Annotated in this window: 51 protein-coding genes and 6 tRNA genes (2 of these 57 running past the window's edge); 42 read left to right on the top strand and 15 right to left on the bottom strand. The window is 37.0% G+C overall.

Annotated features, from left to right (window positions below):
* From JM83_RS02020 to JM83_RS02005, 4 genes are all read left to right on the top strand, one after another.
* Positions 1 to 2164: the 3' portion of a tetratricopeptide repeat protein gene (locus JM83_RS02020; protein ID WP_144958886.1), read on the top strand. Its footprint begins 857 nt before the window's first position; 2164 of the gene's 3021 nt are visible here — the last part of the coding sequence; the start codon falls outside the window, past its left edge; the stop codon is at positions 2162 to 2164.
* A gap of 31 nt (positions 2165 to 2195) precedes the next feature.
* A complete protein-coding gene (locus tag JM83_RS02015) occupies positions 2196 to 3926 on the top strand; it encodes a TonB-dependent receptor domain-containing protein (RefSeq protein ID WP_144958884.1) in 1731 nt (576 codons plus the stop codon).
* 573 nt (positions 3927 to 4499) lie between these two features.
* Positions 4500 to 5624: a hypothetical protein gene (locus JM83_RS02010; RefSeq protein ID WP_144958882.1), complete on the top strand. Its 1125-nt coding sequence runs from the start codon at positions 4500 to 4502 to the stop codon at positions 5622 to 5624.
* Between the two features lie 172 nt (positions 5625 to 5796).
* Positions 5797 to 7428, top strand: a complete 1632-nt coding sequence (locus tag JM83_RS02005) for an amidohydrolase (RefSeq protein ID WP_144958880.1) — start codon at positions 5797 to 5799, stop codon at positions 7426 to 7428.
* 107 nt (positions 7429 to 7535) lie between these two features.
* Here the strand turns inward: JM83_RS02005 and JM83_RS02000 are convergent, their stop codons facing one another.
* From JM83_RS02000 to JM83_RS01990, 3 genes are all read right to left on the bottom strand, one after another.
* Entirely contained in the window at positions 7536 to 8930 is a 1395-nt protein-coding gene (locus JM83_RS02000) for an IS4 family transposase (protein WP_144958878.1), read from the bottom strand.
* Between the two features lie 432 nt (positions 8931 to 9362).
* The gene (locus tag JM83_RS01995; RefSeq protein ID WP_144958876.1) at positions 9363 to 10139 is read right to left on the bottom strand and encodes a hypothetical protein; all 777 of its coding nucleotides are present in this window, start codon (positions 10137 to 10139) and stop codon (positions 9363 to 9365) included.
* Positions 10140 to 10231: 92 nt separating this feature from the next.
* Positions 10232 to 10969 carry a class I SAM-dependent methyltransferase gene (locus JM83_RS01990; protein WP_144958874.1) on the bottom strand — a complete coding sequence of 246 codons (738 nt, stop codon included), beginning with the start codon at positions 10967 to 10969 and terminating at the stop codon, positions 10232 to 10234.
* Between the two features lie 12 nt (positions 10970 to 10981).
* On the opposite strand from JM83_RS01990, the gene JM83_RS01985 reads away from it, so the two are divergent.
* The gene (locus JM83_RS01985) at positions 10982 to 11479 is read left to right on the top strand and encodes a YkgJ family cysteine cluster protein (RefSeq protein WP_144958872.1); all 498 of its coding nucleotides are present in this window, start codon (positions 10982 to 10984) and stop codon (positions 11477 to 11479) included.
* 493 nt (positions 11480 to 11972) lie between these two features.
* Here JM83_RS01985 and JM83_RS01980 read toward each other — a convergent pair whose 3' ends face one another.
* The gene (locus JM83_RS01980; protein ID WP_144958870.1) at positions 11973 to 13238 is read right to left on the bottom strand and encodes an exo-beta-N-acetylmuramidase NamZ domain-containing protein; all 1266 of its coding nucleotides are present in this window, start codon (positions 13236 to 13238) and stop codon (positions 11973 to 11975) included.
* 9 nt (positions 13239 to 13247) lie between these two features.
* Between JM83_RS01980 and JM83_RS01975 the strand changes: the two genes are divergently transcribed.
* Positions 13248 to 14483 (top strand): ABC transporter permease, encoded by a 1236-nt coding sequence (locus tag JM83_RS01975; protein ID WP_144958868.1) that lies wholly within the window; start codon positions 13248 to 13250, stop codon positions 14481 to 14483.
* Between the two features lie 86 nt (positions 14484 to 14569).
* The gene (locus JM83_RS01970; RefSeq protein WP_144958866.1) at positions 14570 to 15550 is read left to right on the top strand and encodes a PLP-dependent cysteine synthase family protein; all 981 of its coding nucleotides are present in this window, start codon (positions 14570 to 14572) and stop codon (positions 15548 to 15550) included.
* A gap of 162 nt (positions 15551 to 15712) precedes the next feature.
* On the opposite strand, the gene JM83_RS01965 is transcribed toward JM83_RS01970, so the two are convergent.
* On the bottom strand, positions 15713 to 16276 hold the full coding sequence (locus JM83_RS01965) for a hypothetical protein (RefSeq protein ID WP_144958864.1): 564 nt from the start codon (positions 16274 to 16276) through the stop codon (positions 15713 to 15715).
* Positions 16277 to 16381: 105 nt separating this feature from the next.
* On the opposite strand from JM83_RS01965, the gene JM83_RS01960 reads away from it, so the two are divergent.
* The 27 genes from JM83_RS01960 to JM83_RS01830 all read left to right on the top strand — a co-directional run bounded on the left by JM83_RS01960 (position 16382) and on the right by JM83_RS01830 (position 43802).
* Positions 16382 to 17086, top strand: a complete 705-nt coding sequence (locus JM83_RS01960; RefSeq protein WP_144958862.1) for an SGNH/GDSL hydrolase family protein — start codon at positions 16382 to 16384, stop codon at positions 17084 to 17086.
* A gap of 66 nt (positions 17087 to 17152) precedes the next feature.
* The gene (locus JM83_RS01955; protein ID WP_144958860.1) at positions 17153 to 18436 is read left to right on the top strand and encodes a DUF2851 family protein; all 1284 of its coding nucleotides are present in this window, start codon (positions 17153 to 17155) and stop codon (positions 18434 to 18436) included.
* A gap of 21 nt (positions 18437 to 18457) precedes the next feature.
* Positions 18458 to 18688, top strand: a complete 231-nt coding sequence (locus JM83_RS19345; RefSeq protein WP_144958858.1) for a PspC domain-containing protein — start codon at positions 18458 to 18460, stop codon at positions 18686 to 18688.
* Positions 18685 to 19695 carry a potassium channel family protein gene (locus JM83_RS01945; RefSeq protein WP_144958856.1) on the top strand — a complete coding sequence of 337 codons (1011 nt, stop codon included), beginning with the start codon at positions 18685 to 18687 and terminating at the stop codon, positions 19693 to 19695. Before JM83_RS19345 ends, JM83_RS01945 begins: the two co-directional genes overlap by 4 nt.
* 106 nt (positions 19696 to 19801) lie before the next feature.
* On the top strand, positions 19802 to 21427 hold the full coding sequence (locus JM83_RS01940; RefSeq protein WP_144958854.1) for an alanine/glycine:cation symporter family protein: 1626 nt from the start codon (positions 19802 to 19804) through the stop codon (positions 21425 to 21427).
* Positions 21428 to 21568: 141 nt separating this feature from the next.
* Positions 21569 to 22447 (top strand): ComEA family DNA-binding protein, encoded by an 879-nt coding sequence (locus JM83_RS01935; protein ID WP_144958852.1) that lies wholly within the window; start codon positions 21569 to 21571, stop codon positions 22445 to 22447.
* Between the two features lie 139 nt (positions 22448 to 22586).
* Positions 22587 to 23756, top strand: a complete 1170-nt coding sequence (locus JM83_RS01930) for an acyl-CoA dehydrogenase family protein (RefSeq protein ID WP_144958850.1) — start codon at positions 22587 to 22589, stop codon at positions 23754 to 23756.
* Between the two features lie 125 nt (positions 23757 to 23881).
* On the top strand, positions 23882 to 24076 hold the full coding sequence (rpsU, locus tag JM83_RS01925; protein WP_010229578.1) for a 30S ribosomal protein S21: 195 nt from the start codon (positions 23882 to 23884) through the stop codon (positions 24074 to 24076).
* 374 nt (positions 24077 to 24450) lie between these two features.
* On the top strand, positions 24451 to 25839 hold the full coding sequence (locus JM83_RS01920; protein ID WP_144958848.1) for an alpha-amylase: 1389 nt from the start codon (positions 24451 to 24453) through the stop codon (positions 25837 to 25839).
* 77 nt (positions 25840 to 25916) lie between these two features.
* On the top strand, positions 25917 to 26804 hold the full coding sequence (locus tag JM83_RS01915; RefSeq protein ID WP_144958845.1) for a tyrosine-type recombinase/integrase: 888 nt from the start codon (positions 25917 to 25919) through the stop codon (positions 26802 to 26804).
* Positions 26805 to 26839: 35 nt separating this feature from the next.
* The gene (gene hpf, locus JM83_RS01910; protein ID WP_144958843.1) at positions 26840 to 27142 is read left to right on the top strand and encodes a ribosome hibernation-promoting factor, HPF/YfiA family; all 303 of its coding nucleotides are present in this window, start codon (positions 26840 to 26842) and stop codon (positions 27140 to 27142) included.
* A 100-nt stretch (positions 27143 to 27242) separates the two neighbouring features.
* Positions 27243 to 27316 (top strand) — tRNA-Thr (locus JM83_RS01905).
* A 350-nt stretch (positions 27317 to 27666) separates the two neighbouring features.
* Positions 27667 to 27748 (top strand) — tRNA-Tyr (locus tag JM83_RS01900).
* 123 nt (positions 27749 to 27871) lie between these two features.
* Positions 27872 to 27944, top strand: a tRNA-Gly gene (locus JM83_RS01895).
* A 236-nt stretch (positions 27945 to 28180) separates the two neighbouring features.
* A tRNA-Thr gene (locus tag JM83_RS01890) sits at positions 28181 to 28252 on the top strand.
* A gap of 58 nt (positions 28253 to 28310) precedes the next feature.
* A complete protein-coding gene (gene tuf, locus JM83_RS01885) occupies positions 28311 to 29498 on the top strand; it encodes an elongation factor Tu (RefSeq protein WP_144958840.1) in 1188 nt (395 codons plus the stop codon).
* 60 nt (positions 29499 to 29558) lie between these two features.
* Positions 29559 to 29631 (top strand) — tRNA-Trp (locus JM83_RS01880).
* A gap of 114 nt (positions 29632 to 29745) precedes the next feature.
* The gene (secE, locus tag JM83_RS01875; RefSeq protein WP_010229569.1) at positions 29746 to 29943 is read left to right on the top strand and encodes a preprotein translocase subunit SecE; all 198 of its coding nucleotides are present in this window, start codon (positions 29746 to 29748) and stop codon (positions 29941 to 29943) included.
* A gap of 11 nt (positions 29944 to 29954) precedes the next feature.
* Positions 29955 to 30506 carry a transcription termination/antitermination protein NusG gene (gene nusG / locus JM83_RS01870; RefSeq protein WP_144958838.1) on the top strand — a complete coding sequence of 184 codons (552 nt, stop codon included), beginning with the start codon at positions 29955 to 29957 and terminating at the stop codon, positions 30504 to 30506.
* Between the two features lie 74 nt (positions 30507 to 30580).
* Complete coding sequence (gene rplK / locus JM83_RS01865) at positions 30581 to 31018, top strand: 50S ribosomal protein L11 (RefSeq protein ID WP_144958836.1); 438 nt, start codon at positions 30581 to 30583, stop codon at positions 31016 to 31018.
* A gap of 19 nt (positions 31019 to 31037) precedes the next feature.
* On the top strand, positions 31038 to 31736 hold the full coding sequence (rplA, locus tag JM83_RS01860; protein WP_144958834.1) for a 50S ribosomal protein L1: 699 nt from the start codon (positions 31038 to 31040) through the stop codon (positions 31734 to 31736).
* Positions 31737 to 31747: 11 nt separating this feature from the next.
* On the top strand, positions 31748 to 32269 hold the full coding sequence (gene rplJ / locus JM83_RS01855) for a 50S ribosomal protein L10 (RefSeq protein WP_144958832.1): 522 nt from the start codon (positions 31748 to 31750) through the stop codon (positions 32267 to 32269).
* A 56-nt stretch (positions 32270 to 32325) separates the two neighbouring features.
* Positions 32326 to 32700 (top strand): 50S ribosomal protein L7/L12, encoded by a 375-nt coding sequence (gene rplL / locus JM83_RS01850; protein ID WP_144958830.1) that lies wholly within the window; start codon positions 32326 to 32328, stop codon positions 32698 to 32700.
* A 132-nt stretch (positions 32701 to 32832) separates the two neighbouring features.
* The gene (rpoB, locus tag JM83_RS01845; protein ID WP_144958828.1) at positions 32833 to 36645 is read left to right on the top strand and encodes a DNA-directed RNA polymerase subunit beta; all 3813 of its coding nucleotides are present in this window, start codon (positions 32833 to 32835) and stop codon (positions 36643 to 36645) included.
* 79 nt (positions 36646 to 36724) lie between these two features.
* The gene (gene rpoC / locus JM83_RS01840) at positions 36725 to 41026 is read left to right on the top strand and encodes a DNA-directed RNA polymerase subunit beta' (RefSeq protein ID WP_144958826.1); all 4302 of its coding nucleotides are present in this window, start codon (positions 36725 to 36727) and stop codon (positions 41024 to 41026) included.
* Positions 41027 to 41279: 253 nt separating this feature from the next.
* Positions 41280 to 41597: a DUF3467 domain-containing protein gene (locus tag JM83_RS01835; protein ID WP_144958824.1), complete on the top strand. Its 318-nt coding sequence runs from the start codon at positions 41280 to 41282 to the stop codon at positions 41595 to 41597.
* A gap of 465 nt (positions 41598 to 42062) precedes the next feature.
* Positions 42063 to 43802, top strand: a complete 1740-nt coding sequence (locus tag JM83_RS01830; RefSeq protein ID WP_144958822.1) for a thiamine pyrophosphate-dependent enzyme — start codon at positions 42063 to 42065, stop codon at positions 43800 to 43802.
* 198 nt (positions 43803 to 44000) lie between these two features.
* Here the strand turns inward: JM83_RS01830 and JM83_RS01825 are convergent, their stop codons facing one another.
* Complete coding sequence (locus JM83_RS01825; protein ID WP_144958820.1) at positions 44001 to 45587, bottom strand: peptide chain release factor 3; 1587 nt, start codon at positions 45585 to 45587, stop codon at positions 44001 to 44003.
* Positions 45588 to 45747: 160 nt separating this feature from the next.
* On the opposite strand from JM83_RS01825, the gene idi reads away from it, so the two are divergent.
* The 6 genes from idi to JM83_RS01795 all read left to right on the top strand — a co-directional run bounded on the left by idi (position 45748) and on the right by JM83_RS01795 (position 47743).
* Positions 45748 to 46266: an isopentenyl-diphosphate Delta-isomerase gene (idi, locus tag JM83_RS01820; RefSeq protein WP_144958818.1), complete on the top strand. Its 519-nt coding sequence runs from the start codon at positions 45748 to 45750 to the stop codon at positions 46264 to 46266.
* On the top strand, positions 46263 to 46673 hold the full coding sequence (locus JM83_RS01815) for a 6-pyruvoyl trahydropterin synthase family protein (protein ID WP_144958816.1): 411 nt from the start codon (positions 46263 to 46265) through the stop codon (positions 46671 to 46673). Before idi ends, JM83_RS01815 begins: the two co-directional genes overlap by 4 nt.
* Positions 46674 to 47135: a peroxiredoxin gene (locus JM83_RS01810; protein ID WP_144958814.1), complete on the top strand. Its 462-nt coding sequence runs from the start codon at positions 46674 to 46676 to the stop codon at positions 47133 to 47135.
* A gap of 56 nt (positions 47136 to 47191) precedes the next feature.
* The gene (locus JM83_RS01805; RefSeq protein ID WP_186434934.1) at positions 47192 to 47344 is read left to right on the top strand and encodes a hypothetical protein; all 153 of its coding nucleotides are present in this window, start codon (positions 47192 to 47194) and stop codon (positions 47342 to 47344) included.
* Between the two features lie 46 nt (positions 47345 to 47390).
* On the top strand, positions 47391 to 47657 hold the full coding sequence (locus tag JM83_RS01800; RefSeq protein WP_144958812.1) for a hypothetical protein: 267 nt from the start codon (positions 47391 to 47393) through the stop codon (positions 47655 to 47657).
* Between the two features lie 12 nt (positions 47658 to 47669).
* Positions 47670 to 47743 (top strand) — tRNA-Thr (locus JM83_RS01795).
* Positions 47744 to 48373: 630 nt separating this feature from the next.
* On the opposite strand, the gene JM83_RS01790 is transcribed toward JM83_RS01795, so the two are convergent.
* The 7 genes from JM83_RS01790 to JM83_RS01760 all read right to left on the bottom strand — a co-directional run bounded on the left by JM83_RS01790 (position 48374) and on the right by JM83_RS01760 (position 53950).
* Entirely contained in the window at positions 48374 to 49105 is a 732-nt protein-coding gene (locus tag JM83_RS01790; protein ID WP_144958810.1) for a DUF4369 domain-containing protein, read from the bottom strand.
* Positions 49106 to 49223: 118 nt separating this feature from the next.
* Positions 49224 to 50489, bottom strand: a complete 1266-nt coding sequence (locus JM83_RS01785; RefSeq protein ID WP_144958808.1) for a DUF819 domain-containing protein — start codon at positions 50487 to 50489, stop codon at positions 49224 to 49226.
* Positions 50490 to 50656: 167 nt separating this feature from the next.
* Positions 50657 to 51475, bottom strand: a complete 819-nt coding sequence (locus JM83_RS01780) for an HAD family hydrolase (RefSeq protein ID WP_144958806.1) — start codon at positions 51473 to 51475, stop codon at positions 50657 to 50659.
* On the bottom strand, positions 51476 to 51643 hold the full coding sequence (locus JM83_RS01775; protein ID WP_144958804.1) for an Arc family DNA binding domain-containing protein: 168 nt from the start codon (positions 51641 to 51643) through the stop codon (positions 51476 to 51478).
* A 4-nt stretch (positions 51644 to 51647) separates the two neighbouring features.
* The gene (locus JM83_RS01770) at positions 51648 to 52580 is read right to left on the bottom strand and encodes an alpha/beta hydrolase (protein ID WP_144958802.1); all 933 of its coding nucleotides are present in this window, start codon (positions 52578 to 52580) and stop codon (positions 51648 to 51650) included.
* Positions 52581 to 52596: 16 nt separating this feature from the next.
* A complete protein-coding gene (locus tag JM83_RS01765; RefSeq protein WP_144958800.1) occupies positions 52597 to 53085 on the bottom strand; it encodes a hypothetical protein in 489 nt (162 codons plus the stop codon).
* A 1-nt stretch (position 53086) separates the two neighbouring features.
* Complete coding sequence (locus JM83_RS01760; protein ID WP_144958798.1) at positions 53087 to 53950, bottom strand: SPFH domain-containing protein; 864 nt, start codon at positions 53948 to 53950, stop codon at positions 53087 to 53089.
* 124 nt (positions 53951 to 54074) lie between these two features.
* On the opposite strand from JM83_RS01760, the gene JM83_RS01755 reads away from it, so the two are divergent.
* Positions 54075 to 54857: a S1/P1 nuclease gene (locus JM83_RS01755; RefSeq protein ID WP_144958796.1), complete on the top strand. Its 783-nt coding sequence runs from the start codon at positions 54075 to 54077 to the stop codon at positions 54855 to 54857.
* 47 nt (positions 54858 to 54904) lie between these two features.
* On the opposite strand, the gene JM83_RS01750 is transcribed toward JM83_RS01755, so the two are convergent.
* Both JM83_RS01750 and JM83_RS01745 read right to left on the bottom strand, forming a co-directional pair.
* The gene (locus JM83_RS01750) at positions 54905 to 55501 is read right to left on the bottom strand and encodes an alpha-ketoglutarate-dependent dioxygenase AlkB family protein (RefSeq protein WP_144958794.1); all 597 of its coding nucleotides are present in this window, start codon (positions 55499 to 55501) and stop codon (positions 54905 to 54907) included.
* A 1-nt stretch (position 55502) separates the two neighbouring features.
* On the bottom strand, positions 55503 to 55856 hold the full coding sequence (locus tag JM83_RS01745; RefSeq protein WP_144958792.1) for a MauE/DoxX family redox-associated membrane protein: 354 nt from the start codon (positions 55854 to 55856) through the stop codon (positions 55503 to 55505).
* Between the two features lie 175 nt (positions 55857 to 56031).
* On the opposite strand from JM83_RS01745, the gene JM83_RS01740 reads away from it, so the two are divergent.
* Positions 56032 to 57671: the 5' portion of a response regulator gene (locus JM83_RS01740; protein WP_261376305.1), read on the top strand. 574 nt of this gene lie beyond the right edge of the window; only the first 1640 of its 2214 coding nucleotides appear in the window; the start codon lies at positions 56032 to 56034; the stop codon falls past the right edge of the window.

Here is a 57671-nt window from a genome sequence, read left to right as displayed (position 1 = left end):
GTATGCCTATTACAAGCAAGGGGATTATGAAAGCGCAATTTCTGAATTCAATAAAATTATTGATGGGGATAACAGCATCGCCCAAAATGCATATTACCACTTGGCTCAGTCGTATTTGAATTTAGATAAAAAACAGGAAGCATTAAATGCTTTTAAGAATGCAAGCGAAATGGATTTTGATGCCAAGCTGCAGGAAGATGCGTTTTTAAACTATGCAAAATTGAGTTATGAAGTTGGTAACAGTTATATGAGCCCTTCAGAAGTAATTATAAATTACTTGAATAAATATCCAAACACTGCTGTTAAGGCGGAAATGGAAACTTTGTTGATAGATTCTTTTATCACCTCCAAAAATTATGAGAAGGCGATGGAATTGTTGGAAACCAATAAGAACTTCAGCGACAAGGGAGCGTATCAAAAAGTGGCATATTTCTATGGGCTTGAATTATACGAAAATGGAGATTATAGAAATGCGAGCATCAATTTCGATAAAGCCTTAAAGAATAAAGTGAATCCAGAGATCTCTGCAAAATCGGTTTTTTGGAAAGCAGAAAGCAATTTCAACTTAAATAGGATGCAAGAAGCTTTAAGAGGATATCAGGAGTTTAACTCCATGAGTGCAAGTGCCGGCTTAACAGAAAAAGATAACTTGGATTATAATATTGCCTATGCATATTTCAAACAAAAAGAATATGGAAAGGCGATCGATTTCTTTAATAGGTACGCCAATAATTCTGAAAAAGATAATGCTAGGAGAAACGATGCCTACACAAGATTGGGAGACACCTATTTTGTGACCAGTAAATACTGGCCTGCAATGCAAGCTTATTCCAAAGCTATAGATATGAACCTTGGAAATACAGATTATGCTGCGTACCAAAAAGCCATTAGTTATGGTTTTGTAGATAGAAACGAGAGCAAGGTCGAAGAGCTAAGTAGTTTTACCAATAAATATCCGCGTTCTTCTTATAGGGACGATGCGATGTATGAGTTGGGGAACACCTATGTTGCCATGAACAATACAAACAAGGCAATAGAAACCTATAATAAATTGATTCGTGATGTTCCGGGAAGTGCTTTTGTCCCTCAGGCAATGTTAAAGCAAGGTCTTATTTATTATAATGGTGACCAGGCAAACAAAGCCTTGGAACGTTTCAAGAAAGTAGTTGCAGATTATCCAAATACGCCGGAATCTTTACAAGCAGTTACAACTGCGAGATTGATCTATATAGATCTTGGAAAAACCGATGAATATGCTGCATGGGTAAGAAATGTGGATTTTGTTGAAGTTACAGATGCCGATCTTGATAATACCACTTTTGAAGCTGCAGAAAAACAATACTTGAACAACAACACTGCTGCGGCGAAAACAGGATTGGAAAAATACCTGCAAACCTTTCCTAATGGGTTAAATTCTTTGAAGGGTAACTTCTATTTAGCACAGCTTTACTTTAGGGACGATCAAAAAGATAAATCTATTTCTAATTATAAGTTCGTGGTAAACAAGCCAAGAAGTGAGTTTTCTGAACAAGCCTTGGCGAGATTATCCCAGATCTACTTAGAAAAGAGGAATTACCAAGATGCGTTGCCATTATTGCAACGTTTGGAAAATGAAGCAGATTTCGATCAGAATGTGATCTACGCTCAATCGAATTTAATGAAATCTTACTATGAATTGAAAGATTATGGAAAAGCGGTTTCTTATGCTGAAAAAGTGCTTAAAAATTCTTCCATAGAAAACAATGTAAAGTCTGATGCACAAGTGATCATCGCAAGATCTGCCTTTAGCACCGGCGATGAGAATAAAGCGAAGAACGCTTATGCAGAAGTTCTTAAAATTGCTACCGGGGAATTAGCTGCAGAAGCACTTTATTATGATGCATATTTCAAAAATAAGGCCTCCAATTTTAAAGGATCCAACGAATCTGTTCAAAAATTGGCAAAGGATTATTCCGGTTATAAATTCTACGGGGCAAAAGGATTGGTGGTGATGGCCAAGAATTTCTATGCTCTAAAAGATGCGTACCAAGCCACCTATATTTTGGATAACGTGATCAAGAATTTTAAGGAATATCCAGATGTGGTGAAAGAAGCACAAACCGAATTGAATAAAATTAAGGCAATGGAAGCGAAGACCAATGCTTCTGTAGACACAAGAAATTAAAATTATCAAACTAACATTTAAGTACCTCAATATGCAAACCCCTTCAATTAAAAGAAGCCTGTTTTTATTGTCATTTTTATTTACCGGTGTTATAGTAGCCCAGGATAAACCTTTGGGCAATGAAACGGTGATTGTTGTAAAGCCTTATACGCCTTCTGTGAACGATGCGTTTAAAATAAAGGAAATCCCGGTTTTGGGAGATTCTGTAAGCTTGGAAAAGAAACCTATAAAGTACAGTATCTTCTCTGTGCCTGTGGCTTCAACCTTCACACCTTCAAAAGGACGTGCAACCAAAGTAGAAAGAGAAAAAAGGATAAAATTGTACGATAATTATGTCACGCTTGGATTTGGTACCTATTCCAATGTGCTAGCTGAGTTCTATAGCAATTTAGAGATCAGTAAAAGTGATAATTTCGGGGTGTATCTCACCCATAATTCTTCACAAGGAGGGATTGAAGACGTGAGGTTGGACGATAAATATTACGACACAGAACTCAATTTAAATTATAGTTCTAAAAACAAGAATAGCAATTGGAATACCGAATTAGGATTGCAGCACCAATTGTTCAACTGGTATGGGCTACCCGAACAAAGAAATTTTTCAAATGAAGTTGTTTATGCAATAGATCCTACACAAAATTATTTTTCAGGAAGCCTTGGAGGAGAATTGGAGTTGTATGATTCTTTTTTGAACAAGGCATCGGCGAAATATAGGTATTTCGGGGATTCTTATGATTCTGCTGAAAACAACTTTAAAGCCGATGGCGCTTTTGAAGTGAACATTGCAGACGAACTAATAAGCACAAAAGTCTTTGCGGATGTATTGAGCGGAAAATTCGACCAAGGGTACAACGATCCAAATGAACTGAAATATTCACAAATGATCTTCGGGATTACACCAAGCTTATTGATCTTAAGGGATGATCTAACTTTAAATTTAGGAGCATCTTTCGTGTATGGATTGGATACAGAAAATAGCGATAATAGTTTTTATATCTATCCGCAAGTGACTGCTAGTTACCGATTGGCAGGAGAATACTTTATTCCATATGCCGGATTGGAAGGAGGTTTAAGCCAGAATACCTATTATAATTTCGCACAAGGAAATCCATTTGTTTCACCTACTTTAAACATAGCCCCAACAGATAAGTCCTATGATGCGTATGTGGGAGCAAAAGGTAAACTTACCAACAGTATTGGCTACAACTTAAAAGGAGGTTACAAATCTGAAATCAATAAGGCACTATATTTGGCGAATTTAAGCAATCCATCGAGCACCGAAGATTATGCCTTTGGAAATTCATTTGGGGTAGTTTACGATGACCTTAAAACACTTTCTTTTGATGGAGAGATCAATGTAGATGTAAATAGGGATTTTAAATTAGGGGTAAGAGGTTCGTTCTATAGTTATAATTCCGATTTTCAGGCAGAAGCTTGGAATTTACCAGAAATGAAGGCATCTGTTTTAATGGATTATCAGATTACCGAAAAGTGGTTTGCAGGAGCCAACTTGTTTTATACAGGAGAACGTAAGGATAGGGAGGAAACAATAGATGGAGGAGGCGCAATAGGAACAAGAACCATAACTTTGGATGGATTTACAGACCTTAATTTAAATGTAGGTTACAGGTTCAACGATCAGCTTTCTATTTTCGCGAAAGGGAATAATTTATTGGGGGATTCTTACGAACGCTGGTCCAATTTCCCGGTGCAAGGGATTCAGGTAATGGCGGGTGCAACCTATAAGTTTGATTATAAATAAATGTATATCCGTTTTTTGTCCTAATAGTTCTTTCGTCAGCCTGAGACCCGTGATAAAAAAATATCTAGCGTAGGAAATTGACGTGTTTTTATATAAGTTGATGGGATGCTGAAACAAGTTCAGCATGACGACAATTCCGCATCGTCACCCTGGACTTGTTTCAGGGTCTTGGATTCACAAATAAATAAAAATACGTCAATGGTAATTTATTTCAGGGTCTCATTTATTGTGTTGATTTAAAATGTGGTGAGATTCTAAAACAATTCCGGTAGCTATCGGAACAGAATGACGTCCTTTTTCAGTTTAGGATGCTTTACGGACAAGCAATTAAATAATCTCTTATTACCTAAAACAAAAGGGCTGTTCTTATTGGACAGCCCTTTTTATTTTGTTATAAAACACTGATTGTTATTTCATTATTTAATTAAAACATCAATTAAGGTCATTGGTCGATTAATGATTCTTTATTAATTTAAAAAGTTTATTTTTGAGCCCAATATATCAAAAAAGGTAAAATACCCATTCTCTATAATTTTTAATTCATTTCCTATTAAACACAAATACCCTAATTAGATGGCAAAGTTTAAAAGAAGCGACAGATCGCGTCCATACCTGAATATTTTGGATTTCATGATTCAGGAAAAGGCATTTTTGGCGCTAATAATTATTGGAATTGTTTTAGCTGGTATTTTTACCGGTAACAGCCAAGCGGCTATGTGGCTTGGTTTCTTTTTTGCAGCCTACGCTACCGTTGCAAATGATAGTATCCAGTCCTTAGGAACATTTATTGAAAGTAATAAGACCAGGAGATGGTGGGTATTATGGCTTTATATTGGCGGGATTTTTCTTGTTACGGTAATCTCTAGTTGGGTTTATTTTGATGGGGATGTTACCTTTCAAAGACTTTTAAAACCCGATGGCACTACAAAATATCCGCATCCGGAAAACTTTAGTTTCTTTCAAATTATAGCTCCCTTGGTATTGTTGATCTTAACAAGATTAAGAATGCCGGTTTCCACCACTTTTCTAATTTTATCGGTATTTAGTGCAGATACTTCTGGGATCACTTCCGTAGTAGCGAAGAGTTTATCGGGCTATGCAATGGCATTTATATTGTCTTTTGCAGTATGGTATTTTTCCTATAATTTAATTAAGACGTTTTTTAAGAATAGAAAGTTTCATAAAGGCTGGAATATCGTACAATGGATAGTAAGTGGTTCTTTATGGGCGGTATGGGTAATGCAGGATGGGGCGAATATTGCGGTATATCTACCAAGGCAGCAAAGCTTAACCCAATTTATTATTTTTGCCATCACCATTTTTGCCGGACTTGGTTTGTTATTTTATTTACGTGGCGATAAAATTCAGAAAGTAGTAAGTGAAAAAGCAAGGATCTCAGATATTCGTGCGGCAACCTTAGTAGATGCTACGTATGTGATCTTACTTATATATAAGCTGTTTATTAGTACCGTACCTATGAGTACAACCTGGTTATTCCTTGGGGTAATTGGAGGTAGGGAAATAGCAATTAGCCTTTCCCGAAATAAGAAAGGTAAAAAACATCGCAAGAAAGCAGGAAAAATGATCTTTAAAGATTTTGCTTATGCAATGATTGGACTTATAATCTCTGTTGCTTTGGCAGCTGCTGCCAATTCCAGTATTAGGGAAGCAATTTTAGAAGCGGTTGGATTAAGATAATATTCATATTTATATAACTTAAAGGATCGAGATTTCTAATTTCGATCCTTTTTTGTTGAAAGTTCTCAAGTTTGAATTTTATAACTACTTTCTGAAGCGATTTCTGCTGAAACATCCTCAATAAAACATCCCATTTGGATCACATTAGCTATTTTTATGAAAAATATTAAATATGCTCAATAAATCACCCTTTTTAGGAATGCTCCTCGTTTTGCTGATTTCCTGTAATTCTGAAGAAAAACAACAAGCAGATCTTTTAGTTTATAACGGAAATATATATACCGTAGATTCCACTTTTGCTATTACCAAAGCCTTTGCTGTAAGAAATGGAAAATTTCTGGAATCAGGATCTTCTGAAGCACTTCTGGAAAAATACGATTTCAAAGAAAAATTGGATGCGGAAGGAAAAACCATTCTCCCTGGATTCATAGATGCGCACGCGCATTTTTATAGAATGGGTTTGCAACAACAAAAGGTGGATTTAACAGGAACCAAGAGTTTTGATGAAGTTGTGGATCGTATAGTTGCTTTTCAAAAAGAGCGAAATGTAGCTTTTATAACCGGTAGGGGATGGGATCAGAATGATTGGGAAAGAAAAGAATTTCCATCTAAAGAAAAATTAGATCGTTTATTTCCCAATACTCCTGTTGCTGTAACAAGAATAGATGGTCATGCCTTATTGGCAAACCAAGCGGCGTTGGATAAGGCAGGGGTTACAGTAAATAGCTCTCCGGAAGGTGGCGCAATTGAAATTAAGAAAGGAAAACTTACAGGGATTTTAATAGATAATCCCATGAGTCTTGTGTATGATGCTATAGAAGAACCTTCAAAAAAAGAGCAAATCCAGGCTTTACTGGATGCTCAAAAAATCTGTTTTAGTTATGGCTTAACCACGGTCGTTGATGCTGGAATAGATAAGAAAACAATTCAGCTGATGGATAGTTTACAAAGAGCCGGAAGTTTGGAGACCCGTATCTATGCAATGGTGAGCAATACGAAGGATAACCTCGATTTTTATTTGGATAAGGAGCCTATTAAAACAGAAAGGTTAAATGTGCGTTCTATAAAGTTTTATGGAGATGGTGCTTTGGGATCTAGGGGAGCAGCCTTAAAAGAACCATATTCAGATCTTGAAGGTCATTATGGGGCTTTGTTATCTCCGGTAGCAGATTTTAAGAAAACGGCTAAAAGAATAGCCAATTCCAAGTTTCAAATGAACACACATGCCATTGGGGATTCAGCTAATAGCCTAGTGCTTCAAACCTATGATGAATTATTGAAGGGAAAGAGCGACCGTAGATGGCGCGTAGAACATGCGCAAGTAATAGATTCGGCAGATTTTAAATACTTCAGTAAAAATATTATTCCCTCTGTACAGCCAACTCACGCTACCAGCGATATGTATTGGGCAGAAGATAGACTTGGAGCCGATAGGATTAAAGGAGCATATGCCTTTAAAAAACTGCTAGATCAAGCAGGAATTGTTGCTCTGGGAACAGATTTTCCGGTGGAAGAAGTAAATCCGTTCTATACTTTTTATGCTGCTACTGCTAGAAAAGATCTCAAAAACTATCCAGAGGAGGGTTATAGAATGGAGCAAGCATTATCCAGGGAAGAAGCTTTAAAAGGAATGACTATTTGGGCGGCGTACTCTAATTTTGAGGAAGATGAAAAAGGCAGTATCGAAGCGGGTAAATTTGCCGATTTCATAATACTGGACAAAAATATCATGGAAGTTAAGGAAGGAGAAATCCCAAATATTAAAGTGTTACAAACCTTTGTTAATGGGGAGAAAGTATATTGATTCTTCTAATTCTAAATTTGGAAATAATAAATCGTGCTTATCTAACTGGACCTGTCAAAGGATTTCAGGGAAGCAGATTTCATTTAAAAAGAGATCCCTCCTTCATCCTATCGTGTGGACACATCTTTATGAATCGTCCACCCTTCCATGGCCGCCTTAAAATATTTCAGTCCTATCCATAGGGTCGTTATGCCGGGATGCCTTTTGCTTTCATAGCCTTTCCATCCGCCAAGTCTAGCTATCGCCCAAACATATCTTTTTAGCCCTTTTTCCTTGTACGGGTTTTTTTGTTTCCCTGTCCTACCTTCCAGTCTTATTATCTGGTGCTCTAAAAACGCTTGCTCTTCTTCCGTGAAACAGCTATCGGCGCTCATCTCTCCTTCTGGTACTGCATACGCCAGCCGCATCAAGAACAGTTGGATGATGACCTCCATTATCAACAAGCTCAGTTTTCTTACCGATGACCCATGCTCCAGCTCTGACGCCTCGATATTGTAGCCCTCTTTTTTCAATATCTTGAACACCTCTTCTATCGTCCACCTCCACTTATACCATTCCACGCACATTTCTGCCATTTCCAGGGTCTCTATGGGCAGGCTTGTCAATAACCTCCAGCACACCCTGTCCGGCCCGGTCCGGTTAGCCTCTTTGGCCTCCACCAGATATAGTTTTATGCTGGGCGCCACTGCCTTGCTGGCCGCCCTGGTCCTTTTCAGTTCTACCTCTTTATATCTGATTTCAATTTTTGCGGTCCTTTTTTTCCTTCTGGTCTTTGCACAGGCATCCACCTGTACCTCATAGGACCCTTGACAGGGCTGGTCCGCCAGGCAGCTGAACAATTTTGACCCATCCGCCAAGGCCCTATCCGCACGGGCCCTTATCAATAGATCTGTTCGTGCATCTGGTATGCTTGCAAACTGTTCGTAGATATCCCCTTCCCTATCTTGTACGATCACCATTCCCGCTACCACGTCCCTTAGTGAGGCCTGTGTGTTTTTGGACACCTCTATCCACTTATAGGACTCTTTTTCTTCCATGGGCAGCTTGCCGTACTGTCTTTCATGCTTTGATTTGAAGTCCAAGGACCTGTTCCAGATCTTAATATCAGAATAGCCGTAGGGGGTGCCGCTCACGGCATCCAAGACCAAACTTGGGTGGACAAAGAACCCCAGTCCCTGGGAATTCTTCGCATTGGTCGTGCCCACAAAGCCATCTTTGTTGATCCTATTACCATGGCTGCTTAGGTTGACCTCCGTGGTATCTTGGATACAGACAACAAATTTGCCCGCACAAGCCATCTGGCAATTATGTACCAGGTTCTCTACTATATCTTCTTCACTGACCCTATCGTTCTGCAAAAAACGGTAAACGGCCTTTGCGTCTGATTCGTTCCTGCCGAGCTGACGGATCGAATGGACGCTCTTGCTGAACAGGTCCGATAAAATCTTGTTGCCCCGATAAACCAAACGTTTATCCCCTAAGCCTGTGAACCCCCTTCTCATTTTTTGAGTAAAATTAATGCTAATCCCTTAAACTAGTAAATAATTGTGTCCACACGATAGCCTTCATCGGGATGACAAAATATTCCAAATCCAGCAATGTTAGCGTTTCAGACTGAGACCCGTGATAAGAAATTTTATCCAGCGTAGGAAATTGACATAATGAGATGCTGAAACGAGTTCAGCATGACGGTAATACCGCTTCGTCACCCTGAACTGGTTTCAGGGTCTATAATTCGCAAATAAATAAAAACCACGTTAATAGCTTAGCGAAGTCTTTGATTTGTAATTTAAACATGTTGGCTTCGACAGTCTCGGCATGACATCACCGTTATTATTAAAAACGCTAACAACCGAAGGTTACCAGAAAACCATAAATTATTAATCATGTATTTTGGAAGGTACATGTATTAATTAATTCTCAGGCAACCTCAATTATTTTCCGCCATTGGCAGCCAGATCATTAATACAAAAATCGTCCAATTCTGGAATATTAGTGTCAACCATATCTATAATACTCCCGCCAAACTCAATATTGGCAGTCATTAAACACCCCTCTACATTACAGTGGGCTTCGTTTTCTGAATCTTCATGATTTACCTGCATAGGTGATCCTACATCTACCAATCCAAAAAGATGACCAAATTCATGATTTAAGACTACAGACTCTAAATCACTCTTAGCTGTAGAATTGGAATTGTTGGAGATATTTTCTATAGTCTTACCGTAAAGAACAACAGATGTATTTCTAAAAGCAGAACCTAAAACCACTTTATTGTTTTCATCATTTTCATTGCTTCCATCTGCCACATAAATAAAAACCGCTATTTCGTCCCCAGTAGTATAAACAAGGCGTTCATCTTTTTCTATCTGCGCAATCTCTTCAATAGAAAATGGCGCTTTATTAGAACTGGCCACTGCTCGGGTGGTGATTGTTAACCCATCTGGTTTAAAAGTATGGTTACTTAAAAATTGTGTTAGGTTATTAAGTGCTGCCTCGGTTGGTTTAAATCCTGTTACATATACGACTTCGATAGTCAATGAGGTGAATTTGGCATCGCTTAGAAGTTCGTTGGCAGAGGCTCCTAATGCTTTTAAATTAGCACTTTTATCTACTCCTAAAGTTCCATCATCAGGATTTGCAGAATCTTTGGAACATCCTATTATTAAAAGAAAAAATAAAAAAGGGAGTAATAATTTAGGGGTTTTCATGATATTTTCTAATTTATGGAGGGGTCTAAATTAAATATAATTATCGAAACTAATAAGGATAAGACTTTCAGAAAATATTTACGAACTTACGGTTATAAGGGTTTTAACACCGCTAAATAGTCATAGTGTTCTCCTTTTTTTAATATTTCAAAACTGAAATTATTTTCTTCTGCAACATTGGACAAGGTCGTGGCATCTACATAAAGCCAATTAAATGATGGCGAGGACTCTCCCTTATAACTAATACGAAATTCCAATTCTCCATAATAAGGAGCTTCTGGATCTATCCAAATTCCGCCATCTTCATCTGGATCGAACAAATAACTGAGGTCTGAGGAGTCTATTAAAATTTGCCCATTTTTCGATAACAGCGTTTTTGAATGCTGAAAAAATCGATCGAGATTCTCCAATTTTTCAATAATTCCCGTGCCATTCATCAATAACAAAATAGTATCGAATTGTTCATTTTTTAGATCGAAATAATCGATGTTCCTTACATCTTTGATTCCTCTCGCTTTGCAAATTTCCAAAGCTCCTTCAGAAATATCGATGGCAGTAACTGCTAGTTTTTTTTCATTCTGAAGAAATAAAGCATGGCTTCCTGCGCCGCATCCTACATCCAGAACTTTTCCTGCTGCCTTTTCCAAAGCGGCTTGTTCCAACTCCGGCATCTCTTTAAAATCTCTGAATAGATAGGGAACCAAGATTTCATCATCATCAAAATCTGGGGAATGAACCAGAATAGGGGTTTCATCCTTGTCATGATAGTAAGCCGAAATAGCTTTCCCAAACACATCTATTGCAGCCTTGCTGCTTTCTTGCTTCTTCATATCTTTGCGCTTATGGAAGAAATTTTGAAGGATCTCCCGAAAAAGGCCAAAGATAAGCATAACGAAAACAAAAAGTTCTTCGCTAAGCTTCGGAAAAGACCACCAAAACATCTGGATCTTCAGATGCAGGAACTACATGAAGAAGAATTTAAGCGTACAGATTGTCTTACCTGTGCGAATTGTTGTAAAACCACAGGGCCATTATTTACCAACAAGGATATAGAACGGATCGCGAAGCATTTTCGACAAAAACCGGCACAATTTATTGAAACGTATTTAAGGGTAGATGAAGATAATGATCATGTGCTGCAACAAGTTCCTTGTACCTTTTTAGGCGACGATAATTATTGTTCTATTTATGAGGTGCGACCAAAAGCTTGTAGGGAATACCCCCATACCGATAGAAAAGATTTCCATAAGATTTCCACCATCACCTTACACAATACCGCTATTTGCCCTGCAGCTTATAATATAGTTGAAGAAATGAAAAGAAGGATCAAGTTGAAATAATTAGCAGTATCAATTTTTTAATCCCTCATTGAGGAGTTTAATTCCTCGAGGCTTGCCTCGAATTTTTAAAATTATTTTCCCATGCATACCTCGTGGGCTTGCCCCGAGGTTCTTGATTGACTAAATATTTAAAAAAATATTCGTGTATTCGTGGCAAGTTTGCTGATTACCCACTTTAAGTAATAATTGGTTTTACCAGTTATAATTATGTTTTTTAACCTCCTTTTTTAGTGTGGAATAAAATCCTGAAACAAGTTACCATTGACGTATTTTTATTTATTTGTGAATCCAAGACCCTGAAACCAGTTCAGGGTGACGATGGGGAATTGTCGTCATGCTGAACTTGTTTCAGCATCCCATAAGCTTATATGAAAAATACGTTAATTCCCTACGCTAGATAATTTTTTTTATCACGGGTCTCAGGATGACGAGAGGGAGAGGTTAGCTTACTAGACGAAAAGAAATACATGGTTTTTTTATATTTTTAGATCCCTTATTTGTAAAGTAAATATTGTAATCTTTTCGCTTTAAATTCTTTCAATCCTGCTTGCCAGCTTTTTTTAATTTCTTCGGAAGTAACTCCTGCTTCAATTTGATTTTGAAGCTCTGTCCCACCGGCAAGTTTTGTGAAAAATGAATTAAAGAACTCTTTCTTATTTGAGGTGTTCTTGTAGGCATCGATAAGCCATTCCAAATTGATTTCATTCAAACAGGAAGTTTCGCTTAGATCTTCTCCATAACATAGTTTCCCTAGATGTTTCGGGCTTTTTGCACCTTCTAAAGATTCCGGCGTATACGAATACTTATAGATTTCTTTATTTAGATAAGGCGATCCATATACCTGAAATTGCTTGTTGGTTCCTCTACCAGCATTCACATTGGTACCTTCAAAAAAGCATAAACTGGGATATAGATTAATAGCCTTGGCATTCGGTAAGTTTGGAGAGGGTTTTACTGGAAGCTCATACTTTAGATCATGCGTATAATTTTCCATTTTAATAATTTGGAGATCGCACTGAGCATCATTTTTTAGCCATTTTTCACCATTGATCATCTGTGCATATTCCCCTAGTGTTAATCCGTGCACTACCGGAACTGGATGCATTCCCACAAAACTGCTATGTTCTGGATTTAGAATCGGGCCATCCACATAATGCCCATTAGGATTGGGCCGATCCAAAATAATTAACGGAATGTTGTTTTCCGCACAGGCTTCCATCACATAATGAAGGGACGAAATATAGGTGTAGAATCGAGCACCCACATCTTGAAGATCGAATATCATTATATCGATATCTTTTAGTTGCTCTGGTTTTGGTTTTTTATTGTCTCCGTAGAGGGAAATAATGGGAAGTCCCGTTTTTACATCTTTTCCATCCTTTATTCTTTGTCCAGCATCAGCAGTACCACGAAAGCCATGCTCTGGTGCAAAAACCTTTACGACCTCTAAATTTAAGGATACCAAAGAATCCACTAAATGGGTGTAGGTTGGAGTTTCTAATTTATCAGAATTGCTCATTATCAAACTACTCTGATTGCCTACAATCCCAATATTTTTGTTCTTCAGCAATGGTAAATATGCTTCGGTTTTATTGGCACCTAATACTAACTTAGGGGTGCTTTTTTCAGCAGAAATAACGGAATCTATTTCTTTGACGGTAACGGTATCTTCAGAATTGATTTGTCCCGTACTTCTTCCGCAGGAAACACTAAGTATAAAAGCGAATAAAAATGTATTTTTGAAGAATCTATAAACCATGAATCTATCTTGAATTTTGAATTTTTTATAGCCAAACGGCTTATCCGGGCCAAGAAGTATAAAAGTAGTATTTCGGCACCAATTATAAAAATTGCAATCGCGGCAATCGCCATTGGGGTGATCATGATGTTGGTTTCCTTTGCTACCGGGATAGGACTTCAGGTTAAGATACGTGAAAAAATAGCTGCTTTTAATGGGCATATCACCATTCAGAGCTACGATAATAACAGCTCCCAGGTTTCTTTAATGCCGGTTTCTCTTGAACAGGATTTTTATCCTGAATTCAAGTCGGTTAATGGTATTACTCATATTCAGGCGGTTGCTACAAAGGCCGGTATCATACGAACAGAAACCGATTTTGAAGGTATTATCGTAAAAGGGGTTGGAGCCGACTATAAATGGGAGAATTTTGCCGACTTTTTAGTAGAAGGGGAATTGCCGGATTATGTTGATAAGCTAAATGAAGATGTCCTTATTTCTCAATATATCGCCAATAGGTTGGGTTTTAAAGTGGGGGATAAGATAATCACCTATTTTCTTCGGGAAGATGCGAGCAGACCGCCATTGTTAAGAGCTTTTAAAATTAAAGGGATCTACAATTCCGGGTTTCAGGAATTTGATGAGCTTTATATGCTTTCTGATATTCGGCATATACAACGAATAAATGGTTGGGAGAAAAATCAGGTTGGTGGATTTGAGGTTTTTATCGAAGATTTTGATGAATTGGATCTTAAAGGAGCCCAGGTGTATGATAACACCAGTTCTTTTTTGGATACCCAAACGATCAAACAGAAATACGCTTCTATTTTTGAGTGGCTTTCTTTATTCGATTTTAACATCGCACTCATTATAGGGATCATGATCTTGGTTGCCGGGATCAACATGATCACTGCGCTCTTGGTCTTGATTTTGGAGCGCACCCAAATGATTGGAATTTTAAAAGCGCTTGGTGGTAGCGACTGGAGTATTAGGAAGATCTTTCTTTATAACGCCTCTTATTTAATTTTGCTCGGATTGTTCTGGGGAAATCTAATAGGTTTGGGGCTTTTGTTTATTCAGAAGTATTTTAAACTTTTTCCTTTAAACCCGGAGACCTATTATGTTACCGAAGTGCCTGTGCATATTGGTTGGGAATATATTCTTGGCGTAAATATTGGAACCCTCATCTTATGTCTTCTTATGTTAATGGTCCCTTCCTTAATAATCACCAAGATCTCCCCGGTGAAAGCGATGAAATTCGATTAATTTGAAAGAAACGGTAATTACAGATTTACTTAAAACCTTGCAAAGTGCTATTGTGAAGAGTACCTTTGCGCTTTCAAAAATAAACTATGGAATACGCTGAAAATATATTAGGAACCATTGGGAATACGCCTTTGGTGAAAATGAACAAGCTCACTGCAGGGATCGATGCCTTGGTATTGACTAAATACGAAACTTTTAACCCGGGAAATTCCACAAAGGATAGAATGGCTTTAAAAATGATCGAGGATGCGGAAGCTAGTGGGAAACTAAAACCTGGGGGCACTGTTATAGAAGGCACATCCGGAAATACAGGAATGGGATTGGCCCTTGTAGCCATTATCAAGGGATATAAAATGATTTGCGTGATCAGCGATAAGCAAAGCAAGGAAAAAATGGATATTCTTAGGGCTGTTGGAAGTGAAGTGGTGGTTTGTCCTACCGATGTGGAACCAACCGATCCAAGGTCCTATTATTCCACTTCCAAACGTTTGGCTGAAGAAACGCCAAATTCTTGGTATGTAAATCAGTATGATAATCCGTCGAATGCTCAAGCACATTACGAAAGTACAGGTCCAGAAATTTGGAAACAAACCGATGGAAAAATCACACATTTCGTAGTTGGAGTAGGGACAGGTGGAACTATTTCTGGGGTTGGTAAATATTTGAAAGAGCAAAACCCGAATATCAAAATCTGGGGAATAGATACCTATGGATCTGTTTTCAAGAAATATCACGAAACCGGAATCTTTGACGAGAATGAAATTTACCCTTATGTAACCGAAGGAATTGGAGAAGACATTCTTCCTGGAAATGTAGATTTTTCATTGATAGATGGGTTCACAAAAGTAACCGATAAGGATGCTGCCGTTTATACCCGTAGATTAGCAAAAGAAGAAGGGATGTTCCTTGGGAATAGTGCTGGAGCGGCCGTAAAAGGACTCCTTCAATTAAAAGAACATTTCACAAAAGAGGATGTGGTCGTGGTATTGTTCCATGATCATGGAAGCAGGTATGTGGGAAAAATATTCAATGACGAATGGATGAAGAAAATGGGTTATATAGATTAAACCAATTTTTATAAATTTTAAAGAGTCTGAAAAGTTTAAAAATCCGTCATCCTGAATTTATTTCAGGATCTCAACTAATTGATCATTTATTCAATTAGAAGCTGAAACTAGCTCAGCTTGATGTGAAAGATTTAAACTATTCAGGCTCCTTACTTTTTCAATTTATTCCGCTCCCCAAGGGGTACCAGGAATATCAATTGGGTTAGTAAGATCGAAAGTAACTGTGAATTGGGGTCTTTCGGTGCCAATTCTTTTTAAATTATAGGAAAAAGTGTCTTCACTTAATGTGATCCACCAAACATTGGATGCTGCAGCTGGAATCAGTTTAGCGGTCTCTTCGTCTGCAGGGAAAAACTGAAGGTTTTCTAAGCCGGCATTTGTACTTATTCCTCCATATTGAGTAATAGAATCTTCACTGCCATCTTCATGCCTATGATCGTGCTTTAATTTTATGCGATCTTCTTCCAAAGTTAAAATCCAAGTGCGGGATTTATCATCTTCCACATAGAAAGGAATTTTAATAGTGTTATCATCGCATTTCCAAACATACATGCTTAGTTTTTTGCCAGAAAAACTATCGTTTTTTATTGATTCATCTAGTTTTCCTTCAAATGCTTTTCCGCAGTGGTTTTTTAAATTATCCAAAAAGAGTTCTGCATTATTTTTTTCTTGGGCAATGCTTTTTCCAGCAAATAGAATGAGGAGAAGAAAGTATATGTATTTCATAATTTAAATTTCAATAAATATAATAATTTGAACTCTTATAAGTTTATTAAAGTGGATTGTTCATATTCAAAAATAAATTACATTCCCACCACAAATCAATTTCCAATGAGATCAGTTTTAGTTGCTTTTGGCTTGCTCATATTTATGATGAGTTGTAGTAGTTCTTCAGAAGCTTTAAAGCCTGAAGAAAGTGAGATTCAGGATAGCCCGGATAATTTGGGTTATTTGGCACTTGGGGATTCCTACACGATTGGGGAAAGCGTTGCAGAAGATATGCGTTGGCCCGTACAACTAGTTGGACAATTGCGGGACAAAGAGGTAAAGATCAATTCTCCCAAGATCATTGCGAAAACCGGTTGGACCACAGATAATTTATTGAATGCCATGGATGCCAATCTCGGCAACGAGAAATATGATTTGGTGTCTGTTTTAATCGGGGTGAACAATCAATATCAAAACAAATCCATAGTAGATTACGAAGCAGATCTCAATACCATTTTTACTGAAGCCATAGCTTCTTCTAAAACCGGAAAAGAGGGGGTGTTTGTGGTAAGCATTCCAGATTATGGAGCTACTCCTTTTGGAGCTTCAAATGCTGAAGAAATTGGTAGGGAAATAACAGAATTTAATACTGTTCTAAAAAAAGTAGCCAATCAGTTTGATGTTTCCTTCTATAACATTACGCCAATCTCAAAAATGGCAAAATCTGATGGGTCTCTTGTAGCCAGCGATGGTTTGCATCCAAGCGGTAAAATGTACAAACTTTGGGTGGATCTATTTTTTGATGAGGTTTTTAAAAAGTTGCCATAGCAATTTCTGTTTATTTTAACACACTAAGCATCAGGTAGATATTTGTAAAATTATTACATTTATTTGATGCAAGAAGACTTTCTACATTATCTCTGGAAATTCAAAAAGTTCGATTTTGGTAAGGCTAGAACCACCAATAATTCGAATTTATCCATTATAGGTGTAGGGAGCCATAACCACAACTCCGGCCCCGACTTCTTTAATGCGAAGATTGAAATAGATCAGCAGCTTTGGGCAGGGAATGTAGAGATTCATATAAAATCTTCAGACTGGTACCTACACCGGCATGAAACAGATCCCAATTACGACAATGTGATCCTGCATGTAGTTTGGGAAGATGATGTTGAGGTTTTTAGAAAAGATAATTCTGCAATCCCAACTTTGGAATTAAAGAATCTAGTGCATCCCGAATCTCTTGAAAAGTATAACTCTTTACTTGCGAATGGCACTAAAAAATGGATCAACTGCGAAAAGGATTTCCATCTTTTCGATGATTTCACCTTGTATAACTGGTTGGATCGGGTCTATTTGGAGCGGCTGGAGAAAAAGTCGATCAAGATTCTAAAAATGCTGAAAGCTTCCAGCAACAACTGGGAGGAAGTCCTTTTTAAATTGCTTTTTAGGAATTTCGGGCTAAAAGTAAATGGAGATGCTTTCGAAAGTATTGCAAACAGTATAGATTTTAAAGTGATCCAAAAACTCGGGAATTCCTCTTTTAAAATGGAAGCATTGTTTTTTGGTCAAGCAGGTTTATTAAATGAAAAGCTAGATCAACCTTATTTCACTTCTCTAAAATCTGAATATGAGTTTTTGAGACAAAAATTCAAACTGGATAATGCTTCCGTAATAGTGCCTCAATATTTTAGATTGAGGCCAGATAATTTTCCGATGATCAGGCTTTCGCAATTAGCACAGCTTTATAGCAACATTCCGCATTTGTTTTCCGAAGTTGTTAATTGCAACAGCAAAGAAGAAATGTATCGTCTTTTTAGTTCTAATACTTCGGAATTTTGGGACACTCACTATACCTTTAAAAAGGATCATAAAAACAGAAAAAAGAAGCTCACCCCAAATTTCATCGATCTTTTACACATTAATACCATTGTTCCTTTTAAGTATTGCTACCTGAAGGAAACGGGAGACAAGGAGACTTCCGAAACGCTTGAAATTGTTCAAAAAATCAGGCCCGAGAAAAATTCGATCATAGAAGATTTTAATGGGTTAAGGCCAAAAACCGCTACCAACGCATATCATTCTCAAGCTTTACTTCAGCTTAAAAATGAATATTGCGATAAAAATGCCTGTTTGCAATGTGGTCTTGGAGCAAAACTTCTTCAAGGATTGGTATAGAATAATGGTTATATTTGAAAGGTGTTAAAACTTGTATATTCCATACGGCATTATTTTGAGCGAAACGGCTTTTATGTTTCTTCACGCTTGGCAGATAAACTTGGTATGCGCGCCAAAACCATAAGACTTTTTTTTATCTATCTTTCGTTTGCAACTTTAGGCTTGGGCTTTGCCTTTTATCTAACATTTGCTTTTTGGCTTAAGTTAAAAGATATGGTCTATACTAAACGTACTTCGGTATTCGATCTATGAAATTTATTATAAATTCTAAAATTTTCTGGGCTTTACTATTGGTTTTGATAGTCTTTCTATCAGGAGTGCTAGGGTTTAGATATTTTTCAAGCTATACATGGATAGATGCTATTTACATGACTGTGATAACTGTTGCTACCGTAGGCTATGGTGAAGTTAGGCCTTTGGATCCTGCAGAAAAGATGTTCACATCGGTGCTTATTTTATTGAGTGTTTTTATTTTGGGATACGCATTTTCGGTAATTACAGAACATGTTTTCAGTAAAAATAATATTGGAAATTTAAGGGAGAAAAAAGTTCAGAAAAAGATAAAATCAATGAAAAATCATGTAGTGGTTTGTGGTTACGGAAGAAATGGAAAACAAGCCGTTCAAAAATTATTGGCTTACAAGCAGCCATTTGTAATTATTGAACTCAATGAGGAAATCGTAGACAGATATTCAGAAGAGCACCTATTATTTATACATGGAAATGCAAGTGAAGATGAGGTGTTGATTAAGGCCGGAATCGAAAAGGCTACTACCTTAATCTGTGCCTTGCCCCGGGATGCCGATAACCTATTTATTGTGCTTTCGGCAAGGCAGATTAACCCAAAACTTAAAATTATAAGTAGGGCTACAGAAGAGTCTAGTTATCAAAAACTAAAATTAGCGGGGGCAGACAATGTGATCATGCCAGACAAGATAGGGGGAGACCATATGGCATCTTTAGTGGTAGTTCCAGATTTAGTGGAATTTTTAGATAATCTTTCGGTTTCTGGTGAACATGATAGTATAAATGTCGAGCAAGTGCCATTTGAGAAAATATGTACCGATGGTAAGGAATTGGCTATAATGGATTTGGACCTTCGTAAAAAAACCGGATGTTCCATAATTGGATATAAATCTGCGGAAGGAGAATATATTGTAAATCCAGAGCCATCCATGATTTTAAAGAAAGACTCCAAATTGATTTTGATTGGTAGGCCAAACCAAATAGATAAGTTGAAACAAATATATCACGTTTAGTAAATATTTAACATTTTAACTAGTAAAAATTTGAATTACTGATAATTTTATTCATCTTGCGCTTCAATTTTTTGTAAACTTTTAAACCAATAAACCTCAAGTAATAATGAAGAAAATTTTATTTTCCTTATTTGCCATTATAACTCCATTACTAACTTTCGCTCAGGAACAAACCACGTCACAAGCAATAGATGAAACCTTTCGTGCATATACAGGCTGGTTTGTGGATTTGATATTTTACGAAATTCCCTTTTCTGAATATTATCAAATTCCTTGGGTGCTTATAGTTTTAATTGGGGGTGCATTGTATTTTACCATTTACTTTAAGTTTATTAATGTAACCGGTTTTTTTACTGCACTTAAAGTAGTTAAGGGTGATTATGAGGATATTGAAAAGCATGGGGCAAGTACGCTATATGGGGATGTAACGCCCAATGAAGGTAAAAATATAATTGAGACAATTAGGGATGACAGTGCAGATGGGGAAGTTTCCCACTTTCAGGCATTAACTGCTGCTTTATCGGCGACAGTTGGATTAGGGAATATTGCCGGTGTGGCTGTAGCACTTTCAATAGGTGGCCCTGGCGCTACCTTCTGGATGATACTGGCAGGACTATTAGGGATGGCTTCTAAATTTGCTGAATGTACCTTAGGGGTAAAATATAGGGATGTTGGTGAAGATGGTACTGTGTACGGTGGACCCATGTATTACCTCAGCAAAGGACTTAAGGAAAAAGGATTCGGGGGTATTGGTAAAATACTTGCAGTTGTATTTGCTGTCTTTGTAATTGGTGGATCATTTGGTGGAGGAAATATGTTTCAGGCGAATCAAGCGGCTGCACAATTTGTTCAGCTTTTTGACCTAGCTGGTGGAAATGCAGGTTTTTATTTTGGTTTGGTTATGGCAGCTTTAGTAGCTGTAGTAATTATTGGTGGGATTAAAAGAATTGCAAGTGTAACAGAAAAAGTGGTGCCTTTTATGGCAGGTATTTATGTTTTGGCGGCACTTATTATTCTAGCAGCTAATTGGCATTTAATAGATGATGCTTTTGGATTGATTTATGAAGGCGCATTTTCTGGACTGGGAATAGCAGGTGGTTTAATTGGTGTAATGATACAAGGTATCCGTCGTGGAGCCTTTTCTAATGAAGCAGGGGTTGGATCTGCTGCAATTGCCCACTCCGCGGTTAGAACAAAATATCCAGCGAGTGAAGGGATTGTAGCTCTATTGGAACCTTTTGTAGATACTGTGATTATTTGTACCATGACTGCCTTGGTAATTATTATTACAAACTTGGAAGGCGGCTTCATGACATACGGAGTGCCAATTACAGAAGGTGTAGAGCTTACAGCGGTGGCCTTTGATAGTGTGATCCCACATTTCTCAGTTATATTAACAATAGCGGTAATTCTATTTGCTTTTTCTACCATGATCTCTTGGTCGTACTACGGAATGCAGGGTTGGATTTACCTTTTTGGAAAAGGAAAAATTACAGACCTGGTTTATAAAGGAATGTTCCTAGTATTTGTGGTGATAGGTGCTTCTATTAGTTTAGGTGCAGTGATAGATTTTTCTGATGCGATGATTTTTGCAATGGTGGTACCAAATATTATTGGAGTATTGTTTTTAACCCCGGTAATTAAAAAGGAACTAACCAAGTATTTGAAGGCTATAAATATTAAGAAAGAAGCGATAGATGAAGGTGCGGATGATCTTCAAAAGAAAATGTAAATAAATAAAATATTCTGTTATATAAATCCCACATTGCTACTAAAGTCAATGTGGGATTTATATTTTCAGTTCTTTCCCGTATTGATAATTTTAAAAAAATGACTTAATTTAATGCTCTGGTTTATCTGAAAATCATTATATATGAGTAATTTAAGGTCACATTTTATCTTTAGTAAAAGCCAGCGGAATGGGATCTTTATATTGGTGTTGCTTATAATAGTTTTCCAACTGGTCTATTTATTCGTGGATTTTAAATCTGAAAATAGCATTCCGAAAGAAGATTCAGCCAGGATTGTCCATTTTCAGAAACAAGTAGATTCTTTAAAGCAAATCGCTCTGGAAAAAAGGGAAATTAAGATCTATCCATTCAACCCAAATTTAATCACAGATTATAAGGGTTATACCTTGGGAATGTCTGTAGAGGAAATAGATAGATTGCATGATTTCCGAAGAACCGATAAATGGGTGAACACTGCTGAAGAATTTCAAAATGTCACACTTGTTTCCGATAGTTTGCTGGATAAAATCGCTCCATATTTTAAATTTCCAGACTGGGTGAATAATCCAAAAAAGAATGGCTACAAAAATCAGGGAAAAGTTTCCGTAGCATCTAATTTCAATAAGAAAGAATTAAATACAGCTTCTCTAGAAGATCTTATGGAGGTTAAAGGAATTGGTGAAGTCTTGGCGGCCAGAATAATAAAATATAGATCGAAAATAGGTGGTTTTGTATCAGATCTTCAGTTGAAGGATATTTATGGTTTGAGTGGGGAAGCCAGAAAGGAGCTTTTGAATACCTATACTGTTCTAGCAAAACCAGAGGTGCCAATGTTCAATATTAACAAGGCATCTGTCTTGGAAATAGCTTCAGTTCCATACCTGGATTATGAGTTGGCCCGGGAGATCGTTAATTATAGACTGCTCCATGAGAAAATAGCCACATTTGAAGAATTGGCAAAAATTAAGGAGTTTCCTTCAGAAAAAATGGATAGAATAGCATTATATTTGACCTTAGAATAGAAATTCGGAATTGGGCAAGAAATTAGTGTACATTCTGTTTTCCTATGAGTTTGATAAGATATACTTCCGAAGAATAAATCCTGGACCTTTTACCTGATCTTTAGTTTATATCTACCCTAATATTATAAGATTATACTTTATGAATAGCATGTATTTTACAGAGGAACATGAACTTTTTAGAAAGAGTTTCCAAGATTTTTTGCAAAAAGAAGTTGTCCCGCACATAGAAAAATGGGAAAAAACCGGAACCATAGAACGTTTTATATGGGAAAAGTTTGGGGAGATGGGATATTTTGGACTGACCTATCCAGAAAAATACGGAGGCTTGGATCTGGACCTTTTCTATACGGTAATTTTTTTGGAAGAATTGCAAAAAATTAATTCTGGAGGTTTTGCTGCCTCGATGTGGGCCCATTCTTATTTGGCAATGACTCATTTGAATGTTGAGGGTAGTGAGGAAATTAAAAAGAATTATTTGGCTCCCAGTATCACCGGAGAAAAAATTGGTTGCCTCTGCATTACAGAACCTTTTGGAGGATCTGACGTTGCAGCAATGAGGACAACTGCTGTAAAGAAAGGCGACAACTATGTGATCAATGGTTCTAAGACCTTTATTACAAACGGAATTTATTCAGACTATTTAATTGTAGCAGCAAAGACAAGCCCAGATAAAGGTGGGAAAGGAATGAGTATTTTCCTTATAGATAGGGATGCTCCAGGAATATCTGCAACCAAGTTGGATAAGCTGGGTTGGAGAGCTTCAGATACAGCGGAGATCGCTTTTGATAATGTGGAGATCCCGGCAGCAAATTTAATGGGAGATGAAGACAAAGGCTTCAGTTATATTATGCAACATTTCGCTTTTGAAAGATTGATAATGGGAGTGAACGCACATGCGCGGGCAGAGTTTGCTTTGGATTATGCTATTAATTATATGGGCGAAAGAATGGCCTTTGGAAAAACAATAGATAAATTCCAGGCGTTAAGGCACAACGTTGCAGAAATGGCAAGTGAGGTGGAAATGTGCAAGGAATTTAATTACTCTATCGTTAAGAGAATGATAGATGGTGTTTATGTTGTTAAAGAAGCAAGTATGTCTAAACTTCTTTCCACAAAAATGGCAGATAAGGTGATTTATGATTGCTTACAATTATTGGGAGGTTATGGCTATATGGAAGAATATCCCATGGCAAGGTTGTTTAGGGATAGCAGGTTAGGACCCATTGGAGGAGGAACTTCTGAAATTTTAAGGGAAATTATTGCCAAAATGGTCATCGATAAAAAAGAATATAAACCAGCTGCTAGATAATTCAAAATTCAAAATTTCTGGAACCTTGAACCTATAAAAGAAATAAAATTATTAAAATAAAGGTTGCGAGGTTAATGAAATCAATTATCTTTGCGCTTTAATTTCTAACGAAAGGAGGTGATACTATGTTAATTATACCAGTTAAAGACGGAGAGAATATCGATAGAGCGCTAAAGCGTTTCAAACGTAAATTTGATAGAACAGGAACAATGCGTCAGCTAAGAAGCAGGCAAGCATTTTCTAAGCCTTCTGTTGTGAACAGAGCCCAGTTGCAAAAAGCTCAATATATTCAGAACTTAAGAGATAAAGAAGAGATCTAGAGGTTTGATTTAGGGCTTTTCCCTTTTATAATCTAGCTTTCTATGAGTATTCTTTGCTATTGAATAGAAAACTAAATCGAGCCCGTTAAAGGGTATCCAAGATAAACTACTGTTGGTGAGTCAAAGTTTTATAACTTTGTTTACCAACAGTTTTTTTATGCCTATATCCCAAGTGATAGGATTTTAGTTAGAGTGTTAATTCTAAGAGGTTTATTTCAAAAAAAAACAGATAAAAGGGGTTGGTTAGCCGCTTGATTTCCCAATAATTTCAAAAGTTTTCAACACTATAACGTTTTCGCAATTAAGAATTTTGGTAATATTTAAGGATTTTATTCTTTTTTATATAATTTGAAGGGCATAAAACCCTTATTATTATGAAAAATTTAAATGTATTCGTATTTTTTGCTTATCTACTAATTTTTACTAGTTGTGAACGAGATCAAATTTTGGAACCTCCAACTTCTGCCACAACCTCTGAAGAAATTGGTGTTAAATTCACGCCTGAACCTCAATTAGATACTAAGGCGGCGATTGGATCTAAAGTTATGATGCAAGCTTTCTATTGGGATGTTCCTGCAGGTGGAATTTGGTGGGGGACAGTGTCAAATAAAATACCAGCTTGGAGCAGCGCCGGAATAGATGCTATTTGGCTCCCTCCAGTATCAAAAGCCCAAAATGGTCCATTTTCTATGGGTTATGATCCATTTGATTACTATGATTTTGGAAATTACAACCAAATGGGCTCCACGGAAACCCGATTTGGATCCAAAACAGAATTACAGTCTTTAATATCTACTGCACACGCAAATAATATAAGTGTTATTGCAGATATCGTTATTAATCATAATAGTGGTGGGGATTTAGAGAGTAACATATTTACTGGAACAGAAACTTATACAAATTATACTCCTGCTTCCGGATTATTTAACAGAACTCAATACGATTTTCATCCGAATGATTTTCATGGAAATGATTCTGGCGCGTTTGGAGGCTTTGCAGATTTGTGTCATGATAAAACATATGTTCAGGACTGGTTATGGAATAATCCTAATTCAGTAGCTAAATATTATAAGGATGTAATGGGTTTTGATGGTTGGAGATTCGATTATGTAAAAGGATTTGAACCTTGGGTAGTTAATAATTGGATTAGTGCAGTTGGAGGGTTTTCTGTTGGTGAATATTGGGATGGTAATGCAGCTACACTGGAAGGGTGGGCTAATTCTGCCAACTCGTCTGCTTTCGATTTTGCTTGTTATTATAGAATGCGTGATGCCTTTGAAGGTAATGATCTTTCAATATTGGAAACTGGAGATATGCTATGGAAGCGCAGCCCTACAAGGGCTGTAACTTTCGTTACCAATCACGATACCGATGAAATTTATAATGGAAAACTCTTGGCCTATGCCTATATTCTAACGCATGAAGGGTATCCAACGCTCTTTTATCAGGATTATGAGGAATACTTGGATAAGGATAAGCTGAATAATTTAGTTTGGATTCATAATAATAAAGCTGGAGGCTCTACCACAATTTTATATTCAGATACAGATGAGTATATTGCCAAAAGAAATGGAGCACCTGGATTAATTGTCTATATAAACAACAGTAATTCTTGGTTGGAACGCTGGGTGTCTACCGGGTGGAATAATACTTTGATAAAAGATTATACCGGGAATTCTAATTGGGAACCGTATACACAAGGGGATGGATGGGTGAAAATTCAAGTTCCACCAAAAAGCTATTCTATTTGGTCGGCTAAATAGGGAGTTCTATTTCTTTTATAAAATCTAAACTGCTAGTAAGTCAAAGTTTAATAACTTTGTTTACCAACAGTTTTTTTATGCCTATATCCCACTTCTTAGAATACCTTCAGTTAGAGAAAAAATATTCCCCACATACGGTGAAGGCATATGAGATGGACCTTCGTTCATTTGGAAGGTTTATTTATAAGGAGTTCGGTCAAGAAGATTTGATCCATGTAAACTATCCTCAAATTAGAAACTGGGTAGTAAGCCTTGTGAATTCCGGGATTACTAATAGAAGTGTTAACCGCAAAATAGCTTCCTTAAAAGCCTATTATAAATATTTGGTCAAAACAAATCAGCTAGTTGCAACTCCATTGGCTAGTCATAAGGCGCTCAAGACCAAGAAGAGCGTTCAAATTCCCTTCTCTGAAGTAGAAATAACCAATGTGATCTCGGCCATCGAACCCAATTCATTTAAAACTTCTCGCGACCTCACTATAGTCACTATGTTTTATGCTACTGGCGTTCGGCGTTCAGAGCTTGTAGGATTAAAATTACAGGATTTGGATCTAGACAATGGGTTAGTTAAAGTTTTGGGCAAAAGGAACAAAGAGCGATATGTCCCACTATTGCCAGAATTAAGCAGGCATCTTAACGTGTATCTAGGTTTCAGGAAAACTATTATTTCTGATAACAGGACTGAATTATTTCTAACAGAAAAAGGCGATAAAATATATGAAACCCTTGTTTATAGGATTATAAATAATTACTTTAGTGAGGCATCCAACAAGGTGAAAAAGAGTCCGCATATATTAAGGCATTCCTTCGCCACGCATTTGTTGAGTCACGGTGCAAATTTAAACTCTGTCAAAGAGTTGTTGGGTCATTCCAGTTTAGCGTCAACACAAGTCTATACCCATAGCAATATTGCAGAATTAAGCAAAGTGTATAGGAATTCCCATCCTCGTGAAAACAAGGAATGATAGCGAAATTATTGTTTAATTAAATTATATAGGAGATGAAAGTAAATGTGCAATCAGTAAATTTTAATGCAGATCAGAAATTAATCGATTTCATTCAAAACAGATTAGATAAATTAGAACACTTCTACGATAAGATTATTTATGCCGATGTGTTTTTAAAAGTTCAGAAAACAAGTGAAAAAGAAAACAAGATCACAGAAATATTATTAAGCATCCCGGGTGGGGATGTTATTGTAAAAAAGAAGAGCAAAAAATTCGAAGAGTGTGTAGATGAAGCGGTTAGCGCATTGCAACGTCAACTAGTAAAAAGGAAAGAAAAAATGAGTGCTCACGTTTAGCAAATTTTTTATAGAATTCTTTTTGTGAAATAAATAAAATGTATACATTTGCAGTCCGTTAGAAATAGCGGACTTTTTTATGCTTTAAAAGTATAAAAATGCCGATGTAGCTCAGCTGGCTAGAGCAGCTGATTTGTAATCAGCAGGTCGTGGGTTCGAGTCCCTCCATCGGCTCTTTTTAAAGTTGAAAATATATCAGGAAATTAACTGAGTTTTGAAAAGGGACAAAAGTTGATCGGGGCGAGAAGTTTATCCTGAGCGTAGTCGAAGGAAGTCCCTCCATCGGCTCTTTGAAAAATTGAAATCACGAAATAAAAAGATGTTTTACATGTTCGTAACATCTTATTTTTAGGGATAAATGATTTATTCTGGACTTAGTAAAACCTTGGTTTTATTTTATTTCAGAAAATTCTATAGAATGTTTTGGTTTAAGGGTTAATTTTAATTAAATTTGCACCTCCAAAAAAGTAAGCCATTTAAGTTTAGATTTCGATGGTTCTGTGAAATACTGAAAAGGTAATATTGGGGAGATACTCAAGCGGCCAACGAGGGCAGACTGTAAATCTGCTGACTACGTCTTCGCAGGTTCGAATCCTGCTCTCCCCACAATTTGAGCGTAAAGCTGAAAGAGTTCCTTCGCAGGTTCTCCCGAAGCATCGGGACTGCTCTCCCCACAATACCAATTCAAAATTTTGAATTTAGAATTCAGAACTTTGAATAAAGATAATTGCGAAAGTAGCTCAGTTGGTAGAGCGTCAGCCTTCCAAGCTGAATGTCGCCGGTTCGAACCCGGTCTTTCGCTCTAAGTTTTCTGAAAGAAACGTTATTCAATGTGAATTTGAATTTTGTTGGACGCAGAAAATGGGTGAGAAGCCTGTCCAGAGGGAGCTTTTAAAGCGAATCGAAGGAAACCCGGTCTTTCGCTCTAAGAAAAAGTTGTCGAGCAATTGCGTGACTACTAACTCTAAGGACAACAACGGTTTTTAAAACTGTTCTTTATCTCCAACAGGCATAGCCTTGTAGGGGATAGCCTTTTTTGCCGACGTAGCTCAGGGGTAGAGCGTTTCCTTGGTAAGGAAGAGGTCACGAGTTCAATTCTCGTCGTTGGCTCTTTATTTTGTATAAAATTGAACACTAATATATAACTAAGAATAAATAATCATTAATTATGGCAAAGGAAACTTTTGATCGTTCCAAACCGCACTTAAACATAGGTACGATAGGACACGTAGATCACGGAAAAACTACCTTAACTGCAGCGATTACTAAAGTAATGGCTGATGCTGGATTTTCAGCAGCTATGTCTTTTGATCAGATTGACAACGCTCCAGAGGAAAAAGAAAGAGGTATTACAATTAACTCTTCACACGTAGAATACTCTACTAAGGAGCGTCACTACGCACACGTAGATTGTCCTGGTCACGCCGATTATGTAAAGAACATGGTTACCGGTGCTGCTCAAATGGATGGTGCTATCTTGGTGGTTGCGGCTACAGATGGTCCAATGCCACAAACTCGTGAGCACATCCTTTTAGGACGCCAGGTTGGTATTCCTAGAATCGTTGTATTCATGAACAAAGTGGATATGGTTGATGATGATGAACTATTGGAATTGGTTGAAATGGAAGTAAGGGATTTGCTTTCTTTTTACGAATACGATGGTGATAATGGACCTGTTATAGCTGGTTCTGCTTTAGGAGCACTTAACGGTGAAGAGAAATGGGTGAATACGGTTCTAGAATTAATGGAAGCTGTAGATACTTGGATAGAGCTTCCTGTTCGTGATGTTGAGAAGCCTTTCTTGATGCCTATCGAGGATGTATTCTCTATTACTGGTCGTGGAACTGTTGCAACTGGTAGAATTGAAACTGGAATCGCTAATACAGGAGATCCTGTAGAGATCATTGGTATGGGTGCTCAAAAATTGACATCTACTATCACTGGTATCGAAATGTTCCGTCAAATCCTTAACAGGGGTGAAGCTGGAGATAATGCAGGTATCCTATTAAGAGGTATTGAGAAATCAATGATCTCTAGAGGAATGGTAATCGTTAAGCCGGGATCTGTAACTCCTCACGCCAAGTTTAAAGCAGAGGTTTATATCTTGAAAAAAGAAGAAGGTGGACGTCATACTCCATTCCACAATAACTACCGTCCTCAGTTTTATGTACGTACTACTGATGTTACTGGTACTATCAACTTACCTGAAGGTGTAGAAATGGTTATGCCTGGAGATAACTTAACTATTCATGTTGAGTTGTTACAATCTATCGCGATGAACGTAGGATTGCGTTTTGCAATTCGTGAAGGTGGTAGGACTGTTGGTGCTGGTCAGGTTACTGAGATCTTAGACTAAGAATCATACATAAGTATATAGGTATCCTGCTTTTTAGTTAGGATACCTAAACTTATATTTACGGGTTTAGCTCAGTTGGTAGAGCACTGGTCTCCAAAACCAGGTGTCGTGAGTTCGAGTCTCTCAACCCGTGCATGCTAACTAAGAGTACCGGTTTGGGTGCTGTTATTCAAAATATAAAGTCACAATATTAAGATGGAGGTTTTTTAAAATACTGAAATTTGGATTTGTGTAAATAGGTAAAACCATGGCAGGAATCGTCAATTATATTTCAGAGTCTTATAACGAATTGAGAAATCACGTTACATGGCCAACTTGGGCAGAAGCTCAAAGACTAACAGTAGTTGTAGCTGTTTTTTCAATTATTTTTTCTTTAGCTATCTGGGGTGTAGATACCGTGTTCAGTTCGGCTATTGAACAATATTTTGAATGGATTAAATCTTAAAATTTAAGGCTATGGCAGAGGTAAAGGATAAAAAATGGTACGTGGTTCGCGCCGTAAGTGGTCAGGAAAATAAGGTTAAGGAATATATTGAAAGAGAGATTTCCCATCACGGTTTAGAAGATTTTATTGGTGAAGTGCTTGTTCCTACAGAGAAAGTGATTCAAATTAGAAATGGTAAAAAAGTCTCTAAAGAACGTGTTTACTTTCCTGGATATATAATGGTATTGGCCAACCTTGGAGGAGAAATTCCGCACATCATTAAAACAATTAATGGCGTAATAGGTTTTTTAGGTGAAACAAAAGGAGGGGATCCTGTGCCACTTAGAAAAGCTGAGGTAAATAGAATGTTAGGTAAAGTGGACGAATTATCTGTAAAAGCAGATAATGTTGCAATACCTTTTACTATTGGCGAAACCATAAAAGTAATAGATGGTCCTTTTAACGGTTTTAATGGAACTGTAGAGAAGATCAATGAAGAGAAGCGTAAACTTGAGGTAATGGTGAAGATTTTCGGAAGAAAAACTCCATTGGAACTAAGTTATATGCAAGTAGAAAAGGTATAAAGAATTACTGTTACATATATTTTTGATAGTTTTTAAAGCTTCCACTCTAAAACTATCATCTAAAAACAATAATAATGGCAAAAGAAATAAGTAAAGTTGTTAAGCTACAAGTTCGCGGAGGTGCTGCTAACCCATCACCACCAGTTGGACCTGCTTTAGGTGCTGCCGGAGTTAACATCATGGAGTTTTGTAAGCAATTTAATGCTAGGACCCAAGATAAAGCAGGTAAAGTATTACCTGTAGTGATTACAGTATTCAAAGACAAGTCTTTCGATTTCGTAATTAAAACTCCACCAGCTGCTGTGCAGATATTAGAAGCGGCAAAATCAAAAAAAGGATCGGGTGAACCTAATCGTAAAAAGATTGCTAGTGTATCTTGGGATCAAGTAAGGGCAATTGCTGAAGATAAAATGCAGGATTTAAATGCATTTACAATAGAATCGGCTATGAAGATGATTGCAGGAACTGCTCGTTCTATGGGTGTAACTGTAAAAGGGCAAGCGCCGTTTTAATCCAAAATAGATATTAAAAATGGCAAAAGTAACTAAAAAGCAAAAAGAGGCTCAATCTAAAATCGAAAACGGGAAACAGTATTCGGTTGCAGAAGCTTCGGTTTTGATAAAAGAAATTACCAACGCAAATTTTGATCCTTCAGTAGATTTAGCAGTTCGTTTGAACGTAGATCCACGTAAAGCAAATCAAATGGTGAGAGGGGTTGTAACTCTTCCACATGGTACAGGTAAAGATGTAAAGGTATTGGCATTGGTAACCCCAGACAAGGAAGCTGAAGCTAAAGAAGCCGGAGCAGATTACGTTGGTTTGGATGAATACCTTGATAAGATTAAAGGTGGTTGGACAGATGTTGATGTGATTATCACCATGCCAAGTGTAATGGGAAAATTAGGGCCTTTAGGTAGGATTTTAGGACCAAGAGGATTAATGCCCAACCCAAAAACCGGTACCGTAACAATGGATGTTGCAAAAGCAGTTTCTGATGTAAAAGCTGGTAAGATCGACTTTAAAGTTGATAAATTCGGGATAGTACACGCAGGTATTGGGAAAGCATCTTTTGATGCTGATAAAATTGCTGGAAACGCAAGAGAATTATTAACTACGTTGGTTAAATTAAAACCAGTGGCTTCGAAGGGTATATATATTAAGAGTATATACATTTCTTCTACAATGAGCCCAAGTGTTGAGATTGATACGAAAAGGTTCACTGAGCAATAATATTATAGATTATGACAAGAGAAGAAAAATCATTGGTAATTGAAGATTTAACTGCGCAGTTATCAAATAATTCTATTATTTACCTTGCAGATATTTCAGGTTTAAACGCCTTGAGTACTTCAAATTTACGTCGTGCTTGTTACAAAGCAAACGTACAACTTGCAGTAGTTAAAAATACCTTGCTTGCTAAAGCTATGGAAGCTTCCGATAAAGAATTCGGTGAACTTCCTTCAGTTTTAAAAGGTAATACTTCTATTATGCTTTCGGATACTGGAAATGCTCCGGCGAAAGTAATTAAGGAATTCAGAAAAAAATCTCAAACACCTTTACTTAAAGGCGCCTTTATAGAAGAAGCTATTTATGTTGGTGATGACTACCTAGAGACCTTGGTTAACATCAAGTCTAAAGAAGAAGTTATTGGGGATATCATCGGATTATTACAATCACCTGCTAAAAATGTTATTTCAGCATTAAAATCAAGTGGTGGTAAATTAGCCGGAATTCTTAAAACCCTTTCTGAAAAAGAAGGATAAACACGTACGCACTTTTTAACAATTATAAATTAAAGAACATTTTAAAACGATAGAAAATGGCAGATTTGAAAGATTTCGCAGAAAAATTGGTTAACCTTACAGTAAAAGAAGTAAATGAGTTGGCTACTATATTAAAAGATGAATATGGTATCGAGCCTGCAGCTGCTGCTGTAGCTATGGCTGGTCCAGCTAGTGGTGGTGATGATGCTGCCGATGAGCAAACAGAATTCGATGTGATTCTTAAAGCTCCAGGTGGTTCTAAATTAGCAGTAGTAAAATTAGTAAAAGAACTTACTGGATTAGGTCTTAAAGATGCTAAGGAATTAGTAGATGGAGCTCCAAAAGCAGTAAAAGAAGGAGTTTCTAAAGATGAAGCTGAAGCATTAAAAGCACAATTAGAAGAAGCAGGAGCCGAGGTTGAGCTTAAATAAGCTTAGCACAAGCAATATATTTAGGTTTAGACCTCGGGACTAGCTCCCGAAGGTCTAGACCCTTTTGCGTATATGAAGCTTTTCGCCTTATAACGCACACATATTTTATATAAATTATAATTCCGTCCATTGATGTTAGCAACGCAAACTGAAAGATTGAATTTCTCTTCTGTAAAGAACAAGCCTGATTATCCAGACTTTTTGGATGTCCAAATTAAGTCGTTTCAGGACTTCTTTCAATTAGAAACAAAATCAGAAGAAAGAGGAGATGAAGGTCTCTATAACACTTTCCTGGAAAACTTTCCTATTACAGATACCCGCAATCAATTCGTATTAGAATTCCTGGATTATTTTGTGGATCCACCAAGATATTCCATTCAGGAATGTATAGAACGTGGTTTGACTTATAGCGTGCCGTTAAAGGCCCGCTTAAAATTATATTGTACAGATCCAGAACACGAAGATTTCGAAACTATTGTACAGGATGTATATTTGGGTACGATTCCTTATATGACTCCTAGTGGGACATTTTGTATTAATGGAGCAGAGCGGGTAGTTGTTTCTCAGTTGCACCGTTCACCCGGTGTTTTCTTTGGACAGTCTTTCCATGCGAATGGAACAAAATTATATTCTGCCCGGGTTATTCCTTTTAAAGGTTCTTGGATAGAATTTGCTACCGATATCAACAACGTGATGTACGCGTATATCGATAGAAAGAAAAAATTACCTGTTACTACACTTTTCCGTGCAATTGGGTTTGAAAGAGATAAGGATATCCTTGAGATCTTCGACCTTGCAGAGGAAGTAAAAGTTTCTAAAACAGGACTTAAAAAATATCTTGGTCGCAAGTTGGCAGCCAGAGTATTGAATACATGGTATGAAGATTTCGTAGATGAAGATACTGGTGAAGTTGTATCTATCGAGCGAAATGAAATTGTATTGGACCGTGATACAGAATTGAATAAAGACCATATCGAGGAAATTCTTGAGACTGGTAATAAGACAATTTTGCTTCATAAGGAAGATAACTCAACTGGAGATTATGCAATTATTCACAATACATTGCAAAAAGATCCAACAAACTCTGAAAAAGAAGCTGTTGAGCATATCTACCGTCAATTACGTAATGCGGAACCGCCAGATGAGGAAACTGCACGTGGTATTATAGATAAATTGTTCTTTTCAGACCAACGTTACTCTTTAGGGGAAGTAGGTCGTTATAGAATGAACAAAAAACTTGGTCTTGATATTGGAATGGATAAGCAAGTGCTTACCAAAGAAGATATTATCACCATTGTAAAATATTTAATAGAGTTAATTAACTCTAAAGCAGAGATAGATGATATCGATCACTTATCCAACCGTCGTGTTAGAACAGTAGGAGAACAACTTTCCCAGCAGTTTGGTGTTGGTTTGGCACGTATGGCACGTACTATTCGTGAGCGTATGAACGTTCGTGATAATGAAGTGTTTACTCCTATAGATTTAATTAATGCAAAGACCTTGTCTTCTGTAATTAATTCATTCTTTGGAACCAATCAGTTGTCCCAGTTCATGGATCAAACAAATCCTTTGGCAGAGATCACCCACAAACGTAGGTTATCTGCATTAGGACCAGGTGGACTTTCAAGGGAAAGAGCAGGGTTTGAGGTACGTGATGTTCACTATACACACTACGGAAGACTTTGTCCTATTGAAACTCCTGAAGGACCAAACATTGGATTGATCTCTTCACTTTCTGTATTTGCAAAAGTGAATGGTATGGGGTTCATTGAAACTCCTTATAGAACTGTAGAGAACGCTAAAATCAATTTTTCTGAAGAACCTATTTATTTAAGTGCGGAAGAAGAAGAGAACAAAAAGATTGCACAGGCCAACATTCCTTTAAAAGATGATGGTACTATTAATACAGATAAGGTTATTGCACGTATGGAAGGTGACTTCCCGGTAGTAGATCCAAAAGAGATCCACTATATAGATGTTGCACCAAACCAAATTTCTTCGATTTCAGCTTCATTGATTCCATTTTTGGAACATGATGATGCCAATAGGGCATTGATGGGATCTAACATGATGCGTCAGGCGGTTCCATTGTTAAGGGCAGAATCCCCTATTGTTGGTACTGGTTTGGAAAGACAAGTAGCTACAGATTCCCGTGTATTGATAAATGCTGAAGGAGATGGAGAGGTTGAGTATGTAGATGCTGAAAAAATCACCATTAAGTACGACCGTTCAGAGGAAGACAGAATGGTGAGTTTTGAAAGTGATTCTAAAACTTACAACCTTATCAAGTTTAGAAAAACGAACCAAGGTACTTCTATTAACTTAAGACCAATTGTAAATGTTGGGGATAGGGTTTATAAAGGTCAGGTACTTTGTCAAGGATATGCTACAGAAGCTGGGGAACTGGCTTTGGGTAGAAACATGAAGGTTGCCTTTATGCCTTGGAAAGGATATAACTTTGAGGATGCAATTGTAATTTCTGAAAGAGTTGTAAGAGAAGATGTATTTACCTCTATTCATATAGATGAATATTCATTGGAAGTTAGAGATACCAAATTAGGTAACGAAGAACTAACCAATGATATTCCAAACGTTTCTGAAGAAGCCACTAAGGACTTGGATGAAAACGGTATGATTAGAATTGGAGCTGAAGTGAAGCCTGGTGATATCCTTATAGGAAAGATCACTCCAAAAGGAGAAAGCGATCCAACTCCGGAAGAGAAATTATTGCGTGCGATCTTTGGGGACAAAGCAGGAGATGTAAAAGATGCTTCGTTAAAAGCGCACCCATCGTTAAGAGGGGTTGTAATTAACAAGAAACTTTTCGCAAGAGCTGTAAAAGATAAGCGTAAGAGAGTTCAGGATAAAGAAGATGTGTCTACGTTAGAGAAAAACTATGATGCGAAATTCAATGTTCTTAAAGCTGAATTGATCGAGAAGTTGTTTACGATTGTTGGGGGTAAAACTGCACAAGGAGTAATAAACGATTTAGGGGAAGAAGTAATGCCAAAAGGCAAGAAATACACCCTTAAAATGTTAAATGCCGTAGACGATTATACGCACCTTACCCAAGGAACGTGGACTACAGATGATCACTTGAACAAACTGGTTGCAGATTTACTTCACAACTACAAGATCAAGGAAAATGATCTTCAAGGAAACTTAAGAAGAGAAAAATTCACAATCTCTGTTGGAGATGAATTACCTGCGGGAATTATCAAATTAGCAAAAATTTATGTTGCTAAGAAGAGAAAACTGAAGGTTGGGGATAAAATGGCGGGTCGTCACGGTAACAAAGGTATTGTTGCACGTATCGTTCGTCAGGAAGATATGCCTTTCTTGGAAGATGGAACTCCTGTAGATATCGTATTGAACCCACTTGGGGTACCTTCCCGTATGAACATTGGTCAAATTTATGAGACCGTGTTGGGATGGGCAGGACAAAAATTAGGTAGAAAATATGCTACCCCAATTTTTGATGGTGCTACACTAGATCAGATCAATGAATTAACAGATGAAGCCGGTGTACCAAGATTTGGTCATACATATCTTTATGATGGTGGAACTGGAGATAGATTCGATCAAGCTGCAACTGTAGGAATTATTTATATGTTGAAATTAGGACATATGATCGATGATAAGATGCACGCACGTTCTATAGGGCCATACTCTCTTATTACGCAACAACCATTAGGTGGTAAAGCGCAATTTGGAGGTCAACGTTTTGGAGAGATGGAAGTTTGGGCATTGGAGGCTTATGGAGCTTCTGCAACCTTGCGTGAGATCTTGACCGTAAAATCGGATGATGTAATTGGTAGGGCTAAAACTTACGAGGCAATCGTAAAAGGAGAGCCTATGCCAGAGCCGGGACTACCTGAATCTTTCAACGTGTTAATGCACGAATTGAAAGGATTGGGATTGGATATTAGATTAGAAGAATAATATACTGTTATTATAGGTTGAGCATGAAAGTGCTCAACCTTAAAAACAGGATTTTCACAATAATTAGATAGCATTGATTATGGCTAGAAATAATGATAAGAGTACAGAACAGAGGTTTGATAAAATCTCTATAGGTTTAGCTTCCCCGGAATCCATTTTAGCGGCATCCAGAGGAGAAGTTCTAAAGCCTGAAACTATCAACTATCGTACGCACAAGCCTGAGCGTGACGGGTTATTCTGTGAGCGAATTTTTGGTCCTGTTAAGGATTACGAATGTGCCTGTGGAAAATATAAAAGAATCCGATACAAAGGAATTGTATGTGATAGATGTGGGGTAGAAGTTACAGAGAAAAAAGTACGTCGTGACCGTGTTGGGCACATCAACTTAGTTGTTCCTGTAGCGCATATCTGGTATTTCCGTTCTTTGCCAAACAAAATAGGATACTTATTGGGTCTTCCTTCCAAGAAATTGGATATGATTATTTACTATGAGCGTTATGTAGTGATCCAAGCAGGTATTGCAAAGAATGCTGAAGGAGAACCAGTAAAAAAGATGGACTTCTTAACAGAAGAAGAATATCTTGATATTTTAGATACCCTTCCACAAGAAAACCTTTATTTGGACGATACAGATCCAAATAAATTCATCGCTAAGATGGGAGCAGAATGTTTGATCGAACTTTTAAAAAGAATAGATCTTGATGAACTTTCTTACGATCTAAGACATAAAGCGAACAACGAAACTTCCAAACAACGTAAAACGGAGGCTTTAAAGAGACTACAAGTTGTAGAAGCTTTTAGGGATGCAAATAAAAATAGGGAGAACCGTCCGGAATGGATGATCATGAAGGTGGTGCCAATTACTCCTCCAGAACTTAGACCTTTAGTGCCTTTGGATGGTGGACGTTTCGCAACTTCAGATTTAAATGACCTTTATCGTAGGGTAATTATTCGCAACAATCGTTTAAAGCGATTGATGGAAATAAAAGCTCCGGAAGTAATTCTTCGGAACGAAAAACGTATGCTACAGGAGTCTGTAGATTCGTTATTCGATAATACAAGAAAGTCTTCAGCAGTAAAAACAGATTCCAACAGGCCATTGAAATCCCTTTCAGATTCCTTAAAAGGAAAACAAGGGCGTTTCCGTCAGAACTTACTTGGTAAGCGTGTGGATTATTCTGCTCGTTCTGTAATTGTTGTAGGACCAGAATTAAAAATGTTTGAATGTGGTATTCCCAAGGATATGGCTGCAGAACTTTACAAACCTTTCGTAATCAGAAAATTGATTGAAAGAGGAATTGTGAAAACTGTGAAGTCTGCCAAGAAGATCATAGACAAAAAAGAACCAGTTGTTTGGGATATATTAGAGAATGTACTTAAAGGGCATCCTGTATTATTGAACAGGGCTCCTACGCTTCACCGTTTAGGGATCCAGGCATTCCAACCAAAACTTATTGAAGGAAAAGCAATTCAACTTCACCCATTGGCAACTACGGCATTCAACGCCGATTTTGATGGGGATCAAATGGCAGTTCACTTGCCACTTGGACCAGAAGCTATCCTGGAAGCCCAACTTTTAATGTTAGGGTCCCATAACATCTTGAACCCTGCAAATGGATCGCCAATTACAGTTCCATCCCAGGATATGGTACTTGGTCTTTATTACATGACCAAACTTAGAGTATCTACAGATGAAGTGAAGATTAAAGGAGAAGGACTTACTTTTTATTCAGCAGAAGAGGTTATTATCGCTTTCAACGAGAAAATGGTAGATCTTAATGCTTCTATAAAAATAAGAACTCAAGATTTAAATGAAGAAGGAGAATTGGTTGATAAAATTATTGAAACTACCACTGGTAGAGTATTGTTTAATGAAACAGTACCTCCAAAAGCTGGATTTATCAATGAAGTATTAACCAAGAAATCTTTGCGCGATATTATTGGAAGGGTATTAAAAGTGACCAGTGTTGCTGAAACTGCTGAATTCCTTGATAACATTAAAAGCTTAGGATATAAATTCGCTTATACAGGTGGTTTATCGTTCAGTTTAGGGGATATTATTATCCCAGAAGAAAAGCAATCCATGATCGATGAAGCCAACGAACAGGTGGAAGGAATCATTGGTAACTATAACATGGGTCTTATTACCAACAACGAACGTTATAATCAGGTAATTGATATTTGGACTGCAACCAACGCTGGACTTACAGAATTGGCTATGAAGCGTATTCGTGAGGATAACCAAGGATTCAACTCTGTGTACATGATGCTTGATTCTGGTGCGCGTGGATCTAAAGAACAGATTCGTCAGTTAACCGGGATGCGTGGATTGATGGCGAAGCCTAAGAAATCCAACTCTGGTGGAGGAGAAATTATTGAAAACCCTATTTTATCCAATTTTAAGGAAGGGCTGTCCATTCTTGAATATTTTATCTCAACTCACGGTGCTCGTAAAGGTCTTGCCGATACCGCACTTAAAACTGCCGATGCAGGTTACTTAACCCGTAGATTGGTAGATGTTTCCCAAGATGTTATTGTAAACGAAGAAGACTGTGGCACGTTAAGAGGAGTAGAAGTTACAGCGCTCAAGAAAAATGACGAAATAGTAGAATCTTTAGGAGAACGAATTGTAGGAAGAATTTCCTTAAATGACGTTTACAATCCATTAACCGAAGAGCTTTTGGTAGCTTCGGGAGAGGAGATTTCTGAAGAAGCTGTTAAGAAAATAAACGAAGCTCCTATTCCTAGTGTTGAAGTAAGATCTGCTCTTACTTGTGAGGCTAAGAAAGGAATTTGTGTGAAATGTTACGGTAGAAACCTTGCAACAAATAAATTGGTGCAACGTGGAGAAGCTGTAGGAGTTGTTGCTGCTCAATCTATTGGAGAGCCGGGAACACAACTTACACTACGTACCTTCCACGTGGGTGGTATTGCAGGAAACATTTCAGAAGAAAACAAACTTCTTGTTAAGTTTGGTGGAGTGGCAGAAATTGAAGATCTAAAGGTTGTTAAAGGTGAAGGTCCAGATGGATCTATTACAGATATCGTAATCTCTAGAACTTCAGAGCTTAAAGTAAAGGACAAGAAAACCGGAGTGGTGTTAAGTACTAATAACATTCCTTATGGTTCTCAAATCTTCATAAAAAGTGGCGACACTGTTAAACCTAATGATATTGTTTGCCAATGGGATCCTTATAACGGGGTGATCATTTCAGAATTTGCTGGTAAGATCAAGTACGAAAATATCGAACAAGGTTATACCTACCAAGTTGAAATAGATGAGCAAACCGGGTTCCAAGAAAAAGTAATTTCAGATTCCAAGAACAAGAAAATGATTCCGACCTTACTTATTTTAGGTAAGAAAGATGAAGTTATACGTTCTTATAACCTACCAGTTGGGGCTCACCTTATGGTAGATAAAGATGAAAAGATCAAGGTTGGTAAGATCTTGGTTAAGATACCAAGAAAATCTTCCAAGTCTGGGGATATTACGGGAGGTCTTCCACGTGTAACCGAATTATTCGAAGCGCGTAACCCTTCTAACCCTGCGGTTGTTAGTGAAATAGATGGTGTGATTTCTTTTGGTAAGATCAAAAGAGGGAACCGTGAGATCATCGTGGAGTCTAAATTAGGGGAAGTTAAAAAGTATTTGGTAAAACTTTCTAACCAGATCCTTGTTCAGGAAAACGATTATATTCGTGCGGGAATGCCATTATCTGATGGATCTATTACTCCAGAGGACATCTTGAGTATCAAAGGACCAAACGCGGTTCAGCAATATTTGGTAAACGAAGTACAAGAAGTATATCGTTTACAAGGTGTGAAGATCAACGACAAGCATTTTGAGGTTGTTGTTAGACAAATGATGCGTAAAGTAAGAATTGTAGATTCCGGGGATACTATTTTCTTGGAAAACCAATTGATCCACAAGTCAGATTTCATTGAAGAAAATGACAACTTATTTGGATTGAAGGTAATCAAAAATCCTGGTGATTCTACGAAACTTAAAGCGGGTCAACTTGTAAGTGTTCGTGATCTAAGAGATGAAAATTCATCTTTAAGAAGAGAGGACAAAGAACTTGCTACAGCTAGAGATGCGGTAAATGCTACGGCTACACCAATTCTACAGGGTATAACAAGAGCTTCCCTACAAACTAAATCCTTCATCTCTGCAGCTTCCTTCCAGGAAACTACTAAAGTGTTGAATGAGGCAGCAGTAGCCGGTAAGATAGATTACCTAGAAGGACTTAAGGAGAACGTTATCGTTGGACATAAGATCCCTGCAGGTACTGGAATGCGTGCTTACGACAACATAATTGTGGGTTCTAAAGAAGAGCTTAACGAAATGATGGAGAAGAAGCAGGAAGTTAACTATAACTAATGTTTTAAATATTTATTTGAAGAGGGCTGCAATTTGTGGCCCTTTTTATTTTTGTTATATTTAAGGGAGTGAAAGAGTGAAAGAGTGAAAGAGTGAAAGAGTGAAAAAGTGAAGGAGTGAAAGAGTGAAGAAGTGATGAAGAAAATGGAATTAATGGGCACAATTACACTATTACCACACAGCATCACAACGTTACAACATCACAACATTACTACGTTACAACCTCACAGCAAATAACAATTAAACATAAAAAATGAGCGACCAAGATAAAAAGCCTAAACAAGGACAGATCAATATAGAATTGGATGAAAAAATAGCTGAGGGAACCTATTCCAATCTAGCCATCATCAATCATTCGGTATCGGAATTTGTAGTGGATTTTGTGAGTATAATGCCCGGAACACCTAAGAGCAAGGTGAAATCGAGAATTATATTAACCCCACAACATGCTAAGAGGTTATTAAAGGCATTGGGAGATAACGTAAAGCGTTTTGAAAAGGCACACGGGGAAATAAAAGATTACGAGCAGCCTCCAATTCCATTGAATTTTGGACCAACGGGCCAAGCCTAATTTCTTTAATTAGGGCATGGCTAAAATGCCATTTTTCATACCTATGTATTTATAACAATATACTTTTAAAGGATTTTGGAGATAATTTAATTGTATACCGCTAATATGCCTAAAAGGCATAATGGAACTAAAAATGTCACGTCGAGCGCAGTCGTGACGCCTTTGTTTAACCCTTCGATTCCGCCCAGGGAGACAAAACCTATTTTTAGGTGTTTAAACGGATAAGCATAAATTTAATTTTAAAATTGAACTACTCAAAGAAATTCTTAGACAATCCAGAAAGTTATATATCATTAAGATAAAAAAGAATTCAAACGCAATTTTTGAGTATTGAAGAATTAGTATCTTTGAATTTTGAAACAATTATGAAAAAAAATTAACTGCATTTTCTTACAAAAAAATATTTAACGTCGCCTTAATAGAAAACCAAGCCTTCGCTTGCTATCTTTATGAAAAAGCAGAAAAATGGCGAAGAAAGTAGCAGATATATTAGTAGAAAATTTAGTAAATGCAGGTGTTAAAAGGTTATATGCCGTTACTGGTGATAGTTTAAACCCTATTAACGATGCAGTGCGAAGAGATGGAAGAATTGAATGGATTCATGTACGCCATGAGGAAGCAGGAGCCTATGCTGCTTCTATGGATGCCGAACTTGACGGGATTGGTTGTTGCATGGGGAGTAGCGGCCCAGGTCACGTACACTTAATAAATGGCTTATACGATGCCAATCGATCTGGAAACCCAGTAATTGCAATTGCTACCACTATAAATACTAACAAAGCGGGGATGGATAATTTCCAAGAAACCAACGTTGTTAAACTGTTTGACGATTGCAGCAAATATTGTGTAATGGCAAATACTCCAGAACAGGCAGCGAATGCATTCCAAACTGCAATTCAACATGCAATTCAACACAGGGGTGTTGCTGTTGTAGGATTGCCGGGAGATGTTTCAGAAGCCGATGTGGAGCATATTACTACTGCTCATAAAAATTTTCATACTAACTCCAGACTTATTCCTGGAAAGGAAGAAATGAAACAACTGGCAGAAGTAATAAACTCCAATAAAAAAGTGATGTTGTTCTGTGGTTATGGTTGTAAAGATGCACAAGAAGAGGCGATGCAGCTTTCAGAAAAATTAAATGCTCCTATGGGCTATAGTTTCCGAGGTAAAATATTTTTTGACAAAATAAGTAATCCATATGCTGTAGGTCTAAATGGATTATTAGGAAGCAAATCTGGATTTAAAGCCATGCACGAAGCTGATTTGCTAATTCTATTAGGCACAGATTTTCCATACACCGACTTTTTACCTGAAGAAAATACGATCATTCAAATAGATGATAAACCAGAACGTATTGGTAGGCGCGCAAAAGTTGATTACGGTTATGCGGGTAAAATAAAAGATACATTGAAAGTTTTACTCCCAATGTTAGAAAATAAAACTAATGATGCATTTTTAAAAGATATGCAGAAACTGCATAAGGAGCAAGAAGAAAAATATGCTTCTTACGTAAAAGCGAAATCTGAAGAAAAAAATATTCATCCCGAATTTGTGGCTTCTGTAATTGATGAAGTAGCTGCAGACGATGCTATTTTTACAGTTGATACTGGGATGTCTGCCGTGTGGGCAGCCAGATATATTAAGGGGAAACGCAATAGGTATCTAACAGGTTCATTTAACCATGGTTCTATGGCGAATGCGATGCCTATGGCTATTGGAGCAGGACTTTCAAGACCAGATCGTCAAGTTATTGCGTTATGTGGCGATGGGGGAATTAGTATGCTTTTAGGAGATTTAATGACCATAAGCCAGTACAATATACCAGCAAAAATAATTATTTTCAATAATCGAACGTTGGGAATGGTACGGCTTGAAATGCAAGTTGCGGGATACCCACAATGGCAAACCGATATGAAAAATCCAGATTTTGCTAAGGTTGCTGAAGCCATGGATATAAAGTCTTGGAGCGTAGAGGCGTGTCAAGATGTTAGAGGTGCTTTGTTAGAGGCATTTGCGCATAATGGCCCTGCTCTTGTAAATATTTATACAGATCCTGATGCTTTAGCAATGCCTCCTAAAGTTGAATTCAGTCAAATGAAAGGTTTTGCTACAAGTATGGGAAAATTAATGTTGAATGGACATGCTGCTGATGCTATTGCTACTGCAAAGTCTAATATTAAATATTTGAAAGAATTGTTTTAGATTTATTACATACCTGAAAATAGCATAAGCCAAAAGAAATATTTAGAATAAATTTTACCTTCTAATAATTTTAAATGCAAAAAAAACCCCTCGGTTTTCCTTAGAATCGAGGGATTATAATATCAATAGATTGCATCAAAAATGCAAGTTTTTGGTTGGTCTACTTTTATGAAATTATAAATTTTAAAAACTTATTTTTTAGAATTCCGAAACCAAATGAAATTTAATACTTGGGTATTTGGATTGTGTCATTTGTAAAGAGAATTGAGAATCTGCAAAGAAAACCAATTGCCCTCTTTTATCGTGAGCTAGGAATTTTGCCTTTACCCTTTTAAAGTCCTTAAATTCTTCACTTTTTGGATCTTTTACTTCCACCCATGTGGCTTTAAAGACATTTACATTCTCATAAGTGCATTTAGCACCATATTCATGTTCCAATCTATATTGAATAACTTCAAATTGAAGTGCGCCAACGGTTCCTATCACTTTTCTATTGTTCATTTCCAAGGTGAACAATTGCGCAACCCCTTCATCCATTAACTGATCGATCCCTTTTTCCAATTGTTTGGATTTCATAGGATCGGCGTTGTTTATATAGCGGAAATGTTCTGGGGAGAAACTTGGAATCCCTCTATAATGAAGCACTTCCCCTTCGGTAAGTGTGTCTCCAATTTTAAAGTTCCCGGTGTCATGTAGCCCCACAATATCGCCTGGATAGGAGGTGTCTACAATTTCCTTCTTTTCAGCAAAAAAGGCATTCGGACTGGAGAATTTTAAATTTTTCCCATGCCTTACATGTAAGTAGGGTTTGTTTCTTTCGAAAATACCAGATACGATCTTTACAAATGCCAGGCGATCGCGATGCTTTGGGTCCATATTCGCATGGATCTTAAATACAAAGCCGGTAAATTGTTTTTCGTCTGGTTCTACAATTCTTTCTTCACTTGCTTTAGCACGTGGAGTGGGAGCAATGCTCACAAAACAATCCAATAATTCCCGAACCCCAAAATTATTAAGCGCCGATCCAAAAAATACGGGCTGTAAATTTCCTTCTAAGTATTCCTTATTATCAAAATCTGGATACACACCGTCTATTAATTCGATCTCCTCTCTTAAAGTATCAGCAGCCTTAGAACCTAAAAGTTCGTCCAGTTTTTCCGATTTAAGATCGGAGATTTCAATGGTGTCCTCAATATCCTTTCTAGGATCGCCAGTAAAAAGGTTGATATTCTTCTCCCAGATATTATAGATCCCTTTAAAGTCGTAACCCATTCCAATTGGAAAGCTTAAAGGAGTAACCCGTAAGCTTAATTTTTGTTCAATTTCATCCAGCAATTCAAAGGCATCTTTTCCTTCACGATCCATTTTATTAATAAAAACGATCATTGGAATATTTCGCATTCTACAAACCTCTACCAACTTTTCGGTTTGCTCTTCGACACCTTTTGCAACATCTATCACTACAATAACACTATCTACCGCGGTCAAGGTTCTAAAAGTATCTTCAGCAAAATCCTTGTGCCCGGGAGTATCCAGGATATTGATCTTTATTCCATCATATTCGAATGCAAGTACTGAAGTAGCTACAGAAATTCCGCGTTGGCGCTCTATCTCCATAAAATCACTGGTTGCGCCTTTTTTTATTTTATTGGATTTTACCGCCCCGGCCTCTTGTATCGCGCCACCAAATAGCAAAAGCTTTTCAGTTAACGTGGTTTTTCCGGCATCTGGGTGAGAAATAATGCCAAATGTTCTTCTTCTTTTTATCTCGTCGGTAAATTTCATAGGCTTATTTAAGGCTGCAAAGATAAAATTTTTGATCCAGAAATGGGAATTGTTCTTTGATTTGGATCTTATTATTTAAAAATGAATTTTCAGCTGCTAGCTCCTATTTTTCCTATGATTTGGTAGTGCGATTTTGTATTTTTGATTTTCAATTTTAGCTATGACAGAAGAAAAAGTGATCTTGGTAAATCAAAAGGACGAGCCTATTGGTTTAATGCCAAAGATGGAAGCCCACGAAAAAGGACTGTTGCACCGTGCATTTTCAGTATTTATATTCAATGAAAAGAATGAATTGATGCTTCAGCAAAGGGCACTTTCAAAATATCATTCTCCCGGATTATGGACCAACACTTGTTGTAGTCATCAAAGAGAAGGGGAAACAAATATTGAAGCTGGTAAAAGACGCCTTCAAGAAGAAATGGGCTTTACTGCAGAACTGGAAGACACTATTTCCTTCATTTATAAAGCTCCGTTTGATAATGGCTTGACAGAACATGAATTTGACCATATATTGGTTGGGAACTATACTGAGGAACCAAAACTTAATCCTGAAGAAGCTGGGGCATGGAAGTGGATGAGATTGGAGGAGGTGGCAAAGGATATGGTAAATAATCCATCGATATATACTGCATGGTTTAAGATTATTTTTGAGAAATATTACCAATCTATAGAACGATGAAAGTAACTGTACATAGAAAAGCTCATTTTAACGCTGCCCATAGGTTGTATCGCAAGGATTGGGATGATGATAGGAATCGGAAGATATTTGGAAAATGCAGCAATCCCAATTTTCATGGGCATAATTACGAATTAACGGTATCTGTTAAAGGAGATATAGATCCAGAAACCGGGTTTGTAGTGGATATGAAGGTGTTAAAAGACCTTATTGCTTCAGAAATTGAAGAATATTTAGATCATAAGAATTTGAATGTTGAAGTTGAAGAGTTTAAAAAATTGAATCCTACTGCAGAAAATATCGCAGTGGTTGTTTGGAATAAATTAAGGCCCAAACTTAAAGAAACCATGGAGCTTAGCGTAACCTTATATGAGACTCCGAGGAATTTTGTTACTTATAATGGAGGATAGATGGCATTAAAAATAGGGGATAAGATACCCAATATCAGCATTCCAGACGAAACCGGGGAGTTGTTTGCACTGAATAAATTCTCTGGAAAGCAAGCTTTGGTAGTTTATTTTTACCCGAAGAATTTTACTCCTGGATGCACAAAAGAAGCTTGCGAATTTCGAGATAAATATGAGGAATTTAAGGCAATGGATGCTGAAGTTATAGGAATAAGCTCGGACTCTGAGGCATCCCACAAGAGGTTTAAATCAAAATACCAATTACCCTTTATTTTTTTATCAGATATAGAAAAAAAAGCCCGAAATGCTTTTGGTGTTAAACCGGCACTTTTGGGACTGCTGCCAGGAAGGGAAACTTTTGTGTTCGATAAAAAAGGGGAATTGATTATGCAGTACAACAATTTTAATGCAGCTTCACACACCACAAAAGCAATAAAGAAAATTAAGATGCAAAAGGATGAATAATTATTGCTGTTATAGGTGAATTAACAAAAGATTATTCTCAAAAAGATTGTTTTTGGATGTTAATTGGAGTAGAAGGAGAATCTGTTATTGATCTGGAAAATGCAAATACAGAAATTTTAAAACAAGGGGAAACCTTGTTAATACCTGCTTGCGCAACGAAAATTAAAATAAATAGTGCAGGAGCAAAAATTTTGGAGGTAAGTGTGTAGTCTTATTGGAAAATAGATTAAATTCGCAACTTAAAATTTAGAAAATATGGCAAGTAAGAGATTGTTAAAAAGGGATGTGAATTATGTGATGGGAGATATTATTGAAGCTGCATATATCCACCAATTAGCTGATCCCAAGCAAGACCCAAAAAAAACCGAGGTGATTGTCGATGAAGCTATCGTAGCTTTTGATGAATTAATCGCTAAGATCAATCAGAAGAATGTTGAAGATAAAAAGAAACATTTTAAAGGTATAGAAAAGGATCTTGAAACTAAAGCGAATGCTTTGGTAGAGAAGATCAATAAATTATAATATTTGTTAGATGCCGATGTAGCTCAGCTGGCTAGAGCAGCTGATTTGTAATCAGCAGGTCGTGGGTTCGAGTCCCTCTATCGGCTCTAGAAAAAGCTTCTCCATTAGGAGGAGCTTTTTTACTTTTATTTTGTTTGGACGATAAGCCTGTCCTGAGCGAAGTCGAAGGAAGTCCCTCCATCGGCTCTCCTTTTAAACCTCGCCATTTGGAGAGGGTTTTTTATGGATTAAATGGAAAAAGCATTGGCTATTTTTTTATGCTAGAAAATGTCTTGGTAATATTTTCCACACTAAAAATGAGGTGGTTTAAAAAGCGCCTTTTTTGTCAAGCTGTTCCAGTAGCTATCAGAAGTGTTTGAGCTTCTAACCGATATTGATTTTCAATTAGTTAAGATCCTGAAATAAATTACCATTAACGTATTTTGAATACTTTGTCATCCCGACGCTAGGAGGGATCTCTAATTAAATTGATTTTGATTTATTTATTGAGATTCTTCAGTCCACTACGTTTTCTTCAGAATGACAACTCTAATTTATTGTTGTCCGAGCTAGGAGAAATCTGCTCTAAAATCCTTCAATGCGCTATATTTGGAGCAACTTTTAAACACGTCAATTTCCTGCGTTAGCTATTTTTTTTCACGGGTCTCAGGATGACACGTACCTGACTTTGAGACAGTGTCTTTTACATTAACATTATAATTAAATTAAAAACGCTCTTATTGATTTTCCACTTTGCTCTCCAGCTTTTCATTTTTTCTTCGTTCCTTTAAAAATGATTTTAGCTCTTTCCCGTATTTGGATTTTTTTACTTCTGGAGTAAGGGAGGTATAAATAGTGTCCAGATATTTGATATTTGCATCAAAGATTTCAGAAAGCGCCAAATAGGGGGCGATCTCTAAATCTTTATTGTTCATGGCATAATTAACCGTATATAAATATTTTCTCGTTAATAGCCTATCGTATTCCTGGTTGGTGGAAATAATCAAATCTTCATTTTTATCCCGCTGTGCTTCAAAATTCTTCTGAATCAATTCCAAATTTTTGTCATTAAAGCGTTGCATCATCTCTTTGTATTCCGTGAGTTTTTCCTGATTTGCAGAACCAACTACTTTTGCATCTACTTCAAAATCCTTTAAAGTAGTATGTATAGTCACTTCCCCTTCTTCAGCAAAGAATTCAATTCTATCATTATAAACCTCATTATCTATTTTATTTAGTAATAGGTACATGATTTGGGGACTTTCCAAATAATCGCCCAATTCAAAATTTGCATCGCCATCGATCATCACAGAATCTACATTTACCAATAAGGTATCATCAATTTTCTGTAAATAGATAGTTCCCTTTTTCAATCCTTTAACCTGCCCCTTTACCAAAAGATTGTTTTCCTTATCGGAACATGCGGTGAGACCCAAAAGAACGAGTAGTAATAAACTTAATTTTTTCATCAATTTTAGTTGAAATGTTTTGGTGGCAAATATCTTATAAATTTTTATTTAATCCCTCATTGAGGGTTTAATTCCCCCTCCCGATATTTTTAACGGGATGCCCCGAGGTTCTTGATTACTAACTGGCAGCAGCCATTTGCATTAAAATTGTGGACAGTATGGCACCGTAGGTACCCACCACGTAACCAAACACTGCTAGTAATACACCAACTGTTGCAAGAGAGGGGTGAAAAGCAGCGGCTACCACAGGGGCACTCGCCGCGCCACCCACGTTCGCCTGACTACCAACTGCAAGAAAGAAATATGGAGCTTTAATTAATTTGGCCACCAAAATTAAAAGTACAGCATGGATAGCCATCCAAACCACACCAATAGCAATAAGGCCGGGGTTATCAAACACCATGGTTAGGTCCATTTTCATTCCGATTGTTGCCACGAGCATATATATAAACACACTTCCTATCTTGCTTGCCCCCGCCCCTTCATAAGATTTAAATTTGGTGAAGGAAAGTATAATTCCAATTGCAGTGGCAATGGAAATCATCCAGAAAAAGGAAGAGGAAAAGGAGGATAATGCACTTTTATTATCGGTGAAAACTTTAAAATTGGCCGAAAGGTAAGCTGAAATTCCATCTGCTCCCCAATGTGCGATTCCTACAGCACCAAAGGCTAGCGCTAGGAGAATCATGATATCTGCAAGTGATGGGATCCTTGTAACACTCTCTGCATAAGCGGCAACTTGGTTTTTAAGGTTTACAATAGCCGAATCGTCTGCATTTAGCCATTTATCGATTCGCTCATTTCTTCCAATACCAAACAAGATGATCGCCATCCAAAGGTTCGCAACCACGATATCCACAAGTACCATCCCGCCATATAGATCTGGATTGTACTCGTATATCTCCAACATGGCAGCTTGGTTGGCTCCGCCGCCAATCCAACTTCCTGCCAAGGTGGACAAGCCTCTCCAAACGGCATCTGGACCAATTCCCCCAACGGTTTCAGGAGAAAAAATCGAAATCAAAAGAATTGCTAAAGGCCCACCTATTATTATTCCTATGGTACCGGTAAAGAACATGATCAATGCCTTTGGCCCCAAATTAAAGATTGCTTTCAAATCTATGCTCAGTGTCATTAATACCAACGAAGCCGGTAATAAATACCTGCTGGCAATAAAATAGAGCTGTGAGGTTTCATCTGAAATGATATTCAAGGAATTGAATATGGCAGGAATCAAATAGCACATTAAAAGTGCGGGAACGATAGAATAGAATTTTTTCCAAAACCCTTTATCCTTGGCAGAGGTTAAAAATACAAACCCTAAAGAGACCATTAAAATTCCTAATACTATGGCATCGTTGGTAAATAGGGGAGCGTTTTCCATGAATTATTTTGTTTGTCCGCCAAAATACAATTTTTATCCCTCATTGAAGGTTTAAATTCCGTGTCCCGAAAAATATCCGAATGTCCCGAATTTTTATAAGTATTTTCCAATTCCATATCTCGTAAGCTTGTCCCAAAGGTTCCTAATTATGAAAATGAAAATGAGGTTTACCAATTCTCCAATGGGATTAATTGCTGCAAGCTTTGAGCAACTCCATCTTCAATGCTGAAGCCTGTAATATGATTTGCGACAAGCTTTGCTTCTTCCCGCGCATTTCCTACTGCCACCCCAAAACCTACATGGTTTAGCATTTCCACATCGTTATAGTTGTCTCCATAAGCGATCACATCTTCAAGGTCAAAATTAAAATGTTGCTCCAGTAAAAATTTGATCGCTGTTAGTTTAGAGATGCTTTTTGGTGAAATTTCAAGATATGTGGATTTAGATCTGTATAGGTGAAGTTCGTTTGGATATTCTTTACCAAGAAAATCTGCAATTTCATCTATTTGGGCTACTTCTCCCATCGCCATGATCTTGTGCGCACCTTTATTTTCTGTTCTCCATTTTTTGATGACATCTTCACTTATTTTTACTTTTGGCGAGATCTTGGTATTGTTCTCTTCCCTTTTTGCCCAAAGATCCATTGAAGGAACATACCATTCATCATTATGATATAAGCTTAAATGGCACTTTAAACTAGAATTCCAATTGGTTAGATGCTCAATAATAGAAACTGGAATCTCCGTTGTGTTCACAACTTGATTGTTCACGATTATTAGACCGCCGTTATAGCTTATAATTGGGAGCTCCCCTATTTCCAATTCTTTCTGAAGATGCCTCATGGCTGCAGGCATCCTAGCTGAAATAAGAATAAAGGGAATTTTATTTTTTAATTTCTTTATTTCTGAAATGGTTGAAGGAGATAACTGGCGTTCCTTATCCAGTAATGTTCCATCGATATCTGAAAAAACTATTTTGTACTTCATTTAATTTTCTTCTTTCTTTTTGGGCTGCCTTTTGGCTTCCTTCAACGCCCTAGAAAGCATCCATTCTATCTGTCCATTGGTACTTCGGAAATCATCTGAAGCCCACTTCTCGATAGCTTTTAGCATATCTTCATTTAGCCTTAAGGCAAATGCTTTCTTTTTACTCATTTTTTTACTTAACTGACTTTATAAAATCTACCAAGATTGGGATTAGTTCTGGATGCAATGGCCTATTTGGCTCATTGTAAGCCTTGGTGTTCTCTAAGTTGTCTCCTTCGATCTTCCTGAACACATGATTCATTTTATCCAATATTACTAGTTTTGCGTTAGGATTGGCCTCTGCCAATAAATTAGCTTCCGTAGTGTCTACCTGGATATCGAAACTTCCATTTATTATAAGAACAGGGATGTTTAGTTTGGCTATTTCTTCAGTAGGATTATACTTCATCCAAGATTTTAAAAATGGCTGAACACTTGGTCGAAAAACAGACTGGAGCAAAGGATTGTAATTTGAGGTTTTTCCGCGTTCTTTTATTTCTTTAAATGCATTCTCTGAATTTTCAGCTAATTCCGGGGATTGTTTTGCTAGCTGATCTACAATTATATGGTCTATACTTCTCCCTGCACCGGCAAGTGAAATAAAGGCATCGGCCTTATTTTGGGCTGCGAGCATCCCGATTAAGGACCCTTCGCTATGACCAGCAACGATGATTTTTTTGTATTTGTCCTGTGCTTTGAAATAATCCAGGATGTCACTTACGTCCTGTATAAAATCTTCAAAACTAAGTTCTTCTTCACGGATCTTTAATTTGTTCATTTTAAATATCCGCTTGTCAAACCTATAGGAGGCAATTTCATTTTCTGCTAATTCTTTGGCGATGAGTTTGGAGCCATTATTTTTCATCATAAATCCATTCCCGTTTCTATCGGTGGGACCGGAACCTTGAATTAGAATTACAAGATTGGGATGTTCCAAATCTACTGGCGTGGTTAAAGTGCCATCGATAAATTTATTGATAGCCAATTCGCTTTCAATTATAGAATCGTTCTGGGAGAACCCAAAATTGAAAATTAATATTGCTAAAATAACTAAGTGCTTTTTCATGGTTTCTAGTGAGAATTTAAAGGCTTATTTTTTCAGTATATCTTTTTAAAACTTGTTCAGCATCTTGTGGTCTTTGAGTTCCTATTAAAAAACGCTTTTTCTTCTTGGTTACAATTTGGATGCCATAATTTCCAGCAACGTTGTAAGCTTTGGCCTCGCCCAAACCTCTAATTCCCCATCCTCCATATTCTGTCAATGGAGCATATTTTCTAACGTAGACTTTATCTATTTGCGACCAATTGTAATGCTTGCTGAAAAAACTAATGGGATGAAAAGTGGCAGTTATACCTATAGGATCAATTTTTGTCCTTAATTCCAACATAAAAAAACCAACTATAACAATAGCTATAATAATTGCGGCGAATATTAAAGAAAAATTAGATTCAATAATTGTAAAACCTTCCGTTTCATAATAGAGGTTTACCAGTACTCCCACGGCGGTTGCCGTTAAAATTAAAATCACCCACCATTGTCTAAATCGCTGTTTTTCTTCGAAGATCCGCATCTTAATGATTTAAGGTTCCCGCATTAACAATTGGGGAAGCATCTTTATCCCCACAAAGAATCACCATAAGGTTACTAACCATCGCGGCCCTACGTTCGTCATCCAAATGCACTATATTTTTCTTGCCCAATTCATTTAAAGCCATTTCTACCATACTTACTGCGCCTTCTACAATTTTATGCCTGGCCGCAACAATGGCGGTTGCTTGTTGGCGTTTAAGCATTGCACTTGCAATTTCGTGGGCGTAGGCCAAATACCCAATACGTGCTTCTAAAACTTCGATACCAGCAATATCCAGCCGCTCTTCCAGTTCCTTTTCTAGCGCTTCACTAACTTCATTAACACTGGATCTTAGCGTAATATCTTCTTCCAAACCTTCATCTGCAAAATTATCATACGGGTACATACTGGCAAGTTTTCTTACCGCTGCATCGGTTTGTACCACTACAAAATTTTCAAAATTATCTACATCAAAAGAGGCTTTAAAAGTATCCTTTACCCTCCAAACAAGAATAGTGCTTATCATTATGGGATTTCCTAGTTTGTCGTTTACTTTTAATCGTTCACTGTCAAAATTCCGTGCTCTAAGGGATATTTTGGTTTTAGTGAAGAACGGATTCACCCAAAAAAGCCCATTATTTTTCACAGTGCCTTTATATTTCCCAAACAGCAACAGTACCCTGGATTCATTTGGATTTACAAGGATCAATCCCGGAACCATCGCGAGCGTTACCAAAATTAAAAGGATGAATAATGGCATCTTCATCATAATAAGGCCTGCAACCCCAATTATGAGTAACAGAATAATAATTAAGAGCATGACATAACCATTTGAGGGAGTCGTGGTTTTTTCGTTTATATCCATGATAGTATAGTTAAAAATGATATTAAAATGATATCATAAATGTATTATATTAAATTATTAAATCCTAATGAAATATTAACAATAAGATTATTTTAGGTTATTTATATTTGTAAAAAAAGGATTTATGAAACAATTACTATTATCAGCCTATTTTTTATTTAATATTTCTGTTGGCTTTGCAGGGTATAACGATTGGGGCCAAACAGGACACCGAGCCACTGCGGAGATTGCACAATCTTACCTTAGTAAAGATGCTAAAAAAGAGATCGCCAAATTATTGAATGGCAAAAGCCTTGCATTTGTCTCTACTTTTGGAGATGAAATAAAAAGTGATTCTGAATATAGAAAATTCGGTCCATGGCATTATGTGAATTTACCTGAAGGGGCTACTAAGTATAAAGTAGAGGATGCCAATCCAGATGGGGACCTTCTAATGGCACTAAGAAAATGCGTTGACGTATTAAAGGACAAGAATTCGCCTAAAGAGGAGAAAGAATTTTATTTAAAGATGTTGGTTCATTTTATGGGAGATCTTCATCAGCCATTGCATACAGGTAGGGGAGAAGATAAAGGAGGTAACGATATTCAAGTGAGATGGTTTGGCGAAGGCAGCAATCTTCATAGGCTTTGGGATAGCGAAATGATAGACTCTTACCAAATGAGTTATTCTGAAATGGCTCAAAATACTTCTCAACTTTCGAAAGAGCAAAGAAAAAGTATTTCTAGTGGAACCTTTGAAGATTGGATGTATGAATCCAAGGCGCTAAGCACGAGAGTGTATGCTTCTGCCGAAGTAGGTGAAAAATTGAGTTATAGGTACATGTACGATTGGTTTCCTGTAGTTGGGGAACAACTTCAGAAAGGGGGTATTAGACTTGCTCAAGTATTAAATGATATTTTCGATTAAGCTTAGCTTTTTTGAGGTTCTATTTTTAGAAATATTTCTACTTCGAATTATATAATAGTCCTGAAGGTCAGGTTTATTCGCAGATCAATAAGTTTTTTTGTCTTAGGCAATTGATGTTTCCAAAATTTTTGTGTGGTGCCTTTCATTATAAGCAAGCTCCCATGTGCTAATGGAATGGTGTGCCTTAGATCTGGATTGGTTTTGTGCTTCAGCTGAAAATTTCTCACAGCACCCAGACTTAGAGATGCTATTATTGGTTTTTTTCCTAGTTCCTTTTCGTCATCTGCATGCCAACCCATACTGTCCTTTCCATCCCTGTAAAGATTTGCCAAGCAATGAGTAAAAATGGATCCGGTTAGTTCAACTATTTCAGAATGTAAAACAATGAGTTCTTTTGTAAAAGTCAATGGGTTTAATTTAAGTCCAGAATAGGAGTAAGGATCAGAATTTAATGCATATAATGCTGTTAAGCGAGGCTGTGGAATTGTTTTGCCGAAAAGTTTGATGGAATATTGTTCCCATAAAAGGGTATTTAAAAAGGTATCCAAATAGGCATCAGCCTCCCTAGCATTCAAGAAATGAGGATAATATTCCAGATTGGCATCTGGTAGCATGATTTTCTTATGAGTAAAATCAGGATTCATTTTAAAGATAAAAATAGGCCCACCATATTAATACAAATTGAAGCGGCAAGCGAAGGATCAATGCCCAAACTGGTACTCCTGCCCCTGCTTTTTTAGAGCTGAGCATATAAAAATGTACCAGTAAGAATATGAGCAACATCAAGATTATTCCATAAATGGCAAATGCTTTAGTTTCTTCAAAAAGTAATGCAATCCCTAATACTAGTTCGGCAGCACCACTTAAATATACCAAGCGTTTATGCTGGGGTAAATACCTGGGCATGATTCGCAGGTACGCCGTTGGTTTTATAAAATGAAATATTCCTGCTATTATGTAAATTCCAGTCATTAATAAAAAGTGCCAAGGGTAATCCATTAATCAAATATTGGTTCAATTTGTAAATAGGTTCAAATTAATTAAAATGTTTTGTAAAACACTTCCTTTTAATTAATTCATCATGATTATTGAAATTTATCCAATTATTTTGGCTAATTAATTAGAATAGAGTAACTTGTTGCCCCTATTTCGATTAACTTAACCACTGTATTTTTTGAAAAAAGATTATTTTTTTCTATTATTCCTTGCCTTCATCGCTGGAAATTTGCTTTCTCAGGAAAAATCCTATGAAGATAAATACCTAGATTCACTTTATGTGATTTCTTCAACATTTTTAGATAATTACAATTATAAAGAGACCATCGAGCATTCCATGGAGCTCGTCGAACTGGCAAAAAAAAGAAAGAACAACTACTATAGTTACAGGGCACATACCTTATTGGGGTATAGTTACAATGATCTTAACGATACTATACGCGCATTGAAACATTATAATTATGTTTTGGATTATGCAAAGAAATTGGACGATGTCACCTATCTAATGAATTCTTATAATAATCTTGGGAATATCTATTCTGAAAATAAAAGAACGATTCAGAAGGGAATCGATTATTATCATAAAAATATAGATCTCGCTAAAGAAAAAAATATTCCTGAGCAACTCCTTATTGCGAGGATAAATATTGCATGGACCTATATTGATAATGAAGATTATGACAATGCCTGGATCTATTTAAGCAAAGGTTTAGAGATGGATTCCAGCTTGGAAGATGCCACCCGTCTTTCTCATTTGAACTTTCTTGTAGGAAGGTATTACATGGCTAAAAACGATCTAAATAAAGCAAAAGAATATTTCGAAAAATCGGCTGCTGTAGTAAGTGAAGAAAGCTTGGTTCTAATTGGCGGAGTTGTTTATTATGAATATTCGAAGCTTTTATTCAAAGAAGGCCAATATGAAGAGGCTTATGCAGCATTAGAAAAATCCAAAGAGTATAACGATAAGATATTTCAGAAGGAAAAATTGGAACAAATCCAAATTGCGAGCGCGAAATTTGATGTAGGAGAGTATCAGCAAGATTTGGAAATCGCAAGAAGGGAGCAACTGTACAAAGATGGATTGATCGAGAAGTCCAAGGAGCGCATGTATATTATGATCGCCGCTTCGGTAGTACTTATTATTATTATAATCTTGGTATATAGAATAAACCTTTCCAGAAAAACCTTAATTAATGAGCTAAGTAAAAAAAATGAAGAGTTAATAGCCGCGAAGGAAGAAGCAGAGCGTCTTAGCATTCTTAAAACAAAATTCTTTTCTACCATAAGCCATGAATTAAGAACCCCACTTTATGGAGTAATTGGGCTTACCTCTATTTTAATGGATGATGAATCCTTGCACAAACATGAAGATGACCTGAAATCTTTAAAATTTTCTGCAGATTATCTATTGGCATTGATCAATGACGTGCTACAGATGAATAAAATGGAATCCAATCTTTTGGATTTAGAGCCCGTGCCCTTCAATTTAAAGGACTTAATGAAAAGTATTGTAAAGTCATTTGAATTTACAAGACTTCAAAATAAAAATACGATCCATTTAGATTTATGTAAAGAAGCAAATGCTAATTTGATTGGAGATAAAGTGAGGCTCTCACAGATTTTGATGAACCTTGTGGGGAATGCCATGAAATTTACGGAGCGTGGAGAAATTTGGATAAAGACCCAGCTCATGGAAAGTTCGGAAAAGACATCTAAAATCTATTTTGAAATTAAAGATAATGGAACAGGAATATCCAAACATAATCAAGAATTGATTTTCGAAGAATTTTCTCAATTACAGTCTTCTAATTATAAATA

Source organism: Gillisia sp. Hel_I_86 (assembly GCF_007827275.1).
GTDB lineage: Bacteria > Bacteroidota > Bacteroidia > Flavobacteriales > Flavobacteriaceae > Gillisia.
Note: the sequence above shows the minus strand (reverse complement) of the source record. Positions and strands in the feature narration are given on the sequence as shown.

Coding starts and splice junctions, on each gene's coding strand:
- JM83_RS01810 (WP_144958814.1), top strand. CDS start 46,674: ATGGCATTAAAAATAGGGGATAAGATACCCAATATCAGCATTCCAGAC.
- JM83_RS01745 (WP_144958792.1), bottom strand. CDS start 55,856: ATGGATTACCCTTGGCACTTTTTATTAATGACTGGAATTTACATAATA.
- JM83_RS01990 (WP_144958874.1), bottom strand. CDS start 10,969: ATGAAGAAGCAAGAAAGCAGCAAGGCTGCAATAGATGTGTTTGGGAAA.
- rpoC (WP_144958826.1), top strand. CDS start 36,725: ATGGCTAGAAATAATGATAAGAGTACAGAACAGAGGTTTGATAAAATC.
- JM83_RS01835 (WP_144958824.1), top strand. CDS start 41,280: ATGAGCGACCAAGATAAAAAGCCTAAACAAGGACAGATCAATATAGAA.
- JM83_RS01985 (WP_144958872.1), top strand. CDS start 10,982: ATGGAAGAAATTTTGAAGGATCTCCCGAAAAAGGCCAAAGATAAGCAT.
- JM83_RS01770 (WP_144958802.1), bottom strand. CDS start 52,580: ATGAAAAAGCACTTAGTTATTTTAGCAATATTAATTTTCAATTTTGGG.
- JM83_RS01750 (WP_144958794.1), bottom strand. CDS start 55,501: ATGAATCCTGATTTTACTCATAAGAAAATCATGCTACCAGATGCCAAT.
- rpsU (WP_010229578.1), top strand. CDS start 23,882: ATGTTAATTATACCAGTTAAAGACGGAGAGAATATCGATAGAGCGCTA.
- JM83_RS01800 (WP_144958812.1), top strand. CDS start 47,391: ATGGCAAGTAAGAGATTGTTAAAAAGGGATGTGAATTATGTGATGGGA.
- JM83_RS01930 (WP_144958850.1), top strand. CDS start 22,587: ATGAATAGCATGTATTTTACAGAGGAACATGAACTTTTTAGAAAGAGT.
- JM83_RS01920 (WP_144958848.1), top strand. CDS start 24,451: ATGAAAAATTTAAATGTATTCGTATTTTTTGCTTATCTACTAATTTTT.
- JM83_RS01980 (WP_144958870.1), bottom strand. CDS start 13,238: ATGGTTTATAGATTCTTCAAAAATACATTTTTATTCGCTTTTATACTT.
- JM83_RS01935 (WP_144958852.1), top strand. CDS start 21,569: ATGAGTAATTTAAGGTCACATTTTATCTTTAGTAAAAGCCAGCGGAAT.
- JM83_RS01780 (WP_144958806.1), bottom strand. CDS start 51,475: ATGAAGTACAAAATAGTTTTTTCAGATATCGATGGAACATTACTGGAT.
- JM83_RS01805 (WP_186434934.1), top strand. CDS start 47,192: ATGTTAATTGGAGTAGAAGGAGAATCTGTTATTGATCTGGAAAATGCA.
- JM83_RS01955 (WP_144958860.1), top strand. CDS start 17,153: ATGCAAGAAGACTTTCTACATTATCTCTGGAAATTCAAAAAGTTCGAT.
- JM83_RS01760 (WP_144958798.1), bottom strand. CDS start 53,950: ATGGATATAAACGAAAAAACCACGACTCCCTCAAATGGTTATGTCATG.
- rpoB (WP_144958828.1), top strand. CDS start 32,833: ATGTTAGCAACGCAAACTGAAAGATTGAATTTCTCTTCTGTAAAGAAC.
- idi (WP_144958818.1), top strand. CDS start 45,748: ATGACAGAAGAAAAAGTGATCTTGGTAAATCAAAAGGACGAGCCTATT.
- JM83_RS01940 (WP_144958854.1), top strand. CDS start 19,802: ATGAAGAAAATTTTATTTTCCTTATTTGCCATTATAACTCCATTACTA.
- JM83_RS02000 (WP_144958878.1), bottom strand. CDS start 8,930: ATGAGAAGGGGGTTCACAGGCTTAGGGGATAAACGTTTGGTTTATCGG.
- JM83_RS01790 (WP_144958810.1), bottom strand. CDS start 49,105: ATGAAAAAATTAAGTTTATTACTACTCGTTCTTTTGGGTCTCACCGCA.
- JM83_RS01755 (WP_144958796.1), top strand. CDS start 54,075: ATGAAACAATTACTATTATCAGCCTATTTTTTATTTAATATTTCTGTT.
- JM83_RS01785 (WP_144958808.1), bottom strand. CDS start 50,489: ATGGAAAACGCTCCCCTATTTACCAACGATGCCATAGTATTAGGAATT.
- rplL (WP_144958830.1), top strand. CDS start 32,326: ATGGCAGATTTGAAAGATTTCGCAGAAAAATTGGTTAACCTTACAGTA.
- hpf (WP_144958843.1), top strand. CDS start 26,840: ATGAAAGTAAATGTGCAATCAGTAAATTTTAATGCAGATCAGAAATTA.
- rplJ (WP_144958832.1), top strand. CDS start 31,748: ATGACAAGAGAAGAAAAATCATTGGTAATTGAAGATTTAACTGCGCAG.
- JM83_RS01915 (WP_144958845.1), top strand. CDS start 25,917: ATGCCTATATCCCACTTCTTAGAATACCTTCAGTTAGAGAAAAAATAT.
- rplK (WP_144958836.1), top strand. CDS start 30,581: ATGGCAAAAGAAATAAGTAAAGTTGTTAAGCTACAAGTTCGCGGAGGT.
- JM83_RS02010 (WP_144958882.1), top strand. CDS start 4,500: ATGGCAAAGTTTAAAAGAAGCGACAGATCGCGTCCATACCTGAATATT.
- JM83_RS02005 (WP_144958880.1), top strand. CDS start 5,797: ATGCTCAATAAATCACCCTTTTTAGGAATGCTCCTCGTTTTGCTGATT.
- JM83_RS01945 (WP_144958856.1), top strand. CDS start 18,685: ATGAAATTTATTATAAATTCTAAAATTTTCTGGGCTTTACTATTGGTT.
- JM83_RS01815 (WP_144958816.1), top strand. CDS start 46,263: ATGAAAGTAACTGTACATAGAAAAGCTCATTTTAACGCTGCCCATAGG.
- JM83_RS01965 (WP_144958864.1), bottom strand. CDS start 16,276: ATGAAATACATATACTTTCTTCTCCTCATTCTATTTGCTGGAAAAAGC.
- JM83_RS01970 (WP_144958866.1), top strand. CDS start 14,570: ATGGAATACGCTGAAAATATATTAGGAACCATTGGGAATACGCCTTTG.
- rplA (WP_144958834.1), top strand. CDS start 31,038: ATGGCAAAAGTAACTAAAAAGCAAAAAGAGGCTCAATCTAAAATCGAA.
- JM83_RS01830 (WP_144958822.1), top strand. CDS start 42,063: ATGGCGAAGAAAGTAGCAGATATATTAGTAGAAAATTTAGTAAATGCA.
- tuf (WP_144958840.1), top strand. CDS start 28,311: ATGGCAAAGGAAACTTTTGATCGTTCCAAACCGCACTTAAACATAGGT.
- JM83_RS01995 (WP_144958876.1), bottom strand. CDS start 10,139: ATGAAAACCCCTAAATTATTACTCCCTTTTTTATTTTTTCTTTTAATA.
- JM83_RS01960 (WP_144958862.1), top strand. CDS start 16,382: ATGAGATCAGTTTTAGTTGCTTTTGGCTTGCTCATATTTATGATGAGT.
- secE (WP_010229569.1), top strand. CDS start 29,746: ATGGCAGGAATCGTCAATTATATTTCAGAGTCTTATAACGAATTGAGA.
- nusG (WP_144958838.1), top strand. CDS start 29,955: ATGGCAGAGGTAAAGGATAAAAAATGGTACGTGGTTCGCGCCGTAAGT.
- JM83_RS01765 (WP_144958800.1), bottom strand. CDS start 53,085: ATGCGGATCTTCGAAGAAAAACAGCGATTTAGACAATGGTGGGTGATT.
- JM83_RS02015 (WP_144958884.1), top strand. CDS start 2,196: ATGCAAACCCCTTCAATTAAAAGAAGCCTGTTTTTATTGTCATTTTTA.
- JM83_RS01825 (WP_144958820.1), bottom strand. CDS start 45,587: ATGAAATTTACCGACGAGATAAAAAGAAGAAGAACATTTGGCATTATT.
- JM83_RS01775 (WP_144958804.1), bottom strand. CDS start 51,643: ATGAGTAAAAAGAAAGCATTTGCCTTAAGGCTAAATGAAGATATGCTA.